This is a genomic window from Streptomyces sp. NPDC054849 (assembly GCF_053610945.1).
Genome location: NZ_JBSGZI010000071.1, coordinates 1 through 42,336 on the forward strand (window position 1 = coordinate 1; position 42,336 = coordinate 42,336).

General features: G+C 72.7%; 35 protein-coding genes and 1 tRNA gene. 23 read left to right on the plus strand and 13 right to left on the minus strand.

Going from position 1 to position 42,336, the window contains the following annotated elements:
* Positions 1–132: 132 nt before the first annotated feature.
* The 14 genes from ACWGIF_RS26160 to ACWGIF_RS26225 all read left to right on the plus strand — a co-directional run bounded on the left by ACWGIF_RS26160 (position 133) and on the right by ACWGIF_RS26225 (position 18,385).
* Complete coding sequence (locus ACWGIF_RS26160) at positions 133–1,467, plus strand: ABC transporter substrate-binding protein (protein WP_453500989.1); 1,335 nt, start codon at positions 133–135, stop codon at positions 1,465–1,467.
* A gap of 5 nt (positions 1,468–1,472) precedes the next feature.
* Positions 1,473–2,417 carry a carbohydrate ABC transporter permease gene (locus ACWGIF_RS26165; RefSeq protein ID WP_453500991.1) on the plus strand — a complete coding sequence of 315 codons (945 nt, stop codon included), beginning with the start codon at positions 1,473–1,475 and terminating at the stop codon, positions 2,415–2,417.
* Positions 2,414–3,253 carry a carbohydrate ABC transporter permease gene (locus tag ACWGIF_RS26170; RefSeq protein ID WP_453500993.1) on the plus strand — a complete coding sequence of 280 codons (840 nt, stop codon included), beginning with the start codon at positions 2,414–2,416 and terminating at the stop codon, positions 3,251–3,253. Before ACWGIF_RS26165 ends, ACWGIF_RS26170 begins: the two co-directional genes overlap by 4 nt.
* Positions 3,254–3,258: 5 nt before the next feature.
* The gene (locus tag ACWGIF_RS26175) at positions 3,259–4,533 is read left to right on the plus strand and encodes a 6-phospho-beta-glucosidase (RefSeq protein ID WP_453500995.1); all 1,275 of its coding nucleotides are present in this window, start codon (positions 3,259–3,261) and stop codon (positions 4,531–4,533) included.
* Complete coding sequence (locus ACWGIF_RS26180) at positions 4,524–5,516, plus strand: N-acetylglucosamine kinase (protein WP_453500997.1); 993 nt, start codon at positions 4,524–4,526, stop codon at positions 5,514–5,516. Before ACWGIF_RS26175 ends, ACWGIF_RS26180 begins: the two co-directional genes overlap by 10 nt.
* 208 nt (positions 5,517–5,724) lie before the next feature.
* Positions 5,725–7,128 (plus strand): hypothetical protein, encoded by a 1,404-nt coding sequence (locus tag ACWGIF_RS26185; protein ID WP_453500999.1) that lies wholly within the window; start codon positions 5,725–5,727, stop codon positions 7,126–7,128.
* A 146-nt stretch (positions 7,129–7,274) separates the two neighbouring features.
* The gene (locus tag ACWGIF_RS26190) at positions 7,275–8,225 is read left to right on the plus strand and encodes a glutamate ABC transporter substrate-binding protein (RefSeq protein WP_453501053.1); all 951 of its coding nucleotides are present in this window, start codon (positions 7,275–7,277) and stop codon (positions 8,223–8,225) included.
* A gap of 109 nt (positions 8,226–8,334) precedes the next feature.
* Positions 8,335–9,624 (plus strand): hypothetical protein, encoded by a 1,290-nt coding sequence (locus ACWGIF_RS26195; protein WP_453501001.1) that lies wholly within the window; start codon positions 8,335–8,337, stop codon positions 9,622–9,624.
* Positions 9,621–12,713 carry a tetratricopeptide repeat protein gene (locus tag ACWGIF_RS26200; RefSeq protein ID WP_453501003.1) on the plus strand — a complete coding sequence of 1,031 codons (3,093 nt, stop codon included), beginning with the start codon at positions 9,621–9,623 and terminating at the stop codon, positions 12,711–12,713. The genes ACWGIF_RS26195 and ACWGIF_RS26200 overlap by 4 nt, the downstream gene beginning before the upstream one ends.
* 3 nt (positions 12,714–12,716) lie before the next feature.
* The gene (locus ACWGIF_RS26205; protein WP_453501005.1) at positions 12,717–14,348 is read left to right on the plus strand and encodes a protein phosphatase 2C domain-containing protein; all 1,632 of its coding nucleotides are present in this window, start codon (positions 12,717–12,719) and stop codon (positions 14,346–14,348) included.
* A 33-nt stretch (positions 14,349–14,381) separates the two neighbouring features.
* A complete protein-coding gene (locus tag ACWGIF_RS26210) occupies positions 14,382–15,713 on the plus strand; it encodes a VWA domain-containing protein (protein ID WP_453501007.1) in 1,332 nt (443 codons plus the stop codon).
* Between the two features lie 47 nt (positions 15,714–15,760).
* Positions 15,761–16,762 carry an FHA domain-containing protein gene (locus tag ACWGIF_RS26215; protein ID WP_453501055.1) on the plus strand — a complete coding sequence of 334 codons (1,002 nt, stop codon included), beginning with the start codon at positions 15,761–15,763 and terminating at the stop codon, positions 16,760–16,762.
* Between the two features lie 107 nt (positions 16,763–16,869).
* On the plus strand, positions 16,870–17,520 hold the full coding sequence (locus ACWGIF_RS26220) for an HAD family hydrolase (RefSeq protein ID WP_453501009.1): 651 nt from the start codon (positions 16,870–16,872) through the stop codon (positions 17,518–17,520).
* Between the two features lie 13 nt (positions 17,521–17,533).
* Complete coding sequence (locus tag ACWGIF_RS26225) at positions 17,534–18,385, plus strand: DUF1932 domain-containing protein (protein ID WP_453501011.1); 852 nt, start codon at positions 17,534–17,536, stop codon at positions 18,383–18,385.
* Positions 18,386–18,406: 21 nt separating this feature from the next.
* Here the strand turns inward: ACWGIF_RS26225 and ACWGIF_RS26230 are convergent, their stop codons facing one another.
* The 4 genes from ACWGIF_RS26230 to ACWGIF_RS26245 form a co-directional block, all read right to left on the minus strand.
* Positions 18,407–19,903, minus strand: coding sequence for a hypothetical protein (locus ACWGIF_RS26230; RefSeq protein ID WP_453501013.1), 1,497 nt, complete (start codon positions 19,901–19,903; stop codon positions 18,407–18,409).
* Positions 19,904–19,948: 45 nt separating this feature from the next.
* Positions 19,949–20,596, minus strand: a complete 648-nt coding sequence (locus tag ACWGIF_RS26235; protein ID WP_453501015.1) for a guanylate kinase — start codon at positions 20,594–20,596, stop codon at positions 19,949–19,951.
* Entirely contained in the window at positions 20,593–21,216 is a 624-nt protein-coding gene (locus ACWGIF_RS26240) for an AAA family ATPase (RefSeq protein ID WP_453501017.1), read from the minus strand. The genes ACWGIF_RS26235 and ACWGIF_RS26240 overlap by 4 nt, the downstream gene beginning before the upstream one ends.
* A 158-nt stretch (positions 21,217–21,374) precedes the next feature.
* Positions 21,375–22,385: a methyltransferase domain-containing protein gene (locus ACWGIF_RS26245; RefSeq protein ID WP_453501019.1), complete on the minus strand. Its 1,011-nt coding sequence runs from the start codon at positions 22,383–22,385 to the stop codon at positions 21,375–21,377.
* Positions 22,386–22,485: 100 nt separating this feature from the next.
* Here ACWGIF_RS26245 and ACWGIF_RS26250 point away from each other — a divergent pair, with 100 nt between their 5' ends.
* Positions 22,486–22,890, plus strand: a complete 405-nt coding sequence (locus ACWGIF_RS26250; RefSeq protein ID WP_453501021.1) for a globin — start codon at positions 22,486–22,488, stop codon at positions 22,888–22,890.
* A 28-nt stretch (positions 22,891–22,918) separates the two neighbouring features.
* On the opposite strand, the gene ACWGIF_RS26255 is transcribed toward ACWGIF_RS26250, so the two are convergent.
* Genes ACWGIF_RS26255 through ettA form a run of 3 tightly spaced genes read right to left on the minus strand, consistent with a single transcriptional unit; the run spans position 22,919 to position 25,786 of the window.
* Entirely contained in the window at positions 22,919–23,644 is a 726-nt protein-coding gene (locus ACWGIF_RS26255; protein ID WP_453501023.1) for a hypothetical protein, read from the minus strand.
* Positions 23,641–24,111, minus strand: coding sequence for an acyl-CoA thioesterase (locus tag ACWGIF_RS26260; protein WP_453501025.1), 471 nt, complete (start codon positions 24,109–24,111; stop codon positions 23,641–23,643). Before ACWGIF_RS26260 ends, ACWGIF_RS26255 begins: the two co-directional genes overlap by 4 nt.
* 10 nt (positions 24,112–24,121) lie before the next feature.
* On the minus strand, positions 24,122–25,786 hold the full coding sequence (gene ettA / locus ACWGIF_RS26265) for an energy-dependent translational throttle protein EttA (protein WP_453501027.1): 1,665 nt from the start codon (positions 25,784–25,786) through the stop codon (positions 24,122–24,124).
* Between the two features lie 218 nt (positions 25,787–26,004).
* Between ettA and ACWGIF_RS26270 the strand changes: the two genes are divergently transcribed.
* Positions 26,005–26,214 (plus strand): hypothetical protein, encoded by a 210-nt coding sequence (locus ACWGIF_RS26270; RefSeq protein ID WP_453501029.1) that lies wholly within the window; start codon positions 26,005–26,007, stop codon positions 26,212–26,214.
* On the opposite strand, the gene ACWGIF_RS26275 is transcribed toward ACWGIF_RS26270, so the two are convergent.
* The 5 genes from ACWGIF_RS26275 to ACWGIF_RS26295 all read right to left on the minus strand — a co-directional run bounded on the left by ACWGIF_RS26275 (position 26,199) and on the right by ACWGIF_RS26295 (position 33,073).
* Positions 26,199–27,674 (minus strand): phosphatase PAP2 family protein, encoded by a 1,476-nt coding sequence (locus ACWGIF_RS26275; RefSeq protein WP_453501031.1) that lies wholly within the window; start codon positions 27,672–27,674, stop codon positions 26,199–26,201. The genes ACWGIF_RS26270 and ACWGIF_RS26275 overlap by 16 nt on opposite strands.
* Positions 27,675–27,800: 126 nt before the next feature.
* On the minus strand, positions 27,801–29,039 hold the full coding sequence (locus ACWGIF_RS26280) for a thioester domain-containing protein (RefSeq protein WP_453501033.1): 1,239 nt from the start codon (positions 29,037–29,039) through the stop codon (positions 27,801–27,803).
* A 68-nt stretch (positions 29,040–29,107) separates the two neighbouring features.
* Complete coding sequence (locus tag ACWGIF_RS26285; RefSeq protein ID WP_453501035.1) at positions 29,108–29,515, minus strand: single-stranded DNA-binding protein; 408 nt, start codon at positions 29,513–29,515, stop codon at positions 29,108–29,110.
* Between the two features lie 98 nt (positions 29,516–29,613).
* Positions 29,614–31,458, minus strand: coding sequence for a GTPase (locus ACWGIF_RS26290; RefSeq protein ID WP_453501037.1), 1,845 nt, complete (start codon positions 31,456–31,458; stop codon positions 29,614–29,616).
* Between the two features lie 4 nt (positions 31,459–31,462).
* Positions 31,463–33,073, minus strand: a complete 1,611-nt coding sequence (locus tag ACWGIF_RS26295) for a dynamin family protein (RefSeq protein WP_453501039.1) — start codon at positions 33,071–33,073, stop codon at positions 31,463–31,465.
* A 332-nt stretch (positions 33,074–33,405) separates the two neighbouring features.
* Between ACWGIF_RS26295 and ACWGIF_RS26300 the strand changes: the two genes are divergently transcribed.
* Positions 33,406–33,478 (plus strand) — tRNA-Arg (locus tag ACWGIF_RS26300).
* Positions 33,479–33,729: 251 nt separating this feature from the next.
* Here the strand turns inward: ACWGIF_RS26300 and ACWGIF_RS26305 are convergent.
* Entirely contained in the window at positions 33,730–34,611 is an 882-nt protein-coding gene (locus ACWGIF_RS26305) for an AfsR/SARP family transcriptional regulator (RefSeq protein WP_453501041.1), read from the minus strand.
* Between the two features lie 328 nt (positions 34,612–34,939).
* Between ACWGIF_RS26305 and ACWGIF_RS26310 the strand changes: the two genes are divergently transcribed.
* From ACWGIF_RS26310 to cysD, 6 genes are all read left to right on the plus strand, one after another.
* Complete coding sequence (locus ACWGIF_RS26310) at positions 34,940–37,144, plus strand: TOMM precursor leader peptide-binding protein (RefSeq protein WP_453501043.1); 2,205 nt, start codon at positions 34,940–34,942, stop codon at positions 37,142–37,144.
* 179 nt (positions 37,145–37,323) lie between these two features.
* Complete coding sequence (locus ACWGIF_RS26315; RefSeq protein ID WP_453501045.1) at positions 37,324–39,345, plus strand: histidine kinase; 2,022 nt, start codon at positions 37,324–37,326, stop codon at positions 39,343–39,345.
* A gap of 60 nt (positions 39,346–39,405) precedes the next feature.
* Entirely contained in the window at positions 39,406–40,026 is a 621-nt protein-coding gene (locus tag ACWGIF_RS26320; RefSeq protein WP_326590644.1) for a response regulator transcription factor, read from the plus strand.
* 112 nt (positions 40,027–40,138) lie between these two features.
* Positions 40,139–40,915, plus strand: a complete 777-nt coding sequence (locus tag ACWGIF_RS26325; RefSeq protein WP_453501047.1) for an alpha/beta fold hydrolase — start codon at positions 40,139–40,141, stop codon at positions 40,913–40,915.
* Positions 40,916–41,087: 172 nt separating this feature from the next.
* Complete coding sequence (gene cysC, locus ACWGIF_RS26330; protein WP_453501049.1) at positions 41,088–41,687, plus strand: adenylyl-sulfate kinase; 600 nt, start codon at positions 41,088–41,090, stop codon at positions 41,685–41,687.
* Positions 41,684–42,336: sulfate adenylyltransferase subunit CysD (gene cysD, locus ACWGIF_RS26335; protein ID WP_453501051.1), on the plus strand; the 653-nt coding region annotated here is incomplete at its 3' end. The genes cysC and cysD, both read left to right, overlap by 4 nt.

Sequence of the window (42,336 nt, forward strand, 5' to 3'; positions counted from 1 at the left end):
CAGAACCCCCACCGTCACCCTCGCCGCATGACCATCCCAAACAGCCCGATACCCGACACCATGTCCTTGACGAAGGACATAGAGACACCCCCCCCCCGGAAGTTTCGTCCTCCGCAGAGAGCGAGCCCCGCCATGCCCAGAATCGGACGCCTGACCACCGCGACCGCCCTCCTCGCCGCGATATCCGCACTCGCCACGGCCTGTACGGGCCAGGGCGCCGACTCCCCCGCCGACGATCCGAAGGCGGACGCCACCCTCACCTTCTGGCACGGCTGGTCGGCGCCCGGCGAGACCAAGGCGATCGAGGACAACATCGCCCGGTTCGAGAAGGCCCACCCGAACATCAAGGTCAAGGTCACGGGCAACATGACCGACGACAAGGTCAACCAGGCGCTGCGCGCGGGCGGGGACAAGGCCCCCGACGTGGTCTCCTCCTTCACCACCGACAGCGTGGGCAAGTTCTGCAACTCCGGCGCCTTCGCCGACCTGAACCCCTTCCTCCGGAAGTCCGGGATCGACAAGACGAAGGTCTTCCCCAAAACCCTGCTGGAATACACCCAGTTCAACGGCAACCAGTGCACGCTGCCGCTGCTGAACGACGCCTACGGCCTCGTCTACAACAAGACCGCCTTCGCGGCCGCCGGGATCGCCGGACCCCCCAGGACGTGGAGCGAGTTCACCGAGGTCGCGCAGAAGCTGACGAAGCCCAAGGCCGACTCGTACGAGCAGGTCGGCCTGATGCCCACCTTCCACGGCTACGAGACCACCCCCATGCGGCTGGCCGCGCAGTGGAGCCCCTCCTACTTCGGCCCCGACGGGAAGTCCAACCTGGCCGGGGACCCGGCCTTCGCGAAGATGCTGACCGCACAGAAGGACCTGGTGGCCAAGCTCGGCGGCTACGAGAGGCTGGAGCGGTTCCGCAGCACCTTCGGCGACGAGTGGAGCGCCGAACACCCCTTCCACACCGGCCGGGTGGCCATGCAGATCGACGGGGAGTGGCGGGCCCCGATGGCCAAGGAGGCCGGCGTCGCCTTCGAGATCGGCACCGCGCCGCTGCCCGTCCCGGACGAACAGGCCGCCGACTACGGCAAGGGCTATCTCTCCGGCACGATCATGGGCATCGCCGCCGGCAGCACGAAGCAGAACGCTGCCTGGGAACTGGTCAGATACATGACCACCGACACCGAGGCGGTGGTGGCCTTCGCCAATTCGATCCACAACGTGCCGTCCACGCTGGCCGCCCTGGAGTCCCCGAACCTCCAGGTGACCCCGGAGTTCAAGACCTTCCTCGACATCGCCCGGCACCCGAAGTCCAGCACCACCCCGGCCCAGGCCGACGGCGGCACCTACCAGCTGACCTTCACGGACTTCGCGTACGCGGTCGAGAAGGGCGACGTCGCCGACATCCCGGCCGGTCTCGCCAGGACCGACCGGCAGATCGACACGGACATCGCGAAGGCGAAGTAGCCCCGATGACCGGCGCGCACCTCCTGCGGTCGAAGCACCGCCGGTCCGCCCTGCGGACCGCGGCCTTCATGTCCCCCTGGCTGATCGGGTTCTCGGTCTTCTTCGCCTACCCCCTGCTGTCCACCCTGTACTTCTCCTTCACCCGGTACGACGGCTTCCGGCAGCCCGCCTTCAACGGCCTGGACAACTGGGACTACGTCTTCACGGACTATCCGCTGTTCTGGCCGGCGATGCGCAACACCCTGTGGCTGGTCGTGGTGATGGTGAGCTGCCGCGTCGTCTTCGGCCTCGGAGTCGGCCTGCTCGTCACAAAGATCAAGACGGGGGTCGGGATCTTCCGTACCCTCTTCTACCTTCCCTACCTGGCACCGCCGGTCGCCGCGACCCTGGCCTTCGTCTTCCTGCTCAACCCCGGCACCGGCCCCGTCAACACCCTGCTGGACGCGGTGGGACTGCCCACCCCCGGCTGGTTCACCGACGCCGGCTGGTCCAAGCCCGCGCTCACCGCCCTCGCCCTGTGGGGGGTGGGCGACCTGATGGTCGTCTTCATGGCCGCGCTGCTCGACGTACCGAAGGAGCAGTACGAGGCCGCCGAGCTGGACGGGGCCGGCCCCTGGGCCCGCTTGCGGCACATCACCCTGCCCACCATCGCGCCGATCATCATGTTCGCCGTGGTCACCGGGGTCATCCAGGCCATGCAGTACTACGCCCAGCCGCTGGTGGCGGGAAAGGTCGCGGCCGGGGTGATCGGCGGCTCGGGCCAGCAGTTCGAGCCCGGCTACCCCGACAAGTCCACCCTGACCCTGCCGCAGCTCGTCCACAACCTCGGCTTCCAGCGCTTCGACTACGGCACCGCGTGCGTCGTCGCCCTCGTCCTGTTCGCCCTCTCCATGGCCTTCACCGCACTCCTGATGCGGCGCCGTGGCGGTCTGATCGGAGCGGGCGAATGAGCACGCGCAGCCGCCAGGCCGTCCTGCACTGGGTCGGGGTGCACGCGCTCGGCGTGGCCGCCGCCCTCTTCTTCGTCCTGCCGTTCGTCTTCCTCCTCCTCACCTCCCTGATGGGCGACCGGCAGGCACTGACCCGCGACCTGTGGCCCGACACCTGGGAATGGGGCAACTACACCGCCGTGTGGCGCACGCCGGGCTTCCTGACCTGGTGGCGCAACACGCTGCTGTACGCCGGACTCGGCACCCTGTTGACCGTGGTCTCCTCCGTGCCGGTCGCGTACGCGCTCGCCAAGTTCCGCTTCCGCGGGCGGCGGCTCTCGCTGCTGCTCGTGATCGCCATGATGATGCTGCCGCCGCAGGTGGTGGTCATCCCGATGTACCTCTTCTGGGCCAAGCAGCTCGACCTGTCGGGGACCTTGTGGCCGCTGATCGTCCCGATGGCCTTCGGCGACGCCTTCTCCATCTTCCTGCTCCGACAGTTCCTGCTGACCATCCCCGACGAGTACCTGGACGCGGCCCGCGTCGACGGCTGCGGGGAGGTCCGCACCCTGCTGCGCGTGGTCCTGCCGATGGCAAGGCCCGGGATCGCCGCCGTCGCGCTCTTCCAGTTCTTCTGCGCCTGGAACGACTACTTCGGCCCGCAGATCTACGCCTCCGACAACCCCGCCGCCTGGACCCTCAGTTATGGACTGGAGTCCTTCAAGGGGGCGCACCACACCAACTGGAACCTCACCATGGCCGCGACCGTGCTGGTCATGGCACCGGTGATCGTCCTCTTCTTCTTCGCCCAGAAGGCGTTCGTCGAGGGCGTCACCCTGACCGGCGTGAAAGGCTGACACCGATGAAACTCGCAGTGGTGGGCGGCGGTTCCACCTACACCCCCGAACTGATCGACGGCTTCGCACGGCTGCGCGACACTCTGCCCGTCGGCGAGCTCGTCCTGATCGACCCGGCCACCGAACGGCTGGAGCTGATCGGCGGCCTGGCCCGGCGGATCTTCGCCCGGCAGGGCCACCCCGGCCGCATCACCACCACCGCCGACCTCGACGCGGGAGTCGAAGGCGCCGACGCGGTCCTGATCCAGCTGCGCATCGGCGGGCAGGCCGCCCGGCTGCGGGACGAGACCTGGCCGCTGGAGTGCGGCTGCGTCGGACAGGAGACCACGGGTGCGGGCGGGCTCGCCAAGGCGCTGCGCACCGTCCCCGTGGTCCTCGACATCGCCGAGCGGGTCCGGCGGGCCAGCCCGAACGCGTGGATCATCGACTTCACCAACCCGGTCGGGATCGTCACCCGGGCCCTCCTCCAGGCCGGGCACAAGGCGGTCGGGCTGTGCAACGTCGCCATCGGCCTCCAGCGCAAGTTCGCGGCGCTGCTGCAGCTGGCGCCGGCCGACATCCACCTGGACCACGTGGGCCTGAACCACCTCACGTGGGAGCTCGGCGTGCGCAGGGGCGGCCCCGGCGGCGAGGACCTGCTGGCGAGGCTGCTGGCCGATCACGGCGAGGCCGTCGCCGCGGACCTCCGCCTGCCGCGGGCGGTGCTGGACCGGCTGGGCGTCGTGCCCTCGTACTACCTGCGCTACTTCTACGCCCACGACGAGGTCGTACGGGAACTCGCGACCAAGCCCTCGCGGGCCGCCGAGGTCGCCGCGATGGAACGGGAACTGCTCGCCCTGTACGGGGACCCCGCGCTGGACGAGAAGCCGGCGCTGCTGGCCAAGCGGGGCGGCGCCTTCTACTCGGAGGCGGCCGTGGACCTGGCGGCCTCGCTGCTGGGCGACGGCGGCCCTGCCGTCCAGGTGGTCAACACGTACAACAACGGCACGCTGCCCTTCCTGCCGGACGACGCCGTCATCGAGGTGCAGGCCCGCGTCCGGGGCACGGACGGCTCCGGCCCGCGGCCACTGCCGGTGCCCAGGCCGGACCCGCTGTTCGCCGGGCTGATCTCGCACGTGACGGCATATGAGGACCTCGCGCTGGACGCGGCGCTGCGCGGCGGGCGCGAGCGGGTCTTCAAGGCGCTGCTGGCGCACCCGCTGGTCGGCCAGTTCGACCTGGCCGAAGGCCTGACGGACCGGCTCCTCGCCCACAACAAGGAGCACCTGCCGTGGGCGTGACCCTCCCCTCGGTGCTGGCGATCGACGCGGGCAACAGCAAGACGGACGTGGCGCTGATCGCCGCCGACGGCACGGTGCTGGGCACCGGCCGGTCCGGGGGCTTCCAGCCTCCGCGCCACGGGGTCGGGGCGGCGGTGGACGTCCTCGGGCAGGCCGTCGCCGAGGCCGCGGCGGCCGCCGGACTGCCCGCGCCCCGGCCCGGATCCCCGTGCGCCGCCCGGGTGTCGGCGTGCCTGGCCAACGCCGACCTGCCGGTGGAGGAGCAACAGCTCGCGGACGCGATCGGCGCGCGCGGCTGGGGCGCGGCCACCGAGGTGCGCAACGACACCTTCGCCGTCCTGCGGGCCGGCGTGGACGAACCCCGCGGCGTCGCGGTGGTGTGCGGCGCGGGCATCAACTGCGTCGGGATGACCCCGGACGGGCGGACCGCGCGCTTCCCCGCCGTCGGCCGGATCTCGGGCGACTGGGGCGGCGGGGGCGGACTGGCCGAGGAGGCCCTGTGGTGCGCGGCCCGGGCCGAGGACGGACGGGGCGAGGATACGGAACTGGCCCGGGCGCTGCCGGCGCACCTCGGCCACGATTCGATGGCCGCGCTGATCGAGGCGCTGCACCTGGGCCGTGTCCCGCACGCCCGGCGGCACGAGCTGAGCCCGGTGCTGTTCGCGGTCGCGGCCGCCGGGGACCCGGTGGCGCTGTCACTGGTGCACCGGCAGGCGGACGAGGTCGTGGCCATGGCGTCGGTGGCGCTGTCCCGCCTGGGCCTGCTCGACGAGGAGGTCCCGGTGGTCCTGGGCGGCGGCGTGCTGGCGGCCCGGCACCCGCAGCTGAACACCCGGATCACGACGGCCCTCGCCGCCCGGGCCCCGCACGCCCGGATCACCGTGATCACGGCCCCACCGGTGCTGGGCGCCGCCCTGCTGGGCCTGGACGCCCTCGGCTCCCCACCCGAGGCGCGCGAAAAACTCCGTACCCATTTCGGATGAACCCGCCCCGGAAGACGGCGGGTCTGGAACCGTGGCGCCGGTGAACGGCGTAATGACGGTGAAGGGCGTGACGGAGGGCGCCCGGCGGGCGCAACGCCCTGGATCCGGCACCGGGTGCTGTGGTCCACCGGCACTACGGCCATACTGCTGCGCAGGGGGTACCTCCCGGCGTCGGCTGGGGGACGACAGGACCGAGGGGGAGGTCACGGTGACGATCACATCACGCGCGCCCGCGCCCGGGGGCGGCGTCTCCGTGCCGCCCGACGGGGCGTCGCCGCCCGACGGGCCGCCGGGGCGGAGCACCGCCTGGGCCGAGGGTGTGGAGCGGCTGCGCGAGGCGGCGACCACCGAGCCGGGGCGGCTGCGGATCATCGGAGCCGTACTGGCCGCGCTGATCGTGCTGTTCGGCACGGTGAGCGTCTGGGAGATCTCCGGCCGGGCGGCCGCCGCCGACGACGTGGTGGGGCGCAGCCAGCCGCTGAGCGCGGACGCGGCGAGCATCTACCGCTCCCTCGCGGACGCCGACACGACCTCCTCCAGCGGGTTCCTGCTGGGGGGCCAGGAACCGCGCGAGGTCCGACAACGGTACGAGAAGGACATCGCCAACGCCTCCAGGCTGCTGGTGAGCGCGGCCGCCAACACCGGCGGCAACGAGGACTCGCGCAAGCAGATCGCCCTGCTGAGCGAGCAGCTGCCGCGCTACACGGGCCTGATCGAGCAGGCCCGGGCCACCAACCGGCAGGGCCTGCCGCTGGGCGGCGCCTATCTCCGCTACGCCAACGAGCAGATGACCACCCAGCTGCTGCCCGCCGCGCAGCGGCTGTACGAGGCGGAGACCGGCCGGCTCTACACGGACCACGACGACGCCCGCTCCTGGCCGCTGGCCTCGCTCGGGCTGGGCCTGCTCGCCGTCGCCGCCCTGGTGTGGGCGCAGCGGCGCAACTACCGGCACACGAACCGGGTCTTCAACCACGGGCTGCTGGCCGCGACGGCCGCGTCGGTGGTGGTTCTGCTGTGGCTGGCCGTGGGGCACACGGTGGCCCGGTCCTCGCTGAGTGAAGCCCGGGCGGACGGGCAGGAGTCCATGAAGGTGCTCAACGACGCGCGGATCGCCTCCCTGAAGGCGCGCGCCGGTGAGAACCTGACACTGATCGCGCGAGGCGCCGTACTGGCGGAGGACAAGAAGTCCGACAAGTACGACGTGGAGTTCACGAACAACATGAAGCAGCTGGACGCCGGGCTGGCGACCGCGCTGCAGCTGGCCGGCGACGAAGCCGGCCGGGCGCCCGTGAGCCGGGCCGTGGACGGCGTGAAGCAGTGGAAGCAGCGGCACACGGCGGCCCGGGAGGCGGACTTGAAGGGGGACTACGAGGCCGCGCTGCCCCTGGTCGTCGGGGACGCGACGCACAAGGAGAGCAGTGGGGCCGCCTTCGACACGGTCGACGCCTCGCTGGAGCTGGCGGTGGCCCACGAGCAGCGGGAGTTCACCCGGGCGGCCCGGGACGGGATCGGCGCACTGGGCGGTCTGGTGACGGGTTCCGCGATCCTGGCGGTCGTCGGCGCGGCAGCGGCTCTGCTCGGTATCGGTCGCAGGCTTTCGGAGTACAGGTGAGAGCGATGCGGATACGAGCGAGGCGGGCCGCCGAAGGTCACGAGGGTTACGAGGGCCTTGGCGAATGCCGCGAGGCGGCTCCGGCCCCCGTGTCCGGGATCCGGCGTGCGGCGGGCCGGCTTCGCGGCTGGGGCGGGGTGAGCGCGATGGCCGCCGCCTGCGCGGTGACGGCCGCGGTCGTGCTGCTGCCGCTGGCCCATGCGACGCCGGACACCGCCGGGCCTGCGGTCCGCAAGCCCGCCTCCATGGCGGCGGCTCCGGCCGCACCGTGGGTGCTCACCGACACCTGCCAGGACCCCGAGGCCAGTCTGCGCCCGGCCGAGGTGGACGGGGCGGCCATCGCGCGGATCAAAGCGGCGGGCAAGCTCGTCGCCGGCGTGGACCAGAACAGCTTCCGCTGGGGCTACCGCAACCAGACGGCCGAGGGCAGCCGCCTGGACGGCTTCGACATCGACCTGGTCAAGGCCATCGCCAAGGACATCCTGGGCGACGAGAACGCGGTCATCTACCGGGCCATCCCGACCAGCCAGCGCATTCCGGCCCTGCAGGAGGGCCGCGTCGACATCGTCGTGCGCACCATGACCATCAACTGCAAGCGGCTGGAGGACGTCGCCTTCTCGACGGCCTACTTCGAGGCCGGGCAGCAGGTGCTGGCGCCCAAGGGCTCGCCGATCACCGGGTACGACACCTCGCTGAAGGACAAGCGGATCTGCTTCGCGGCCGGTTCCACGGCGGAGGCGGCGCTGAAGGCGCAGTCGTACGGCTCGGTGCCGGTCACGGTGGCCAACCAGCTGGACTGCCTGGTCCGGCTCCAGCTGGGCGAGGTGGACGGCATCATCACGGACAACGCCCTCGCGGCCGGCCAGGCCGCGCAGGACCCCTCGGTGCAGCTGGTGGGCTCGCCCTTCACCCGCGAGTTCTACGGGGTGGCGATGAACAAGGACGCCCCGGACCTGGTCCGCCGGGTCAACAAGGTGCTGGAGAACTACCGCGCGGGCGGCAACGACAGCCCGTGGATGAAGGCGTACCTCAAGCACCTGCAGCCCGTACTGCCCGGCGTGTCCGCGCCGCCCGCACCCAAGTACCGGGACGGCTGAGGCGGTGGCGATTTCGGGCACGGGACCGGGCGCGGGGTCGGACACGGAGGCGGATACGGAGGCGGCGGCGGAAGCGGAGGCACAGTCGGTGGAGGCGTGGTCGGCATTGATGGACAGGGACGGCGTCGACCGCGCCCTGACCCGGCTGGGCGCGGAGCACGAGGCCGTCGAGACCTCGCTGCTCGCCCTCCAGGACCACGCCGGGCGCCGGCTGCTGGAAGGCGCGGCGCTGACCGGGGTCACCAAGGAGCGGTGGGCGGCCGCCGACGCGGACATCACCCGGCTGTGGACGTACTTCGACGCGTACAGCGGGGCCCTGAGCGCCGCCCGGGAGGTCCGGGAGCGGCGCCGCTGGCCGAACCGCGAGGACCTGATCGAGCTGACCGAACGGCTGCGCGGGCCCGGCGTGCTGATCGCCGGGGCCGCTGCGGAGGGCGTCGCGCTGGCGGAGCGGCTCTCGCTCGCCGAGCTGGTGACCCGGATGAACGACCTGTACGCGCGTTCGCTGGACGTGGTGGTCGCCGCCGACGCGGTGTGGTCGGCGCTGCCCGCCCGGATCGACCTGCTCGCGGCCGAGCTGCACCGCACCCGTTCGCTGGCGCACTCGGTGGGTGTGCGTCCGGGCGAGCACCCCTCGGGTGACGACCTGGAGGACATCACCGCCGAGCTGGCGCAGCTGCGGGCGCAGGTGATCGCGGACCCGCTGGCGTTCTGGCTGCCGACGGCGGGGAGTTCGGCGCCCGGCGGCGGTCGGCCGGACACCCAGCGCTACGACCGGGCCGCGCTGGCGCTGGAGGACGTGCGCCGGGAGGTCGAGGCGGTCCTGGCCGTGCGGCAGGACGCCGAGCAGCGGCTGATCAGCCTGCGGGACGTGCTCTCGCGGGCCGACCGGACCCTGGCCGAGGCGCGGACCGCGCGCGGCGAGGTCCTGGCGAAGATCGCCGCGTCCGAGGTGCCCGCGGTGAGCGGCCCGCCGACGGTGCTGCAGGAGCAGCTCGCGGCGGCGGCCGAGCACCGGCGCCAGGCCCGCTGGCACCGGCTCTCGCCGCTGCTGGAGTCCCTGGAGGAGCGGGCCGAGGAGGAACTGCGCCGGGCCCGGGAATCGTTGACCGCGGTCACGGCGCCGCTGGCCGTACGGGCCGAACTGCGCGGGCGGCTCGACGCGTACAAGGCGAAGGTGGCCCGCCACGGGATGGCGGAGGACCCGCTGCTGATCGAGCGGTACGACACGGCCCGGCGGATGCTGTGGAGCGCGCCCTGCGATCTGCGGGCCGCGGAACAGGCCGTCCTGCGCTACCAGCAGGCGGCGGCGGAGTCGCTGGCGCCGCAGCAGTCGCGGCCATCGGAGCACCCGCCCGAGCCGTTCCGGCCCGGCGGGCCGGGGAAGGAGGACGCATGAGCCTGATCGGAACCGCGTGCGTTCGCCCCGGCTGCCCGGGGGCGTACGAGGACATGGGCGGCGGCGAGGTGTACTGCGACACCTGCGGGCTGGCGCCGATCGGCGCGGTCGCGGCGGGTGCGGACGAACTGGTGTCGCCGCCGACGGGGATGACGAGCGCGGCCCGCGGTTCCCTGGGGTCCGGCGGGTCCCTGGGGTCGACGGGCTCGCACGAGTCCCACGGTTCGGCGCGGTCCTCGGCATCGGCGCGCTCCTCCCGGTCCTCCTCCTCCCGGCGCTCGGTGTCGGGGCGGCTGTCGCGGTCGCTGTCGGGGACGGCGTCCACCCGGTCGGTTTCGGTGCGCAGTTCGGGCTCGGCGGCCTCGGGCCGCAGCCGGCTGGGGGCCGGGCTGGTCAACGTACCGGAGGTGCCGCGTCCGGATCCCTCGGCGGCGGTCCTGGAGAACCCGGAGGTGCCGGAGCGCAAGCGGTTCTGCTCGCGTTCGGACTGCGGGGCTCCGGTGGGCCGGGCCCGGGGGGACCGGCCGGGTCGCACGGAGGGGTTCTGCACCAAGTGCGGCCACCCGTACTCCTTCGTGCCCAAGCTGAACCCCGGCGATGTGGTGCGCGGCCAGTACGAGGTGGCGGGCTGCCTCGCGCACGGCGGACTCGGCTGGGTGTACCTGGCGGTGGACCGGGCGGTCGCAGACCGGTGGGTGGTGCTCAAGGGCCTGCTGGACACCGGGGACCAGGACGCGATGGAGGCCGCGATCTCGGAGCGGCGCTTCCTCGCCGAGATCGAGCACTCCAACATCGTGCGGATCTACAACTTCGTGGAGCACCTGGACCAGCGGACCGGCTCGCTGGACGGGTACATCGTCATGGAGTACGTCGGCGGCAAGTCGCTGAAGGAGATCGCGAACGAGCGGCGCAGGCCGGACGGCCGGCGTGATCCGCTGCCGGTGGAGCAGGCGTGCGCCTACGGCATCGAGGCGCTGGAGGCGCTCGGCCACCTGCACAGCAGAAACCTTCTGTACTGCGACTTCAAGGTCGACAACGCGATCCAGCAGCAGGATCAGCTGAAGCTGATCGACATGGGCGCGGTGCGCCGGATGGACGACGAGGAGTCGGCCATCTACGGCACGGTGGGCTACCAGGCGCCGGAGGTCGCGGAGCTGGGCCCGTCGGTCGCCTCCGACCTCTACACGGTGGCGCGGACGCTGGCCGTCCTGACCTTCGACTTCCAGGGCTACACCAATGTGTTCGTGGACTCGCTGCCGGACCCCGGGCACATCGAGGTGTTCCGGCGGTACGAGTCCTTCTACCGGCTGCTCGTGCGGGCGACCGACCCGGACCCGGGTCGGCGGTTCGCGTCCGCGCAGGAGATGGCGGACCAGCTGACGGGCGTGCTGCGGGAGGTGGTCGCGCTCCAGACGGGCCGGCCGCGGCCGCAGCTGTCAACCCTCTTCGGCCCGGAACTGCGAGTTCCGGACACTGAGCTCTTCGCCGACGCGCCGGGAACGGCCGTGTCCGGGCTGGGCTACCGGCCCATCGCCTCCCGGCCGTTCGCCTCGCGGCGGGGCGGCGGGCTCTTCGGGGCGCGCGGCCGCGGTGCGTCCGCCCCGGCCGCCGCCGCAGCCGCTCTGCCCGGCCCGGGCGGACAGCCCGGCGCCACCCCGCCGGGCGGAAAGGCCCGGCCGGCGGGCCGGACCGGGGCACATGCACCCGGTGGCGCGGCACAGCCCGGTGGCGCGGCTCTGCCCGGGGCGGCTCCGGTCGCAGGACCGGGTGGGGCGCCCGGCCCGTGGACGGCCACGCACCTTGGCGGAACGCCGCCGGGCGGAACGCCGGTGGGCGGAACGCCGGTGGGCGGAACGCCGGTTTCCGGGGCGCCGGTTTCCGGGGCGCCGGTTTCCGGGGCGCCGGTTTCCGGGGCGCCGGTTTCCGGGGCGCCGGTTTCCGGGGCGCCGGGAGGGGCGGGCCCGGCGGGGTCCGGTGGCGCTGCGGCGGCCTGGCCCGGGCATCCGGCCGGGGGTACGCCGCTGCCCGCGCTCGGGAGCACGGCCACGCACGTGGCGGGTGCGCCGGTGCCGGGCCCCCGGCAGGCGCCCGCGTCCACGGTGACGCCGTCGGCTCCGCCCACGGGAGCGGGAGCGGTGCTCGCCCCCGTGTCCCCGCCGCCCCTCGCGGGAGCGGCCACCGCACGCGACTGCGCGCTGGCCCTGCCCGTGCCGCTGGTGGACGCGGGCGACCCGAACGCCGGTTTCCTGACCGGTCTGCTGGCCTCCGCGCCGGGCGACCTGCTGGGCGCGCTGGGCGCAGCGCCGGCCGACTCGGCCGAGCTGCGGCTGCGAGAGCTGCGGGCCCGGCTGGAGCTGGGCGAGCTGGCCGCGGCCGGCAGCACCCTGGCGGAGCTGGAGGCCCGGCATCCGGACGACTGGCGGGTGGTGTGGGCCCGCGGCATCGCCTCGCTGGCCACCGGCGACAACGAGATAGCGGCCCTGTCCTTCGACGCGATCTACGACGCCTTCCCCGGCGAGCCCGCGCCGAAGCTGGCCCTCGGGCTGTGCGCGGAGGTGCTCGGCCAGCTGGACAACGCCGCCGAGTACTACCGCCTCGTGTGGATCACCGACCCGGGATTCGTGAGCGCGGCCTTCGGGCTGGCACGGGTCCAGCTGGCCGCGGGCGACCGGGCCGGAGCCGTGCGCACGCTGGAGTCCGTACCGGAGGCGTCGATCCACTACACCGCCGCGCGGGTGGCGGCCGTACGCGCACGTCTGCGCGACCGGTCCCCGCAGGAGGCGCTGCTGGCCGATCTGGCGGCCGCAGCCGACCAGGTGGAGGCCCTGCGGCGGTTCGGGCTGGACCCGGAACGGCAGGAGCGGCTCGCGACGGAGGTTCTGGGCTCGGCCCTGGACTGGGTACTGTCGGGTGGCCGGGGTTCCGACCCCGGCCGGACCTCGCTGCTCGGCAGCCAACTGGACGAGCAGGGCCTGCGCTTCGGACTGGAGCGCTCGTACCGCGTGCTCGCACGGCTGGCGCGGCGCGGCGAGGAGAGGATCGAACTGGTGGAGCGGGCAAACCGTTTCCGTCCCCGGACGTGGGTGTGAGTGATGTCGATGCATCGGCTGTCGGGCTGCCCCAGCTGCGCGGAACCCCTGGAGGAGGGTGACCGTTTCTGCGGCGTCTGCGGCTACGCCGTGACCGCTCCTCCCCCGGCTGCGTCCGCGGACCACCCGACCCTTCCCATCCCACAGGCACCGCAGCCACCACCGGCGCCGCCGGCCGCCGGACCGGGCCCGGCCGCCCACGCCGGCCGCCACGGGGCCCCGGTCCCCGGCGTGTCCCACGGCGCCGCCGAACCCGCCCCCGGCTGGGGCAGCGTGGCCGCGGCCGCGCCGACGCTGGTGGGCGACCCGGCCGACTGGGCGGCGGCCGCGGCGGAACCGGTGGCGGAACCTCCGGAGGAACCCGCGCAGAGCCCGGCCGAAGACCCGTACGCGGGTCCGGGCCACGAGAACCCGTACGGCACCGGCACGCCCCCGGACGGGACGCCGTGGAGCGCTGCGGAGCACCCGTACGGCGCCGGAGCAGAGGGGCCCCGAGCCGCCCGGTACGACGTGCCCGGCGGCGGCGCGCCCCCGGAGGGCAACGCTCACGCCGCGCACCCGGCGCACCCGGCGGACCCGGCGGTCCCCGCGAGCCCCGCGGGCCCCGCGGGCGACAACCCGTACGCCCCGGAGCCCGCCTCCGAGCCGGCGTACGGCACCCCGCCCCAGCCCGGCGCCGCGGAGACCGGGAAGACCTGTGTCGCCTGCCGGGCGGGCCACGTCGACACGGACGGGTACTGCGAGCACTGCGGGCACGCACAGCCCCGGGAGCGCGACCATCTCGAAGAGGAGCTCGGGAGCGTCGCCGCCGTCAGCGACCGGGGGCTGCGCCACCACCGCAACGAGGACTCGTTCGCCGTGGCCGCCACCGCCCTGCCCGACGGCTCCGCCGCCACCGTGGCCATCGTGTGCGACGGCGTCTCCTCCGCGAGCCGCCCCGACGAGGCGTCGGCCGCCGCGGCCGGCGCCGCCAACGAGGCGCTGCTCGACGCGCTTCCCCGCGGCGCCCACCCCCAGGAGGCCATGCACGAGGCGATCCTGGCCGCCGCGGCCGCGGTGAACGCGCTGGCCCCGGAGAGCCCCGGCGCGCAGAACGCCCCCGCATGCACCCTGGTGGGCGCCGTCGTCAGCGGCGGCCTGCTGACCATCGGCTGGGTGGGCGACAGCCGTGCGTACTGGGTCCCCGACGACCGCGCCGCCCTGCCCCGCCGCCTCACCGAGGACGACTCCTGGGCCGCCCAGATGGTCGCCGCCGGCTTGATGGGCGAGGCCGAGGCCTACGCCGACGTCCGCGCGCACGCCATCACCGGCTGGCTGGGGGCCGACGCGTACGAGCTCGAACCGCACACCGCGACCTTCAAGCCGGACCACCCCGGAGTGGTGGTGGTCTGCACCGACGGACTGTGGAACTACGCGGAGTCCGCGCGGGAGATGGCCCAGGTGCTGCCCGCCGACGCCGCGACCCGCCCGCTGCACAGCGCGCAGGTGCTGGTGGGACACGCCCTCGACGGCGGCGGCCACGACAACGTGACCGTGGCCGTCGTGCCGTTCGCCACGCAGGAACCGGGACCCGCGGCGGAGCCGCGCCCGGCGGCACGACCGGAACCGGAAGTGGAAGCGCGCCCGCAGGTCTGACCCGCCTGCCCGAGCCCCCTAGGAGTCCCATCGATGGCGAATTTCGCCAAGCCGAGCGCCCCGCGCTTCAGCGTGGAGGTGTACCAGAACGAGTTCCTCCCGGAGGGTGGGCGGGACGTCCACGCGATCGTCACGGTCACCGCCACCGGCGGGGCCACCGCCACCGCCACCCGCGCGACGGCCGCCGAGGGCACGGCAGCCGTCGTGATCATGGTCGACTGCTCGGGCTCCATGGAGTACCCGGCGGAGAAGATGCGCGGCGCCCGCGAGGCCACGGCGGCCGCCGTCGACACCCTGCGCGACGGGACCTCCTTCGCCGTGATCGCCGGTACGCACGTGGCCAAAGAGGTCTACCCGGGCCAGGGCCGCCTCGCCGTGGCCGACCCGGCCACCCGGGCCCAGGCCAAGGAGGCCCTGCGGGGCCTCACCGCCGGCGGCGGCACCGCCATCGGCACCTGGCTGCGCCTGGCCGACGGCCTGCTGCGCAACTCCACCGCCGCCATCCGCCACGGCATCCTGCTCACCGACGGGCGCAACGAGCACGAGGAGCCGGCCGTGCTCCGCGCCACCCTCGACGCCTGCGCCGGACGCTTCACCTGCGACGCCCGCGGAGTGGGCACCGACTGGGAGGTCAAGGAGGTCACCGGTATCGCGAGTGCACTGCTCGGCTCCGCCGACATCGTGGCCGACCCCGCCCACCTCACCGAGGACTTCACGCACATGATGGAGAACGTCATGGGCAAGGAGGTCGCGGACGTCTCGCTGCGCCTGTGGACCCCGGTGGGCGTGGAGATCCAGTACGTCAAGCAGGTCGCGCCCACCGTCCAGGACCTGACCGCGCGCCGCACCGAGGCGGGCCCGCGCGCCGGTGACTACCCGACCGGGTCGTGGGGTGACGAGTCCCGCGAGTACCACGTGTGCGTCCGCGTCCCGGCGGCGGCCGTCGGCCAGGAGATGCTGGCGGCCCGCGCCACGCTCGTCCGGCCGGGAGCGGCGGGCGAACCCGCGACCGTCCTGTCCCAGGGCCTGGTGCGCGCGGTGTGGACGACCGATCTGGCCGCGTCCACCGCCATCAACCCGCAGGTCGCCCACTACACGGGGCAGGCGGAGCTGGCGCAGGCTATCCAGCAGGGCCTCGAAGCCCGCAAACTGGGCGATGTCGACGGCGCCACGGCCAAGCTCGGGCGTGCCGTACAGCTGGCGAGTGTCTCCGGGAACGCCGACACAGCCAGACTCCTTGCGAAGGTGGTGGATGTGGTGGACGCGGTGGCGGGTACTGTGCGGCTGAAAGCGAAGGTCGCCGATGCCGACGAGATGACCCTCGAAACGCGTTCGACGCAGACCGTCCGAGTGAAGAAGACCTGAGAAGACCTGACGTGATGACGCAGGGAGAAGAAGGGGGAAGCGCCGCCATGCCGACCTGCCCGAACGGGCACCAGTCCGCCTCCGACGACTGGTGCGAGGTCTGCGGCCACCGCATGGCTGCCTCGGAGGGGCCGCCCCCGGTGCCCTCCTACGGCTACGGCTTCCCCCCGTCCGCCGGTGACCCGACCGCCCAGGCCGAGCTCTGCCCGCAGTGCCGGACCCCGCGCGAGGCCATGGCCCCGTTCTGCGAGGAGTGCCGGTACAACTTCCTGACCCGTTCGGCGACCTCGTACACGCCGGCCCCGGACCCGGGACCCCAGGCGACCGGTGCCGGCCCCGGACCCGGTGCCCCGCCTCCGCCGCCGCCGGTGCCCGCTCCCGGGACCTACTCCCAGGACCACTTCGAGTACCAGGGCTCGCGGCCGTCCCGGGTCAACCGGCCGGCCGAGCCGCTGCAGCGCGAGGACGACTGGCTGCTGCCGCCGCCCGCGCACGAGCCGCAGCGGGAGTACCAGCAGACCCCGCAGCCCCAGTACCAGCAGCAGCCCCCGCCGCAGCAGCAGTACCAGGCGCAGTCTGCGCCGCCCCCGCAGCAGTACCAGCAGCAGCCTCCGCCGCAGCAGCAGTCCTTCCCGCTCCAGGGCGGTGCCTGGACCGCGACGATCGGCCCCGACCGCTCGTACTTCATGGCGATGATGCAGCGCAGCGGTCCCGAGGCGGCCGGGCTCAACCTGCCCGCCTACTCCCCGGAGCAGCACCTGCCGCTCTCGGGCGGCCAGATCACCATCGGCCGCCGCCGCGCCTCCACGGGCGAGTCCCCCGACATCGACCTGTCGGTGCCCCCGGAGGACCCGGGCGTCTCCCACCAGCACGCGGTCCTCGTCCAGCAGCCCGACCTCAGCTGGGCGGTGGTGGACCAGAACTCCACCAACGGCACCACGATCAACGGCGGCGAGGAGCCGATCCAGCCCTACGTCCCGGTCCCGCTCTCCGACGGCGACCGCGTCCACGTGGGCGCCTGGACCACGATCACCATCCGCCGCGGCTGAGTACGCAACCACACCTCCGGCCGCCGGGCCCTGCTTCGTCAGGTCCCGGCGGCCCCAGCCATGCCGGCGAGCGGGCAGTCCGGGGGCTTGCGTACTCCTCTGCGAAGATGCAGCGGCTCGCCCTCTTCGACCTCGACGACACGCTCATCGACCGGCGGCAGGCGTTGGAAGCAACCCTGGCGCGGTTTGCGGACCGGCATCATCTGACCGCGGACGAGCACGCCGCGCTCCTCGCCCGCCTCGGCGAGCGCGCCTCAGTCGCCGACTTCTCGGTGATCCGGAATCTCTACGGCCTGACGGCCTCGGCCGGGGAACTGTGGCAGTGCTACGTCGAGGACATGGCTGCAGGCGCCATCTGCCCGACCGGCGTACTCGACGGCTTGGACGAGCTGAGGGCGCTCGGCTGGCGGATCGCCATCGCGACGAACGGCTCCGCAGACATCCAATGGGCCAAGCTGGGCGCTACCGGCATCGCACGCCGCGTCCACGCAGTGTGCGTGTCTGCGGAACTCGGGGTCCGCAAACCCGATCCGCGGCTGTTCGTGACTGCCGCCGAGCGGTGTGGGGTGCACCCTGAGAACGGTGGATGGATGGTGGGCGACGATCCCCTCAAGGACATCGCCGGTGGGCGTTCCGTCGGCCTCAGCACCCTGTGGATCGGCAGCCCGGCCCGATGGCCGACGGCCGTACCCGCCCCGGACCGGACCGCGCCAACGGCCCTCCAGGCCATCCGGCTCCTCGTGGAACTCACTCCCTGAAGAGGACGATTTGATGACGGAATCCGCCACCACGGTGGGACTGCTGCACCCGGGCACCATGGGGGCCGCCTTCGGCGCTCAACTGCGGGCACGCGGGATCAGCGTGCTGTGGTGCCCGGACGGCCGGAGCGAAGCCACGCGGCACCGCGCCGAGCACGCCGGACTGGCGCCTGCCACCCTGTCCGGCCTTCTGGACCGCGCCGACGTCGTCCTGTCCCTTTGTCCGCCGGCCGTAGCCGAGGAGCTGGCCGCCCAGGTCGCCTCGTACGGGTTCGCGGGAGGAACGTACGTCGAGGCGAACGCGATCTCACCAAACCGCATGCGGCGCATCGCCGCCCTCCTTCCGGAAGCGAAGACGGTCGACGCGGCGGTGGTCGGTTCCCCACCCGTCGGCGGCAAGCAGCCGACTCTCTACCTCGCCGGGGAACGCACTCACACCGACACAGTCGCGCGGCTCTTCACCGGCACGGCCGTCCGTACCCACTCCCTGGACGCCGCCGTGGGCGCGGCTTCCGCACTCAAACTTTCCTACTCCAGCTACCAGAAAGCGTCCCGGATCCTGGCGGCCCTGTCCTACGGGGCCGCACAGGCGCACGGTGTGGGCGACGAACTCCTGCAGATAGCGGCCAAACGGACGGGTAGCTACCTCGTTGAGACGGAATACATCCCCAAAACCGCTGCACGGGCCTGGCGCTGGGGCCCCGAGCTGGCCGATGCCGCAGAACTGCTCAACGAGGCGGGCCTCCCCGAGGAGCTGATGCTCGCCGCCGCAGCAGCGCTCGGCAGGTGGGAGGAGGCGCGCGACACTGTCCTCACCCTCGAGGAGGCCCTGGCACTGCTGCGACAGGCCCCGCTCAAAGCGTGACTCCCACGGGACCGAGCCGCCTCAGCGCACGAGTTTGCGGATGACGATGCCGACGGTGAGCGTTGTGAACAGGAGCCCTCCCCCGGCGCAGCACACCGCGAGCGCACTCCAGGCATGCGTCTTGAGCTCGGACGGGGCGCCCACCCCCACGTTCAGCCACAGTGCACAGGCCAGAGCGAGCGCCTTCCCCGCGGCCACGACGTCGAAGAGCCCGCTGCCCCCCGAACCCCTCGTGGCCCCGGAAAGGTGCAGCAGCACGCCCGTGGACACCATGGCGCCGCCCAGGGTGCGTGCCGGATTCCGCGCCCGTACACCCCATCCGAGGACGCCCCCGAGAAGGCCCCGGCCCGCAAGGCGCCGGAGGAGAGGCCGCTCCCCGGCCTCCCGCTGGCGGGTGAAGTAGTACAACTGGTCTCCCTCGGCCATGCGCCGACGCTGGGTCAGCGTGGAACGCACAGCCTCCAGAGCGCCCGGGCTCACCCGGGTGAATACACGATCCATGAAACCCGTGACCTGTTCGTCACTTCGGAACACCACATCACCGAGGTCCACTTCCTGAACGCTGCTCGTTCCCTCCAGTCGGAACCGGGCCGGTCCCGTGGGAACGGCGAGTGCCCGAACCCTCGTGTCGGCGAGTTCCACCACCAGCGGAGACATGTCATCGGCACTTGCGGTGAGACTGGAGATGGTAGAGGCCCGGAAGACCAGTTCGGCGGTGCCGACGGCCGGAGATGCATCGTCCGCGGTCGACTGCCGACGCTGTGCGGGTACGGTCGCCACGTGCCGCAGTCCCCGGACGACGACAGCGCCCCGTACCTCGCTGTCAAGCAGCGCACTCGCCGCTCCGGGCACCACCATTCCGTTGATGCGCAGGCCGTCCCGGCAACGAACCCCCGTACCCCTGAAGGGTGCGTCCACCCGTACCCGCCGCAGGACCAGGGCGGACACGTCGACCTCGTCGAGGGTGAGCGACGCCAGCCACAGATCGTCGAGGGTAATGGTCTCTGTGACGTTCACGGTCTCCAGGGACACCGTCGGCCTGCGCTGTCGGCCTGCGGCGGCCTGGCTGCGCAGGGCCACGGTCGCGGCACGCAGCCGTTTCAACTGGACGTGCCCGCGCATCGCCGCGATCTGCACCGAGTCCGACACCCGCACACCCTCGAACCGAGTAGGCCCGCAGGAGTGCACGTCCAGCGCCTCCAGGGTCGATTCGCTGACGTCGACCTCCATATTGCGAGGCGTGTTGCGGACGATCAATCGGCCGATCCGAGAGTTGCTGACCAGTAGCGCGTCGGCCGTGCAGTGATCGACCACCAACTCCTCGATGACGCACGACCGTACGGTGATGGCTCCTGCGACGTTCACCCGGCTCAGCGCCAGCCTCCCTGCTGTGAGGGAGTCCAGGACAAGGGCGTCGTCGATGTCCCGCTGCCTGATCGTGAGATCCCGGTCGCGTCCTGCCGGCGCGCCCAGGTCCACTGCTCGTGCCAGAGCGTCGAGCGTGCTGATCGTCGCCATTGCTCTCCTCCCACCGTGAACGTCCATGCCGCCGTATCTGCGATCTCACCCGTCGGCAGTCGCGGCCCCCGCCAGAAGCGCGGCCAGCTCCCCGGCCTGTACGTACTCCCGGGCACCACTCGCGTGAGCCCGGGCCACGAGGGCCGCGGCCCGACTCGGGTTGGTGCGGTCGGTCCCCACAAGGAGGTGGAACAGTTTCTCGCCCGCAGGTACCGCGTTCAGGTCGGCCCGTGCCTCGTCCCAGGCCGCGAGCCGGTCAGCGGTGTCGCGGTCGCCCCTCCCCTGCGACCGCTGCTCGCACACGTCGCGGGGAACCCACAGGAGTACGCACAGCCATGGCTCGCCGACTGCGGCGTTGAAGGTGCGAAGGTGTTCGACGCTGCCCATGTGTACGAGCGGAACGCGGCCGGCCCTGGTCATCGCTTCCAGGTCACCCCGGTCGACGGCGTATGTGTTGCCGTAGCGCGTGGTCTCCAGTACCACGCGGCCTGCGGCACGCAGCGCGTCCAGCTCTTCAGGGTCTGCCATGCGGTAGCCAGCGGTGCGCCCCGAGCCGACTTTGATCTTGGGGAGCTGTCCGTACCGGGAGTCCAGTCCGGCCAGCGCGGCGCTGATGGTGTCCTTCCCCGCAGCCGGAGGACCGAACAGCACGATCCCACCGACGTGCCCGATGTCCTGCGCGTTCAGGTTCACGCCACGCCTTCGCTGTATCGGCTGGACAAGGTCATGGCCACGGACTCCACCTGCTCGGCGAGCGGTGTCATCGCGGTGATCCGGTTGTCGACAAAATGGAACTCCCCCACAGGACGCCGGTCCAGGGAGATCGAGCTCAGGTAGTGGCGCCAGTTCGCGAGCTTCCATGTGTCCCGCGCTGCGTTGCGCGAGGTGAGCCGCTCACGCATCGACGACGCGTCGCTGTCCACCCACACCACTTCGAAGCCGGCGCCCAGCCGGGAGCAGTGCCTGCGCGTTCGGGCGGCCCACTGTTCGTCGACGACCTCGGCGAGGAACGGCGCGACGGCTACGACCGGGACACCGCATTCGAGGTTCTCCCAGCACGCCTTCATCAGAGACTCGTACTCCAATGGCCGGACCCTCTCGGAGTAGAGGCTGCTCTGCCGGTCGTCGGGATCACCGTTCAGGTGCGACAGCAACGATTCCGTCAGGGGCCTCGTCAGAGTGTCCTTGTCCAGTAGCGGCCACCCTGTCGCCTGCGACATCATCTTCCCGGCCTCCGATTTGCCGGATCCGGCGTATCCGGCGACGAGGACAAGCGTGATCGCGTGCTCGGACGGCTCCGAACCAGTACTCACCGATGCTCCCCCAAGAACGTGACGCGGAACTTCCCTCGTGTGCACTTTAACGGCAAGTGATCACGGTCGGACCGGAGTTCGGCTTCCAGCGCGCAGGCAGGCGATCCCGGTCCGGTCGCCACGTCGCCGGTCACCCCGGCGGCGGCGGGGGAGACTCTCTACCGGCTTCCGGGAGGTCCACCCAGGGGCCACACGTAAGGTCCCTGGGGGTCGTCCAGCCAGGACCACTGGCCCTGCGCGCTGACCGAGACCCCGAAGCGCTCGCGGGCGGGGCGGCCCTCGCGGCGCCACAGGTCCAGGGCTTCGCGGGGGTGCAGGACGCCCGCGGTCAGGACGAGCATGAACTGGAAGCGCTCGTTCTCCACCAGCTCGTACGGGAGCCCGTACGAGACCCCCGAGGGGTCGGGCGGCGGCGCCGCCGTGGCGCCGCGCAGGGGGACGAAGTACGCCGAGGTGTGCAGGAAGTTGCCCTCGGCGAAGTCCGGGTCCCGCACCGTGAGCGCGATCAGCCCGGTCGACAGCGGGGCCAGGATCCGCGCCCCCGGCCTGCACTGGCCGAGCCAGGCGTGGGGGATCAGCGGCAGCGTGCAGGTCACCATGATCCGGTCGAACGGGGCCCGGGCGGGGCAGCCCCGCGCGCCGTCCCCGGTGACCACGGCCGGGTGGTAGCCGAGCTGGGCCAGGTGCGCCCGCGCGGACTCGGTGATCTCCTCGTCCAGGTCCACGGTCGTGACGTGCTCCTCGCCGAGCCGGTGGCAGAGCAGGGCCGCGTTGTAGCCGGTGCCCGCGCCGATCTCCAGGACGTCGTCGCCGTCGCACACGTCGAGTGCGGCCAGCATCTTCGCCATCAGGGACGGCTGGCTGCTGGAGGAGACCAGCCGGCCGTCGCGCAGCCGGGTCGCCAGCGGGGTGTCGGCGTAGACGCCGCGCAGCCAGCGGGCCCGGCGCTCGGGGTCGGGGTCCTCGGCCCAGAGCCGTTCGTCACCGGCTCCGCGGCCCGTCCAGAAGTAGGGGACGAAGACGTGCCGGGGCACGGCGGCGAACGCCGCCCGCCAGCGCGGGTCGTCCAGCACGCCGGCGGCGGCCAGCTCCCGCACCTGGGCGGCGTGCGCGGTCTCCCGCAGGTCGCGTGCCTCGGTGCGTGCGGTGCGTGCGGTGTGTGCACCCATGCCTCCACTGTCCTGCGCGCGGCCCCCGGGTGCGAGCGCGAGGCCCTCGAAGAGTCCTAGGACCCCGGTCCTCCGTCCGGGCGTCTGAGACGATGGTCGGGTGAATGAGATTTCGCGGGGCACCCTTCAGGAGCAGACCTTCTACGAGCAGGTGGGTGGCGAGGACACCTTCCGCCGCCTCGTGCGGCGCTTCTACCAGGGAGTAGCGGAGGACCCGCTGCTGCGCCCGATGTACCCGGAGGAGGACCTGGGCCCCGCCGAGGAGCGGTTCACGCTGTTCCTGATGCAGTACTGGGGCGGTCCGACCACCTACAGCCAGCACCGGGGCCACCCGCGCCTGCGGATGCGGCACGCCCCGTTCCAGGTGGACGCGGCGGCCCACGACGCCTGGCTGAAGCACATGCGGGTCGCGCTGGACGAGCTGGGCCTGGCGCCGGAGCACGAGGCGCAGCTGTGGAAGTACCTGACGTACGCCGCCGCGTCGATGATCAACACGGCGGGCTAGGGCGTCCGGGCCTCATCGGGCCCGAGGATCAGACCGGCCGGACCTGGAGGGCGCCCAGTCCGCCGGTGGCGCCGGGGCGGCGGGTGGCGACGGACCCGTACGGGGTGCGCAGCCGCAGCCAGCTCCCGGCGGAGAGCAGCGCCACGGGGGCCGGGGCGGGGGCGGCGGGGCCCGGGGCGGCCGCAGGGGCGGGCACGGCGGCCCGTACCGGCCGCAGGAAGCCCAGGGATTGCGCGGCGTGCACGGCGCGCAGCGGGAGTTCGGTGTCGCCCAGGGTGCGGGACCAGATCTCGCGGCCGATGCGGTCGCGCTCGGACCGGGTCCGGTGCTGCACGGGCAGGGCCTCGTCGCGGGTCCGGAACTCGGCGACGGCGGCCGCGACGGCCTGCCCGATCTCCTCGGGGCCGGGCAGCCCCGGCAGACGGCGCCAGCCGCCGCGGGGCGGGAGCACCCCGGTCCAGGGCGGTCCGGTGACGGCGCCGGGCACGGTGGCCGCGGCCGAGGCCTCGTCCACGGACTCCAGGAGCTCGCCGGCGGACACCGTCAGGTCCAGCGGCGCCGTGACGGGCACGGCGAGCCGCACCGTACGGATGGCCAGGACCTCGAAGGACGGCGGCCGCCCGAAGACGGCGAGCGCGCCGCCGCCCGCCTGGAGGCGGACCGCGGCGGCGCGGTCGTAGTGCACCAGCCGGCCCAGGAAGGCGGCGAGGTCCGCCGCCTCCCCGGAGTCGGCGAAGCGCAACTGGTCGGTCATGCCGCGAGGCGTCCTTCCCGGGCCGTGCCGGAGACGGACGCGGGTTCGTCGAGGTACTCCTCCAGGAAGCGCCTCTCCTCGGCCGTGATGCGGCGGGGCCGCCCCGCGGCGAGGTCGTAGGGCACGACCACGGTCTCGGCGCGCACGTAGACCGTTTCGGGCGTGTCCTCGGTCGCCTCGTCCTTGACCTCGTAGCGGATGGTCAGGGACGCGGCGCCTATCCGGGTCACCCAGGACTCGATGAGGACCGGCTCGTGACGGTGCACGAGGGGCAGCTTGTAGTCGATCTCGTGGCGGGCCACGACGGACCCGCCCGTGAAGGACTCACTGCCCTCCCCCGGCGCGAGGCGGAACATGAAGTCGATACGCGCCTCCTCCAGATAGCGGAGGAAGACGACGTTGTTGACGTGCCCGAAGGCATCCATGTCCGCCCAGCGCAGTGGGCACCGGTAGTGATGTCTGGCCATGGTCTCCGACCTAGCCCCGGGTGAGCTTCTTGTAGGTGGCGCGGTGCGGACGGGTGGCGTCCGGGCCGAGCCGCTCGACCTTGTTCTTCTCGTAGGACTCGAAGTTGCCCTCGAACCAGTACCACTTGGAGTCACCCTCGTACGCGAGGATGTGCGTGGCGACCCGGTCGAGGAACCAGCGGTCGTGGGAGATGACCACGGCCGCACCGGGGAATTCGAGGAGCGCGTTCTCAAGCGAGGACAGGGTCTCGACGTCGAGGTCGTTGGTGGGCTCGTCGAGGAGCAGCAGGTTGCCGCCCTCCTTGAGCGTCAGGGCCAGGTTCAGGCGGTTGCGCTCACCGCCGGACAGGACCCCGGCCGGCTTCTGCTGGTCCGGACCCTTGAAGCCGAAGGCGCTGACGTACGCGCGGGACGGCATCTCGACCTGGCCCACGTTGATGTAGTCCAGCTCGTCCGACACGACCGCCCAGAGGGTCTTCTTGGGGTCGATGTTGGCGCGGGACTGGTCGACGTAGCTGATCTTGACGGTCTCGCCGACCTTGATGGCTCCGGAGTCCGGCGTCTCCAGGCCCTGGATCATCTTGAACAGCGTGGTCTTGCCTGCGCCGTTCGGGCCGATGATGCCGACGATGCCGTTGCGCGGCAGGGTGAAGGAGAGGTCGTCGATGAGGACCTTGTCACCGAAGGCCTTGGAGAGGTTGTTGACCTCGACGACGATGGACCCGAGGCGCGGGCCCGGCGGGATCTGGATCTCCTCGAAGTCCAGCTTCCGCATCTTGTCCGCTTCGGCCGCCATCTCCTCGTACCGGGCGAGACGGGCCTTGGACTTGGTCTGACGCCCCTTGGCGTTGGACCGCACCCACTCCAGCTCTTCCTTGAGGCGCTTCTGGCGCTTCTCGTCCTTGCGGCCCTCGACCTTGAGACGGGTGGCCTTCTTCTCCAGGTAGGTGGAGTAGTTGCCCTCGTACGGGTGGGCGCGGCCGCGGTCGAGCTCCAGGATCCACTCGGCGACGTTGTTCAGGAAGTACCGGTCGTGGGTGACGGCCACGACGGCACCCTTGTACTGCGAGAGGTGCTGCTCCAGCCAGTTCACCGACTCGGCGTCGAGGTGGTTGGTGGGCTCGTCGAGGAGGAGCAGGTCCGGGGCCTCGATCAGCAGCTTGCAGAGCGCGACGCGGCGCTTCTCGCCACCGGAGAGGTTGGTGACGGGCCAGTCGCCGGGCGGGCAGCCCAGGGCGTCCATGGCCTGCTCCAGCTGGGCGTCGAGGTCCCAGGCGTTGGCGTGGTCCAGGTCTTCCTGGAGCTTGCCCATTTCGTCCATCAGCGCGTCGGTGTAGTCGGTCGCCATTTCCTCGGCTACCGCGTTGAAGCGCTTCAGCTTGCCCATGATCTCGGCTGCGCCGTCCTGGACGTTCTCCAGGACGGTCTTCGACTCGTCGAGCTTGGGCTCCTGCATCAGGATCCCGACGGTGTAGCCGGGCGACAGGAAGGCGTCGCCGTTGGACGGCTGCTCGATGCCCGCCATGATCTTCAGAACGGTGGACTTACCGGCACCGTTCGGGCCGACCACACCGATCTTGGCTCCGGGCAGGAAGTTCAGGAAGACGTCATCGAGGATCACCTTGTCGCCGTGCGCCTTGCGCGTCTTGCGCATGGTGTAGATGAACTCAGCCAAGAGAAACCGTCCGGCAGATCGATGGTGGGCAGATACACCCCATCTTGCCGTACGTCCATACCCGCGGGCGAATGGGTAGGTCAGAGCCCTTGAGCTGGGGCGCCGCCGGAGGCGGTCCCACGCTCCGGTCAAAGCCGCGCGGGACGGCGTGACGGCGGACGCGCGCAAGCCCGCCCCTGGGCGGCGGGGAACAGGGCAGGATGATGCGGGAAGAGCTCATGAACCACTTGTGGCTCGTCCACAAGGGGGAGGTCACGTCGCAGGGCCGGACGGACCTGGAGGAGGCCCGGCACGCCATGCACGCGTCCTTCGCGGAGGCCCAGATGATCGCTTCCGACGCGGTGCCGGCGGAGCTGGACGCGATGACCCGGACCCTGTCGACCGCGTACAGCCTGACCATGCGCCTGCCGGGTCAGCGGGGGCGGTAGACCGTGAGGGCGTCGGGGATCTCGTCGAGGACGAGTGCGGACGGGGCCTCGGCGTATTCGCCGTCGTAGGCGAACGGGGTGCCCGCGGGGATGTCCCCGATGCGCAGGCTGCGCAGGCGGGTGGCGGTGTGGACCGGGGACCGGCTCAGGGGGCCCGCGAGGGCGGCGGCCAGCAGCCGGGGGCCGGGGCGGCCGCCGCCGTAGACGAGCCGGAGGTCGAGGAGGCCCTCGCCGAGGCTGTCGCGGCGGCGGGGGGTGGGGCCGGTGCCGTGGTAGGTGCCGTTGCCGGCGAAGAGCAGCCACACGGACCGGGGCCGGCCGGCCAGCCGCAGCCGTACGGGCCGCTGGGCGCGCAGCACCCGCCAGGCCGCCAGCAGCGCGGCCGGACCGCCGCCGATGCGCGGGCCCCAGCGCAGCCGGTGGCCGAGCAGCTCGGGGTAGGCGCCGATGCTGAAGTTGTTCAGGAAGTAGCCGGACTCGCCCCCCGGCCCGGGGGCGAAGCGGCCCACGCCGACGCTGACGGCCTGGCCGCGGGCCAGGGCCCGGCAGGTGTCCTCGGTCCCGGCGAGGCCGAGGTCCATCGCGAAGTGGTTGAGGGTGCCGCCGGGGAACACGGCCAGCGGCACCCCGGCCCGCAGTGCGGCGGTGGCGGCCGCGTTGACGGTGCCGTCCCCGCCGCAGACCCCGAGAACGGTGGCCCGCGCGGCGGCCGACGCCAGCGCCGCGGGCAGTTCCGAAGCCTCGCACGTGATCACCTCGGCCTTGGGGAGCCGGTCGCGCAGCACGTCGAGCCCCGCGGTCGCGGCCGTCCCCGACCCGCTGTTGACCACCACCGTGAGCCCGGACCCGTCAGGCAGGGCGGGGACGCCGGTGGCCGTCCGCTCGTCGCCCGGCACGACCCGGGCCTCCTGCGCGTCCTGCGCGAGGCGGCGTACGACGAAGGCCGCGGTCACCCCCAGTGCCGCTCCCGCGAGCACGTCGGAGGGGTAGTGCACGCCGGTGTAGACCCGGGAGAACGCCACGGACGCGGCCACCGGAGCCAGCGCGGCCCCCCAGCCCGGGGACTGCAGGGCCAGCCCGGCGGCGAAGGCGAAGGCCGACGCCGAGTGCCCGGAGGGGAAGGAGGTGGTCTGCGGCTGCGTGGCCAGCAGCCGCACCGTCGGCACGCCGTCGAGCAGCGGCCGCGGCCGGCGTACGGACCATTTGCCGACGGTGTTGATGGTCGCGGAGGCCAGCGCCAGCGAGGCGACCCCGCGCACGGCGGCCTTTCGGGCACCGGCCGATCCGAAGGCGGCGATCGCCGCGGCGGCCCCGCCCCACAGCACGCCGTGGTTCGCGGCCCGCCCGAGCCTTGGCAGCACCCGGTCGGCCCCGGGCCAGTGCCGCCGCGCCACCACGTCGAACAGTCGGCGGTCCCATCGTGCGAGGACGCCGGTCCAGGTCAGTTCCTGATCAGCCATCTCCTGCCCCTACCCCGGGCGGCGGATCTGAAATCGGTCCCCCGGCCAGCCGGCCCATCCGACTCATCCGACCCGGCCGACCCGGCCGGCCCATCCGACCCGGGCCGGGTCGGCCGGGCTCGGCCCTCAGTCCTCCTCGTCGAGCGGGCGCTTGCGGAGCAGCAGCACCACCAGGCCGCCGAGGACCACCAGCCCCACCGCGAGGGAGGCGATGACCGGGGTGGCCGCCGAGCTGCCGCTGGTCGCCAGGCGCTCCTCCTCCGGGGAGGTCGCCGCGACGGCCGCGGACGGCGCGCCCAGCGCCTCCACCGCCGACCCGGCGGTCGTGTCCCGGGCCGTGCCCGCCCGGGTCACCGGGGGCTGCGGCCAGAGCGCCGTGGCCGTGGCGGCGGCCGCGGACTCGCTGGAGCCGGCCACGATCTGCGCCTGAGCCGGGACCCCGCTGGTGAAGACCCGTCCGACCGGCACCTTGGTCGCGCCGTGGACGGTGACCGAGGCCGTCCCGTCGGGGGTGCCCTCGGGTACTTCGAAGTACAGCCTGCTCCCGTTGACGGCGGTGTCCAGCGGCCGCCCCTCGGCGTCGACCACCCTCACCCCCATCGCGACGGCGGCCGCGTCCGGGACGACCGACACGCTCCGCGCTCCGGTCCGCACGGTCACCGGGCCGAGCCGGGTGCCCACCGCCCCCGACACGTCGCCCGGGTCCAGCCCCAGCGAGGCCGGCGGCTCCGGCAGCTGCCGCGCCGCCCGCTGCAGGTAGTCGGCCAGCTTCTCCGCCGCCGGGTCCGTGGCCTCGACCCGCACCCCGTCCGCCAGCCGCCAGATCGCCACCTGGGTCCCCGCCGCCGCACTCTCCGCGGTGAGCGCGGCGGCCCCGGCCGCCTTGGCGAGCCCGGCCAGGTCGTTCAGCTGCGGATAGGAGTGCTCCAGGACCCAGCGGATCCGGCCCGCCTCCCCGTTCCCGGCGAGGGGGCTGCCGCCCCAGCCGCTCTCGGTGTACCGGGCCTGCGGCTGGGCGTTGCCCGCCACGCCGACCCCGTACGTCTGGAGCATCCCGCCGCCGTCGACGCGCATCTCGTAGAGCCCGGCCGGGATGTTCCGGACCGAGCCGTCCCCGGAATGGAGGACTGCCTGCCCGTAAGTCTTCAGCCCGTCGAGCACGGCGCTCGCGCCCTCGGGTGACCGGGAGGCGGCCGGACCGGAGTCGGCGGCCGCCCTTGCGCCGGGCGCGGTGGCGAGGGCGGCGGTCAGCAGGGCGACCGCGAGCGGCCGGCGCGCGGAGGCCCGTACCGCCGCGGGAGGTTCGGGAGCGGCAGGCGCAGGAGTGGAATCGGGAGCGGAGGATGCGGGAACGGCAATCGACACAGTCTTCCCCTTCGGGCCAAAGACCCAGGTGCCCGTGAGTACCGGGGAATCCTAACCGCCTCGAACACTCAGACCACCGCCGCCTTCTGAGTGGCCATCAGCGGCGTGTCCGTTTTCACCACGCGCCGGAAGGCCGCCGTGCCGCGGGTTAGGTCGTGCCCGATGGCGGTCGCGTCGATCTCCGCGGAAACCCACCGCTTGCCCTCTCCGTCGGGCGGGTCCTCCCGGACGCGCAGCCGCCCGTGCACCACCAGCGGTTCGCCGACCGATACGGAACCGGCGAGGTTCACGGCGAGCGTGCGCCGCGCCCACACGGTGTAGAAGCTGGTGGTCCCGTCGATCCAGCCCTCCTTGCGGCGGTCGAAGTACCGCGGCGTCACCGCGAAACGGAAACGCGCCGACGGGCCGTTCACCGTCTCCTTGTAGTCGATCTGCGTCGCCACGCAGCCCACCAGCGTCACCTGGGTGTCGTTCATACCGGCCGCCCTCCCCCTGGATCGGGCCCGCACGGACCATCCGTACGAGCTACGACCCATGCTGGGGCGGACCGGCGATCCCCGCTCCGGCCTGTGGATTACTGGCGGGTTGTGGACAACCGGCTCCCCCCTGCGGCCACTGCGGCGTACTGCTCCCGCACCTCCCGGTAGCGCAGCAGCTCCGCCGCCACCGGCTCCAGCACCCGGGCCCGTCCGCAGCCGGCCGCCGCCTGCCGCAGCCTGCGCTCCGCGTCCTGCCCGTACCGCCGCGCCGGCCCCCGGGCCGCGATCGAGCAGGCCCATTCCACGAGCGGCCCGCCGATGATGCCCGCCACCATCAGCAGCACCGGCGGCATCAGTTGCGGTTCCAGGACCCCGACGATCTGCCCGACCAGCCACAGTCCGCCGTAGATCTGCAGCAGGGTCATGGCCGCCTGCGCCAGCACCGCCGCCGGCCACCACGTGGGCCGCGGCGGTTTGACGCTCGGCACGGCGACCGCCGCGCCGAGGGTCACCGCGATCTCGTCCAGGGCCTCCGGAAGCTGGTCGGCGCCGCGCACCGCGGTCTCCCGGACCGCCTGCGCCCACGGCTCGGGCAGGCCGGCGACCGCCTCGTCGGCGACCACCCGTACGGCCTGCTCCACCCGCTGACGTGCGGTCACCTCCTCCTCGACCGGTGCCTCCGCGACCGCCTGGCCCCGGCCGCCGATCGCCGCCAGGGCGGCCAGGCCCGAGAGGGTGCGGGGCGCGCGTCGGCCTTCGTACCACCGCCACAGCCGCAACCACGGCGTCCCGCACGCCTTTCCCGCGTTGCGCCGCCAGGCGCGCTCGGCAGCCAGCCCGGCCGCGTAGGCCCCGACCGCCTCGGCGAGCCGGTCCTCGAACTCGGCGCGCGCCGCCTCCCCGATCTCCGGCGCGGAGTGCCGGTCGGCGACGTAGAGCGGCCGCAGCCGCACGGCCGCGCGGTCGACGTCTGCGGAGATGCGCCGGGTCGCGGCGCCCTTCTCCTGGGTGAACTGTCCGAGGAGTTCGCGCAGTTCCCCGACACCCTCCCCGGTCAGCGCGGACAGCCCGAGGACCGTGGCGCCGGGCTCGCCGTGTTCGCCGAGCGCGATGCCGTCCTCGTCGAGGAGCCGGCGCAGGTCGTCCAGGACGAGGTCGGCGGCCTCGCCGGGCAGCCGGTCCATCTGGTTCAGCACGACGAAGGTCACCTCCGCGTGCCCGGCCAGCGGCCGCAGGTAGCGTTCGTGCAGCACCGCGTCCGCGTATTTCTCCGGGTCCACCACCCACACCACGGCGTCGACCAGCGCCAGGACGCGGTCCACGTGATCCCGGTGGGCTCCGACCGCCGAGTCCAGATCGGGCAGGTCGACGAGGACCATCCCGCGCAGCGCCTCGGCCTCCGAGGTCTCGCGGGGCCGGCGGCGCAGCCGCCCCGGGATCTCCAGCCGGTCCAGCAGGCCGGCGGCCCCGTCCGACCAGCTGCACGCGATGGGCGCCGCGGTGGTCGGGCGGCGCAGCCCGGTCTCGGAGATCTGCACCCCGGCGAGTGAATTGAAGAGCGTGGACTTGCCGCTTCCGGTGGCTCCGGCGATCGCGACGACCGTGTGCTGGGGGGAGAGCCCGCGCCGCGCCGCCGCCTCGTCCAGGACCCGCCCGGCCTCGGCGAGGGTCTTGCCGTCGAGCCGGGTCCGGGACAGCCCGACCAGCTGGCGCAGCGCGTCGAGGCGCAGGCGCAGGGCCTGGCCCTCGGGGCTGAGCGGGGGCGCGGACGACTTGCCGCCGTCGCTGCCCGCGCCGGAGACGGCCCGGACGAGCGCCTCGTCGCCCTCGTCGCCGCCGTCGGCCCCGTCCTCCTCGCTCCCGTCGGCGGCCCGGGGGCGCGAGCGCGCGATCAGTCCGTCGTCCCAGCGGTCGTCGGTGCGGTCGGTCAGGGCGGTCACCGCGTCACCTCTCCTTCTGCAGTACGGACAGCGCGGCAATCAGCTCGGCCTGTGGTTCCGGGGTCACTCCGAGCGCCTCCAACGGAGCGAGGCGGCGGTCGCGTTCGCCGCGCAGCACCTGGTCGAGGTGGTCGCCGACCAGCTCCCCGCCCCGGTCGCGCAGCCGCAGGGCGGCCTGGGCGCCGATCCGTTCGGCGAGCCGCTCGCCCGCGGGCCGGGCCCGCTTGCCGCCGAGCAGGGAGGCGACGAGGAGGGCCGCCACGCCGTCGGGGTCCGGCGCGGGTTGCCTGTCGAGCTTGGCGACCTCCTCCTCGGCGAGTTCCTCCAGCACGCGCCGCCAGCGGCGTACGGCCATGCCGATGCGTTCCCCGGCCTCCCGGTCGGGCGCGGGCAGCGGCACGGCGCCGGCGGCCGGCTCGCGCCGCCAGACTTCGGCGATCCGTTCGTCGGCGGCGGCGACGGCGCACTGGAGCAGTGCGGCGAGGGACTCGGCGAGCGAGTCCAGCAGTTCGTCGGCGCTGGTGTCGAGCGGGTAGCCGCGCCAGCGGGTCAGAGCGTCCCCGGCCAGTACCGCGCCGTGGTCGAGGCGGCCGCGGACCCGCTTGCCCTCCCGCTTGTACGCGTCCTCGACGGCCGAGGTCAGCCGTACGGCGGCGGCGTACTGGGCGGCGACGGCGGAGGCGAGCTCCGGCATCCGGCGCCCGAGGGAGTCCAGCGCGCCGAGGGCGGTGCGCCCGACGGCGTACTGGCGGGCGGCCGGGTCCTGCGCGTGATGGGCGAGCCAGGCCAAGAGCGGGGCGACGGCGCTGGCCGGCAACAGCCCGCCCCCGCCGGCCGACTCGGGCAGCTCCGGGACGGTGAAGCGCGGTACGTCGCCCAGCCCGGCCTTGGTGAGCAGGGCCCCGTACTGCCGCGAGACCTCGGCGAGCACCTGGTGCGGAACGCGGTCGAGGACGGTGACGAGGGTGGCCTTGTACTGCTTGGCGGTGCGCAGCAGGTGCCAGGGGACGGCGTCGGCGTACCGCGAGGCGGTGGTGACCATCACCCAGACGTCGGCGGCGCAGATGAGTTCGGCGGCGAGGGTCCGGTTCTCGACCACGAGGGAGTCGATGTCGGGGGCGTCGAGGATGGCCAGTCCGCGCGGCAGGCTGGAGACGGTCTCGATCCGCATCTCGCGGGTCGCCTGAGCGGTGCTGCGGCCGCGGGCCCGGGACTTGGCGGCGGCGGGTGTGTCCTCCTCTTCGTGCGGCACCCAGACCCGCATCAGATCGGGCAGGACGCGCATTCCGGCGAACCAGTGGTGGTCATCCGGGTGGCAGACGAGCACCGGCGTGCGCGTGGTCGGACGCAGCACCCCGGCTTCGCTGACCTGTCGTCCGACGAGGGAGTTGACGAGGGTGGACTTACCGGCCCCGGTGGACCCGCCCACGACGGCGAGCATGGGCGCCTCGGGCGCCTTCAGCCGGGGTACGAGGTAGTCGTCGAGCTGCGCGAGCAGCTCGGCTCTGGTCTGGCGCGCGCGTGGAGCGCCGGGCAGGGGCAGCGGCAGACGCACGGACGCGACCCGGTCGCGCAGGGCGGACAGGGCATCGAGCAGCTGAGGCCGAACATCCAAGGTCACCACATGCGAAGAATGCCCAATTTAGGACTATTTTTGAAGCTTATACGTCCTCTGCGCGCCGATCGCGACTCCAGTGGGACAATCTGGGCACGGCGGACGAGTGGGGCGCAGGCATAACGAGTGCACAACACCAGGGGCGCCGCGGCGCAAAAGCGATGCGAGAATCGCACCTGCCTGCGATTATCGGGACCGCTTCACCGAACCTCCACATCGTGGCCCGCGAGTGAAGCAACCGGGACAAGGCAACCGGAGCCCTATCCTTGACCCGGCACGGACCGAAGTCCCACCCCCACCAGGGGCTCCAGGCCCACCACGGCCACCTTCCGGCCCCCGTAGCTCAGTGGATAGAGCAGGTGCCTTCTAAGCACTTGGCCGCAGGTTCGAGTCCTGCCGGGGGCACTCTCCACGTCCCACCCTCAAGCCCTCCCTCGCGGAGGGCTTCTCTGCAGCGTCCGCCGTCCGCCGTCCGCGCAAGCCGGCGCGAACCGTGGCGGCGGCGCAGGCCCTCCTCCTCGTGCTGTGCTCGCGCTGATCGAGCACAGCCTCGCGGACCTTGCTCCATACGCGCCGAAGACCGGTCCGGCGGGCAGCCCACCCTTCTCCCGTCCTGGCGGCGACCGGCACGCGGTCCGTGCCGAGGCCGTCTGGACCTAGACGCGTGCGAGACGGCTCGCGGCGAACTCCTCGGGGGACCACGACACGGACCAGACGTCCAGCGCCGGGGCCCCCGACAGGATCGCCGTCTGCAGGTTCTGCAGCCGCGGGCAGGGCTCGACGCCCAGCTCGTGGTTGAGCACGGACCTGAGGTGGTGGAACGCCTCCAGCGAGCGCCCGACCCGGCCCGCCCGGTAAAGGGCGATCATCAGGTAGGCGCAGAGGTTCTCGTTCATCGGGTTCCTCGCCACCACCCGCGTCAGCTCGCCCAGCAGGTCGGCGTGGCGCCCCAGGGCCAGGTCCGACTCGATGCGCCGCTCCAGCGCGCCGAGCCGGCTCTCCTCCAGCGACACCGCCTCGATCTCCAGGACACTGCCCTTGCGGACGTCCACCAGCGCGGGGCCCCGCCACAACTGCAGCGCCTGGCGCAGCTCCTCCGAGGCGCGGCGGTGGTCACCCGCCTCGGAGGCCGCACGCCCGGCGCGCACCCGGTACTCGAACACCTCGACGTCCGTCGTACAGGCGCCGTCTTCGAGGAGGTAGCCGTTGTGGCAGGTGCTGAGTATCTGCCGGACGCCCGGACGGCCCGAGTCTGCGGCCGCGAGCGCGTTGCGCAGCTGCAGCACGTAGGTCTGCAGGGTGGTGGCATGGCTGCGCGGGGGCCGGTCTCCCCACAACTCCTCGATGAGCGCCGGCACCGTGACGACCCGGCCCGCGTTCAGCGCGAGCAGAGCCAGCACCTGCCGCTGCTTGGGCGCGCTGGCCGTCACCGGCGTCCGGTCGAGATGCAGGGACAGCGAGCCGAGCAGCCCGATGCTCAGCGGTCCGGGGCGCTGCCCGGCATTGGCGGGGTCAAATCCTTTGGGGCCTTCGGACATTGCATTCCTCCAGGCATCGCACCTATCGATCTCGACTCCCAGCATGCCGAGACGGCCCCCGGTTGCCCACTGAGCTGCACATCTCTCCCATATGAAGAATTCATATGGGGAACGTGAATCAGCGCATGGCGCCCCGCAGTTGGCTCGCTGGAGACTTCGGTCACCGCAGCGACGACCGGCTGCGGATCAGAGGAGGCGGCAATGCAGATCAACTCCAGCTCCGACGACCTGATCATCGAGAACCTCGACGGCTCCGCCCTCAGCACGGACGACCCCACCGGCTGGTGCTTCATCCTGATTTCCGAGGCAGCGCGGTAGAACGGCGATGATGCGCGCCGACGAACGGCAGATCGGATTCCGCAGACATCTGCGGGCCGAGATCGTCCCGGGCGAGGCCGTCTACCTCATCTCGCCCCGGGGCACGACGGCCCTCTCCGGGAACGCCATCCAGAAGGTGGCCCCCCTGCTGGACGGCTCCCTGACCCTCGCCGAGCTGCGGGCGGCCGTGCAGATGCCGGCGAAGGAACTGGACGGCATGCTCGACCGGCTCGCCGCGGCGGGCCTCGTCGGCTTCCACACGGGCCCGCAGGACGCGGCGGCCGGAGCGTACTGGGATCTGGCCGGAGTCGGCTGCCCGGCGGACGCCGCGGTGAGCGTCGTCGCGTTCGGCGGGGCCGACGCGGCCGCGGCCGAACGCGCCTGCCGCGCCGCGGGCCTGTCCTGCGGCCCCGAGGCGCCCTTCACCCTGGTCGTCTGCGACGACTACCTCGACCCGGCGCTGGCCGAGTTCAACGCCGCCCGGCTCGCGGACGGCCGGCCGTGGCTGCCGGCCAAGCCGTACGGGGCGCAGCTGTGGATAGGCCCGGTCTTACGGCCGGGGACCGGGCCCTGTTGGTCCTGCATGGCCGTGCGGCTGCGCTCCCACCGGCGCGGCGAGACCCACGTACGGCGCGCGCTCGGCCTGGCCGGTCCGGTGCGGGTTCCGGAGGCCTCACTGACGGCGACCCGGGAGCTCGGACTGCAGACGGCGGCGCTCGAGGCCGCCAAATGGCTCGCGGGCCTGCGCGACGACAACCAGAGCGCCGTCTGGACGCTGGACACCCTGACGCTCAGCGCCACCCACCATCCCGTCTCCCTCCGGCCCCAGTGTCCGGACTGCGGCGACCCCGGCCTGGTCTCCGACCGCGCCCTGCGGCCGGTCCGCCCGGTCTCCCGGCCGAAGGGCGTCGCCGCCGGCAACGGGCACCGCGCACTGTCCGCCGAGCAGATGTGGGAGCGCTACGGCCACCTCGCCGATCCCGTCACCGGCATCGTCGAGGGAGTGGTCCGCGACCCGCGCAGCCCCTCGTTCCTGCACTGTTACAAGGCCGGCCCCAACCTGGCCCTGACCGACTCCGATCTCCGCTCGTACCGCGCCGGACTGCGCATGCAGAGCGGGGGCAAGGGGCGCACCGACCTGGACGCCAAGGTCAGCGCGCTGTGCGAGGCGGTCGAGAGGTACAGCGCGTCGCGCTTCCGTGACGAGGCGACGGTGCTGGGCAGTTACCTCGACCTCGCGCCCGAGGCCGTCCATCCGGGTGACTGCATGCTGTTCGACGAACGCCAGTACCGGGAGCGCGAGCGGTGGAACGCCCCGGGCATCCCCTTCCAGCACGTGCCCGAGCCGTTCGACGAGGACACCAAGACCGAGTGGACGCCGGTCTGGTCGCTCACCGGGGGCACCCACCGGCTCCTGCCCACCGACCTGCTGTACTTCGGCGGCGACGGCATCGCCTCGATCGTCGCCGACTCCAACGGCAACGCCGCGGGCGGCACCGTCGAGGACGCCATCCTCCAGGGCTTCCTCGAACTGGTCGAACGGGACGCCGTCGCCCTGTGGTGGTACAACCGGACCCGCCAGCCCGGCGTGGATCTCGACTCGTTCGACGACCCGTGGATCTCCGCCCTGCCCGACCGGTTCCGCGAACTGGACCGCACGATCTGGGTCCTCGACCTGACGGCCGACCTGGGCATCCCGGTCATGGCCGCGGTCTCGCACCGCGCGGGCGCACCGGCCGAGGACATCATGCTCGGCTTCGGCGCGCACCTCGACCCCGCCGTCGCGCTGAGCCGTGCCGTCACCGAGCTGGGCCAGATGCTGCCCGCCGTGACCGGCGGCTACGCGCCGGGGCTGCCCGGACACCTGCTCGACTGGCTGCGCGAGGCCACGGTCGCCTCCCAGCCCTATCTCGTACCCGACCCCGCGCGTCCCGCGCGCACCCGGACGGACTACGCGCACGTCCCGCGCGCCGACCTCCGCGACGACCTGGACCACCTCTGCGCGCTGGCCAGGAGCCACGGTCTCGAGGTGCTCGTGCTCGACCAGACCCGGCCCGACCTCGGGTTGCCGGTGGTAAAGGTGATCGTCCCGGGACTGCGGCACTTCTGGGCGAGGTTCGCGCCCGGCCGTCTGTTCGACGTACCCGTACGCCTGGGCAGGCTCGACTCCCCCACCCGTTATGAGGATCTCAACCCGATTCCGCTTTTCCTGTAGATCCGAAAGGCCGCCAATGGCAGTGATCTGACGCAGAAAAAGAAACCGGAAAATTGAAGATTGTGGTCATGACAAGCTGATGCTTCGCAGGTAAGATCACCGCGGTATTCAAGGGGCGGGTACGCGGGCGCTCGCCTGTGCCATCAGTCACCGCAGGTCGGACCGGGAGGCACGCGCCGATGCTCGACGCACTCCACGGGCACGGCCAGGAGGACGAGTCCGGGCTGCAGGCGCCGCGCATGGCGCTCCTGGTCACGCTGGGAGTCCTCGGCGGCCACACGCTCGTCACCGTGCTCGGCGTGCTCGACGAGGACCCGGGTCCCGCACGGCTGACGTTATTGGCCTTCTGTCTGGTCGCCGTCCTCGCCCTGCAGTTCGCGCACTCCACCCGGCGACCGCGTTCCTGGCCCGTCCGCGTCCGCGCCCTGACCCTCTGCGCCCAGGCCCTGGTCACCTATCCGCCGCTCGCCTGGCTCGGACTGCCGTGGGGCGCGATGGCCGGACTGCTCGCGGGCTCGGTGCTGCTGGCCGTGCCGGGCCGGCTCCGCTGGCCGCTGTACGCCGTGGTCACCGCGGGCATCGTCCCCGCCGTGGTCGCGATCGCCGGTCCGGGCGTCGCGGTCTACAGCATCGGTGCCACGCTGCTCGCCAGTCTCATCATCTACGGGGTCAGCTCGCTCTCCGGTCTGGTCGCCGAGATCCGCGACACGCGGCGCGCGCTGGCCGGAATGGCCGTCGTCCAGGAGCGGCTGCGGGTCGCCGGCGACCTGCACGACCTGCTCGGCTACAGCCTGTCGGCGATCGCACTGAAGACCGAACTCGGCTACCGGCTGCTCCCGTCCGCACCCGACCGGGCCCGGGCCGAGGTCGCCGAGGTGCTCGGCATCGCCGGCGAGGCCCTGGCCGACGTGCGTCTGGTGGCGACCGGCTACCGCGACATGTCGCTGGCCACCGAGACCGAGTCCGCGCTCTCGGTCCTGTCCGCCGCACAGATCGAGGCCGAGGCCGACCTGGCCTGCGGTGCGCTGCCGCGGGAGGTGGACACGGTGCTGGCCATCGTGCTGCGCGAGAGCGTCACCAACGCGCTGCGGCACAGCAAGGCGCAGCACTGCACGATCACCGCCACCCTGCAGGACGGGACGGCGTCCCTGCGGATCCGCAACGACGGCGTCGGGGACGGCAGTACGGACACCATCGCGGGCGGCGGCAGCGGGCTCGGCAATCTGACGACCCGGCTGCGCGGTGTCGGCGGTGATCTGACCAGCGGGCCGACCGGCGACGGCTGGTTCGAGGTCGCCGCCCACGCCCCCGCCGCCGCCCTGGCCGGTGACGGCCATCGCGAGCCGGAACCGGAGGACCGGGGGCGGGACGCCCGGAACTGGGCACCCCGGGTGGCGCGGAGCATGCTCGTGGCCGTGCTGGCGGGCTACACGCTCATCACCGTGATCAACGCCGCGCAGATCGCCGCGTCCGGGGCCGCCGCGCTCGCCTTCCTCGGCTGCTTCGCCGTCGTCGTGGCGCTGCAGGTGCTGCACTCGCTGCGCCGCGCGCGCACCTGGCCCCCGCACGTGCGGGCGCTCACGCTCGGGCTCCAGGCCGCGGCCACCTACGCCCCGCTGCTGTGGCTCGGCGGACCCTGGGGCTCCATGGCCGGATTCCTCGCCGGATCCCTGCTGATCACCGTGCCGGGGAAGCTTCGGCTGGCCCTGAGCACCGCCTCGGTCGCGCTCATCGTGCCGCTGGCCGCGGCCGGCGGCGCCCCGCTGTCCGACATCGTCTACCTGGCGGACTCCTCCCTGGTGGCGGGCCTGGTCATCTCCGGCTTCACCGCGCTGTACCGGCTGGTCACCGAGCTGCACGAGGCCAGGGGCGCGCTGGCGCGGCTGGCCGTCGCCCGCGAGCGCCTGATCGTGGAGCGCGAGCTGCACCAGGTACTCGGATCGAGCCTGTCCACGGTCACGATGAAGTGCGCGCTCATCCACCGGCTGCTGCCGCAGGCACCGGAGGCCGCCAGGGACGAGCTCACCACCGTGCTCTGCATCTCCCGTCAGGCGCTCGCCGACGTCCGGCTCGTGGCGCGCGGGTACCGCGGGCAGCTGGGCGCGCGCGACCTGTCCGAAAGCCGGGGAACGCGGCCGGAATTCTCCTCCCCGCCAGGGGACCCGCCGTCCACACTCCGAGAGGCGGACGCAGCGATCTGATATTTCATGGATAATTCTGGGGAATTGCACACCATTCGGGGGATGGTAAAAGGGGGATAGGTGGACAATCGGGGGATCAGAATTCTCCTCGCCGAGGACATGCACATGGTGCGGGGAGCACTGGTCGCGTTGCTCGAACTGGAGCCGGACCTGGAAGTCGTCGCCGTGGTGGACAGAGGTGATCTGATCGTCCCGACCGCACTGGAGTGCCGGCCGGACGTGGCGATCATGGATGTCGACCTGCCGAACATGGACGGCCTCACCGCAGCCGAGATGCTCCACGACCAGCTTCCGGCATGCCGCACGCTGATCATGACCGGACTGGGACGTCCCGGGTTGCTGCGCCGGGCCATGGCCGCGCGCGTCTCGGGTTTCCTGCTCAAGGACTCCCCGGCGGAGGGGCTCGCGCAGGCCGTCAGGGAGGTGGCCGCGGGCCGCCGGGTGATCAACCCTCAGATCGCCATGAGCGCATGGGACATCGGGGAGAACCCCCTGTCCGAACGCGAGATCGAGGTGCTCGGCATGGCCGCGCAGGGCGACGAGCCGCGGGAGATCGCCGCGAAGCTGCACCTGTCGATCGGCACGGTTCGCAACTACCTGACGACGACCGTGGTGAAGTTGAACGCCCGCAACCGGATTGATGCCGTCCGCATCGCCACCGAGGCCGGCTGGCTCTCGTGAGGGGCGCGGGCCGCCACCCGCGACCGGTCCTCGACCGGTGATCCACCGACGCGCTCGAAGATGCCGACATACGGCGAGGTGAGAGCACCTCCGGCGGCATGAGGAGTGCGTGATGCGCAAGGTCGTTTCCCGGGACGGCACGACGATCGCCTATGAGAAGGCGGGCGAAGGCCCGCCGATCGTGCTTCTCAACGGTTCGTTCCGCGATCACACCATCTTCGACGCCCTGGTGCCCGAGCTGGCACCGCACTGCACCACGTACGTCTACGACCGCCGCGGACGCGGCCAGAGCGGCGACTCCCCCGAGTACGCCGTCGAACGGGAGATCGAGGACCTCGAGGCGGTGATCCAGGAGGCCGGCGGCTCGGCGGTCGTGTTCGCCGGATCCACGGGCGCGAACCTGGCGATCGAGGCGGCGCTCGCCGGCGCCCCGATCACCAAGCTCGCGCTGCACGAGCCGTTCTTCCGGGTCGACGGATTCCCGAAGCCCGTGTGGAACTTCGCGAAGACGCTGCGGGTCATCCTGGCGGAAGACCGGCGCGACGAGGCGGTCGAGCACTTCCTCGGCGGATTCCTGGGCTTCACCCCCGACACGATCGCGGAGTGGCGCAAGGGCCCGATCTGGGCGATGAACGAGGCGAACGCCCACACCCTCGCCTACGACACGGAGATCTGCGGCGACTACAGCGTCCCGGTCGACCGGCTCGCCGGGTACCGGACCGAAGCGCTGGTCCTCAACAGCGACAGCACCAGCGCCTGGCTGCGCGCCGCGGCGCAGGCGACCGCCGCGGCCCTGCCCAACGGCCGGGGGATGGAGCTGCCCGGTTCCTGGCACCGGATCGACATGGACGTCCTCGGCCGGGTCCTGGCCGAGTTCGCCACCACCTGAGAGATCCCGCCACCCCGGCCGGACGGTCCTCGCCGTCCGCCGGGGGTGCGCGCCGTTCGGTTCAGCCGGCGGCCGGCGGGAGGGCGTGGTCCTCGCGGGACGGCCGGCTCGGACAAGGGCGCGCGCGGCCGTCCCCGACAGCCCGTCACCCCACTTTCAGGAGAACACCGCCGTGACCACAGCTCACGCCCTGGCCGCCGGGGCCACCGCGCAGGCGCCACCCGCCTGCGACCCCCGCGAGCGCGGCGCCACCGTGTGGCTGACCGGGCTGCCCAGCTCGGGCAAGACCACCCTCGCCTTCGCCCTCGCCGAGCGCCTGTGCGCCGAGGGCCACGAGGTCGAGGTGCTCGACGGTGACGAGATCCGCGCCTTCCTCTCCGGGGGGCTGGGGTTCACCAAGGAGGACCGGCACACCAACGTGACCCGGATCGGCTTCGTGGCGCAGAAGCTGGCGTCCCACGGCGTCAAGGTGCTGGCCCCCGTCATCGCCCCGTACGCCGAATCCCGCGCCGCCGTCCGCGAGCGGCACGCCGCCCACGGCACGGAGTTCCTGGAGATCCACGTGGCCACCCCCGTCGCGCTCTGCTCCGCGCGCGACGTGAAGGGCCTGTACGCCAAGCAGGCCGCCGGTGAGATGTCGGGTCTCACCGGTGTGGACGACCCGTACGAAGCCCCGGAGAACCCGGAGCTGCGTATCCAGACACAGGGCCGCTCGGTGGCCGAGTCCGCCGCCGAGCTGCACACCTTCCTGACCGAGAGGGACCTGGTATGACGACCGCGACCCGGAGTCCGATCGAGGCGTCGGAGAACCCCTTCGCGCTGTCGCACCTGGACGCCCTCGAGGCGGAGTCGGTGCACATCTTCCGCGAGGTGGCGGGTGAGTTCGAGCGGCCGGTGATCCTTTTCTCCGGCGGCAAGGACTCGATCGTCATGCTGCACCTGGCGCTGAAGGCGTTCGCGCCGGCGCCGGTGCCCTTCTCCCTGCTGCACGTCGACACCGGGCACAACTTCCCCGAAGTGCTGGAGTACCGCGACCGCGTGGTGGCGCGGTACAACCTGCGGCTGCACGTGGCCCGCGTCCAGGACTTCATCGACGACGGCCGGCTGTGCGAACGCCCGGACGGTACCCGTAACCCGCTGCAGACCGTGCCGCTGCTGGACGCCATCGGGTCCCACCGCTTCGACGCGGTCTTCGGCGGCGGACGCCGCGACGAGGAGAAGGCCCGCGCCAAGGAGCGCGTCTTCTCGCTGCGCGACGAGTTCGGCGCCTGGGATCCGCGGCGTCAGCGTCCCGAGCTGTGGCAGCTCTACAACGGCCGCCACGCGCCCGGTGAGCACGTGCGCGTCTTCCCGCTCTCCAACTGGACCGAGCTGGACGTCTGGCAGTACATCGCCCGCGAGGGCATCGAGCTCCCGGAGAT

What these genes read in the sequence shown, in the direction of transcription:
- ACWGIF_RS26305 (WP_453501041.1), bottom strand. Translation starts at nt 34,611, where the DNA reads ATGTCCGAAGGCCCCAAAGGATTTGACCCCGCCAATGCCGGGCAGCGC.
- ACWGIF_RS26315 (WP_453501045.1), top strand. Translation starts at nt 37,324, where the DNA reads ATGCTCGACGCACTCCACGGGCACGGCCAGGAGGACGAGTCCGGGCTG.
- ACWGIF_RS26230 (WP_453501013.1), bottom strand. Translation starts at nt 19,903, where the DNA reads ATGGCGACGATCAGCACGCTCGACGCTCTGGCACGAGCAGTGGACCTG.
- ACWGIF_RS26170 (WP_453500993.1), top strand. Translation starts at nt 2,414, where the DNA reads ATGAGCACGCGCAGCCGCCAGGCCGTCCTGCACTGGGTCGGGGTGCAC.
- ACWGIF_RS26275 (WP_453501031.1), bottom strand. Translation starts at nt 27,674, where the DNA reads ATGGCTGATCAGGAACTGACCTGGACCGGCGTCCTCGCACGATGGGAC.
- ACWGIF_RS26210 (WP_453501007.1), top strand. Translation starts at nt 14,382, where the DNA reads ATGGCGAATTTCGCCAAGCCGAGCGCCCCGCGCTTCAGCGTGGAGGTG.
- ACWGIF_RS26190 (WP_453501053.1), top strand. Translation starts at nt 7,275, where the DNA reads ATGGCCGCCGCCTGCGCGGTGACGGCCGCGGTCGTGCTGCTGCCGCTG.
- ACWGIF_RS26220 (WP_453501009.1), top strand. Translation starts at nt 16,870, where the DNA reads ATGCAGCGGCTCGCCCTCTTCGACCTCGACGACACGCTCATCGACCGG.
- ACWGIF_RS26285 (WP_453501035.1), bottom strand. Translation starts at nt 29,515, where the DNA reads ATGAACGACACCCAGGTGACGCTGGTGGGCTGCGTGGCGACGCAGATC.
- ACWGIF_RS26195 (WP_453501001.1), top strand. Translation starts at nt 8,335, where the DNA reads ATGGACAGGGACGGCGTCGACCGCGCCCTGACCCGGCTGGGCGCGGAG.
- ACWGIF_RS26270 (WP_453501029.1), top strand. Translation starts at nt 26,005, where the DNA reads ATGAACCACTTGTGGCTCGTCCACAAGGGGGAGGTCACGTCGCAGGGC.
- ACWGIF_RS26175 (WP_453500995.1), top strand. Translation starts at nt 3,259, where the DNA reads ATGAAACTCGCAGTGGTGGGCGGCGGTTCCACCTACACCCCCGAACTG.
- ACWGIF_RS26260 (WP_453501025.1), bottom strand. Translation starts at nt 24,111, where the DNA reads ATGGCCAGACATCACTACCGGTGCCCACTGCGCTGGGCGGACATGGAT.
- ACWGIF_RS26245 (WP_453501019.1), bottom strand. Translation starts at nt 22,385, where the DNA reads ATGGGTGCACACACCGCACGCACCGCACGCACCGAGGCACGCGACCTG.
- ACWGIF_RS26225 (WP_453501011.1), top strand. Translation starts at nt 17,534, where the DNA reads ATGACGGAATCCGCCACCACGGTGGGACTGCTGCACCCGGGCACCATG.
- ACWGIF_RS26325 (WP_453501047.1), top strand. Translation starts at nt 40,139, where the DNA reads ATGCGCAAGGTCGTTTCCCGGGACGGCACGACGATCGCCTATGAGAAG.
- ACWGIF_RS26165 (WP_453500991.1), top strand. Translation starts at nt 1,473, where the DNA reads ATGACCGGCGCGCACCTCCTGCGGTCGAAGCACCGCCGGTCCGCCCTG.
- ACWGIF_RS26215 (WP_453501055.1), top strand. Translation starts at nt 15,761, where the DNA reads ATGCCGACCTGCCCGAACGGGCACCAGTCCGCCTCCGACGACTGGTGC.
- ACWGIF_RS26160 (WP_453500989.1), top strand. Translation starts at nt 133, where the DNA reads ATGCCCAGAATCGGACGCCTGACCACCGCGACCGCCCTCCTCGCCGCG.
- ACWGIF_RS26205 (WP_453501005.1), top strand. Translation starts at nt 12,717, where the DNA reads ATGTCGATGCATCGGCTGTCGGGCTGCCCCAGCTGCGCGGAACCCCTG.
- ACWGIF_RS26310 (WP_453501043.1), top strand. Translation starts at nt 34,940, where the DNA reads ATGCGCGCCGACGAACGGCAGATCGGATTCCGCAGACATCTGCGGGCC.
- ACWGIF_RS26255 (WP_453501023.1), bottom strand. Translation starts at nt 23,644, where the DNA reads ATGACCGACCAGTTGCGCTTCGCCGACTCCGGGGAGGCGGCGGACCTC.
- ACWGIF_RS26200 (WP_453501003.1), top strand. Translation starts at nt 9,621, where the DNA reads ATGAGCCTGATCGGAACCGCGTGCGTTCGCCCCGGCTGCCCGGGGGCG.